Source organism: Arthrobacter terrae, from assembly GCF_015708085.1.
Classification (GTDB): domain Bacteria; phylum Actinomycetota; class Actinomycetes; order Actinomycetales; family Micrococcaceae; genus Arthrobacter_M; species Arthrobacter_M terrae.
This window is the reverse complement of sequence record NZ_JADNYM010000034.1, coordinates 1-44,509: the sequence shown is the minus strand read 5'-3', so window position 1 is coordinate 44,509 and position 44,509 is coordinate 1. Positions and strand designations below refer to the sequence as shown.

The window sequence follows — 44,509 nt, the reverse complement described above, 5'->3', positions numbered from 1 at the left end:
GCGGCGAGTCCTACCGGGTCAAAAATGCGTTGATGAAATGAGCAGACAGCTGAAATGGCCTAAAGACGTGCCGCAGTGGCCTGATTCTTAGCGCCGAAATGGCCTACTTTAACTTGACGAAACACAACAGAGACAGTGACAGGGACGGGTCCGGGGACGGGCAGGGGTGTCGGTGGTACCCGTTGTGGTCCGAGTAGGGCCGGTAGGCTCCGGCCGGGCAGGCGACCGGCCCGTATCACGATTACGACCACTTTTGACCAGCTCCGCAGCTTCCCGGACAAGGACGCCGCCATCCTCCGACAAACCCTGGGAAACCAACCAAAACCAGCAGAACCACCAGAACCACCGGCACCATCACAATCACCGGAATCACTGGAACCACTGGAATTCCCGGAGCCATTGGAATTACCGGAGTTACTGGAGTCCCCGGAACCGGGAGCACGGCTGGCCTTGACGGTCGGACCGGTACCGGCAGCACCACAAACCCCAGCAGATCCCGACGCAGAAGACCACGGTTCACAGGAAAGCTGTGCCGTGCCCGTCCGACCCGGACCTGTACCGGCCGAACCGTCGGATCTGCCGTCGGGCTGGGCGGACCCGGACGGTGCGCCGGAGGACAGCGGCTGGCCAGGCGGAGTAGGTCCGGAGAACACCAGCGTCGGCTGGGACACCACCACCAGCACCACTGACAGCAGTACCACTGACAGCAGCACCACTGATTCCACCAGCCCCGGGTCTTCGTGGTTTTTTGGTTCAGAACCAGAGGTACTTCCGGAGCAGGGTTTGTCTGGTGCTGGTGGGTTAACGCCGTTGGATCCGATGCCGTCGTGGTGTGACGGATTGGGCAGTATCAGTCCCGGCACGCTGGCGAGAATGGTGTGTGACACGTCGTTTGAACGAGCCGTCCTGGGCACCAACGGTGCCGTCCTGGATCTGGGGACCGCGGTCAGGCTCGCAACACCGGCCCAGCGCCGGGCCGGTGTCCGTCCGCGACGGCGGGTGCGTCCGTCCGGGCTGTAACCGGCCCGCGTCCTGGTGCGATATCCACCACGTCATCTGGTACTCCCGCGGCGGACCCACCGCCGTATCCAACATGTGCGCCCTATGCCCTTCCTGCCACTCCCTGGTCCACGCCGGGATCCTGGAAGTCACCATGGACGACGGAATCCCCTACCTGAAATACGGACCCAACACCCGCCAACACCCGCGCCCACGCTTCCACCACCACCACACCACCACCGGCCTAAACACCGGAGCTGGCACCGCCTTGGGCGAAGAGACGACAGCCCGCTACGCCGGGAACCCCTGGATCCGCAACACCCACCACGACAACCTCAAAGACGCCCAAAACTTCGCCCGCACCATCATCACCGCGGCGCTGATGAAGGAGAACCGTTGGTAGTAATGGGCTCCCGTCCATCTGCTCTCGAACCGGACAGACGCCCTGCAGCCGGGAGAGTGATGTTGGTCGGCGCGGGATGTTCCCAGTACGATCGTCAAGAGCTTACAGCAGCCCTCGTATGTTGCTTAGACGGAGCTACAGACGCGAAATTAGGAGCAGCAGTGCCAGTGGATACTCAGATCACCCTTAACGTCGACGGCGAAGAGACCACGGTGAACACGGGCACAACAGGTGCCGAACTCTTCTTCGAGCGTCGCGACGTCGTCGTCATGCGCGTGGACGGCGAGCTGAAGGATTTGGACCAGCCGCTAGAGCCCGGTTCCGCCGTCGAACCTGTCACTATTGATTCTCCGGACGGACTCAACGTACTCCGGCACTCGAGCGCCCACGTAATGGCGCAGGCCGTTCAGCAGTTGCGTCCGGACGCCAAATTGGGAATCGGTCCCTATATTACCGATGGCTTTTACTTTGATTTTGACGTTGAAGAGCCTTTTACCCCCGAGGATCTTAAGCAGCTGGAAAAGATGATGCAGAAGATCATCAACAGCAACCAAAAGTTTGTCCGCCGCGTCGTCACGGAAGATCAGGCACGGGAGGCAATGAAGGACGAGCCCTACAAACTCGAGTTGATCGGGATCAAGGGTTCCACTGGCACGGACGCAGCCTCGGCGGAGGATGGTTCCAATGTTGAGGTGGGCGGCGCAGAGCTGACCATTTATGACAATGTTGAGCGCAAAGAGGGGACCACGCTCTGGTGCGATCTTTGTCGTGGCCCGCATCTGCCTAATACGAAGCTGATCTCCAATGCTTTTGCCCTGACTCGGAGCGCCGCTGCCTACTGGCGGGGAAACCAGAACAACAAGCAGCTGCAGCGCATTTACGGGACGGCGTGGCCTACCAAGGATGCACTGAAGGCGTATCAGGAACGGATCGCTGAAGCCGAGCGACGGGATCACCGCAAGCTGGGCATTGAGCTGGACCTCTTTTCCTTCCCTGACGAACTGGGCTCCGGCCTGCCGATTTTCCATCCCAAGGGCGGAATTATCCGTAAGACGATGGAAGATTACTCCCGGCAACGGCATGTCGAGGCCGGGTACGAGTTCGTTTATACCCCGCACATCACCAAGGCCAATCTGTATGAAGTGTCCGGGCACTTGGACTGGTACAAAGATGGCATGTTCCCGCCCATGCACGTGGACGCGGAACTTAACGATGACGGCACCGTCCGCAAGCCCGGGGTTGATTACTACCTCAAGCCGATGAACTGCCCTATGCATAATCTGGTTTTCCGCTCCCGCGGCCGTTCGTATCGTGAACTGCCACTACGGCTCTTCGAGTTCGGATCCGTCTATCGCTATGAAAAGTCCGGCGTCATCCACGGGCTGACCCGGGTCCGCGGCATGACTCAGGATGATGCCCACATCTATTGCACCCGCGAGCAGATGAAGGGTGAACTGACCACCACGCTGAACTTTGTGCTGGATCTGCTCAAGGACTACGGGTTGGAAGACTTTTACTTGGAGCTTTCGACCAAGGACCCGGAGAAGTCTGTTGGTTCCGATGATGCCTGGGATGAAGCCACCAGGACGCTTGCGGAGGTTGCGGAGGCTTCGGGGCTGGACTTGGTTCCGGACCCGGGCGGCGCGGCCTTCTACGGTCCTAAAATCTCGGTGCAGGCAAGAGACGCAATCGGCCGGACCTGGCAGATGTCAACAATCCAGCTCGATTTCAACCTGCCGGAGCGTTTTGAACTGGAATACCAGGCAGCCGACGGCACCCGGCAGCGCCCTGTGATGATTCACCGCGCCCTCTTCGGTTCGGTGGAGAGGTTCATGGCAGTCCTGACAGAACATTACGCCGGGGCGTTCCCTGCGTGGCTAGCACCTGTGCAGGTAGTGGCCATTCCCGTGGCGGAGACCTTTAACGAGTACATGTTCGACGTAGTCGACAAACTCAAGGCTCAAGGCATCCGTGCCGAAGTGGATACGTCCTCGGATAGGTTCCCAAAGAAAATCCGAACCGCGAGCAAGGACAAAGTGCCGTTTGTCTTGATTGCCGGGGGCGACGACGTCGATGCCTCGGCGGTGTCTTTCCGGTTCCGCGACGGCAGCCAAGACAACGGGGTGCCGGTGGACGAGGCCGTGTCCCGGATTGTTGACGCTGTCCGGAACCGGACCGCGTAAGGGTAGGCGGGCTACTGTGAAGAACGACGATGATAGCTCTGGAGCGGGCACTGGCAAAGCGGCCAGGCCCGGAGAGTCTGGCACGGCGCAGGATGATTTTGTGCTCCCTGGCGTGCCGGACGCTTTTCAGCGCCTGTGGACGCCGCACCGGTTGGCCTACATTCAGGGTGGCCAGGACCAGTTCCACAAGGATGAGTGCCCGTTCTGTGTGGCTCCATCACGCACCGATGAGGAGTCTCTCATTGTCTACCGCGGTGAGACCGCTTACGTAGTGCTAAACCTTTATCCCTATAATCCCGGGCATCTCCTGGTCTGTCCTTACCGGCACATTCCGGACTACACGGATCTGACGGTGGCGGAAACAGCGGAGTTTGCGGCGCTGGCCCAACAGGCTATGCGCGTGTTGCGAAAGGTTTCCCATGCCTCGGGGTTTAATTTGGGTATGAACCAGGGCGTAACCGGCGGTGCCGGAATTTCCGCACATCTGCACCAGCATGTGGTGCCGCGGTGGGGTGGCGATGGAAATTTCCTGCCTATCATTGCCCAGACCAAGGCCATCACGCAGACTTTGGGAGATGTCCGGCGCCAGGTGGCGCAGGCATGGACCGAAGCTGCTGTGGAAGACACTGAAGTGGACCATGCTCAATAAGTATGCGCGTGCACTCTTTGCCGGAATTTTCTCCCCAGTGGCCAACCTCTTGGTGCGGTGGGGTATCTCGCCGGACGCAGTCACTATTGTCGGGACGTTGGGGGTGGCCGCAGGGGCGCTGATCTGGTATCCGCTCGGTCAGCTTTTCTGGGGAACTGTGGTCATCACCTTCTTCGTTTTTTCGGATATCGTCGATGGACTGATGGCCCGGGCACTTGGCCGTTCCGGACGGTGGGGTGCTTTCCTCGATTCCACTTTGGACCGCGTGGGCGACGGCGCGGTGTTCGCCGGGATTATTGTCTGGTTCTACACCGGCGGCAACAACCACACCATAGCGGTCATGGCCCTGGTGTGTTTGGTCCTCGGAAGCATCGTTTCGTATGCTAAAGCGCGGGCCGAGGGCCTGGGCATGACGGCTAATGTCGGCATCGCTGAACGATCGGACCGCCTGGTATCGGTGCTGGTGGCAACCGGACTGGTAGGCCTGGGCATCAACAATATTCTGCTGTTGATCGTCCTGATCCTGTTGGCCGCAGCCAGTCTGTACACGGTCTTCCAGCGGATCCTCACCGTCCGCGGGCAGGCGTTTATGCTCGACGGCGGCGGTGCCAGTGACGCCGGCACGATGCTGAGCGGGGGCACCGAAAGAGACCAGGAAGGCAGCCGGGAGACCCGGGCGGGGGAAGCCCGCCTTAATCCATAAAACCGCGGCACGGCATCCTGCTGGCTCTTGCCCCGTATCAGGCACCGCTCATTCCCGCCCGGATAACGTAACGCAAATATTTTGCGGTACGTCCGGAGGTCTAAGATTGAAGTGTCTAGTTCAGTCTGACTAGTTACGCCTTGCGCAAGAGGCTCTCATCTACTTTCCCATAGGGGTTTTTGTGTCTACACCTGAGGTAACGCCCGTATCCGGTCCTGTCAGCGGCGGGACCGCGGCCGGGGTAACCGGCAGCAGCCGGGTCAAGCGCGGCATGGCCGAAATGCTTAAGGGCGGCGTCATTATGGACGTCATTAACGTCGAACAAGCACGCATCGCAGAAGATGCCGGCGCCGTCGCGGTCATGGCGCTGGAGCGCGTCCCGGCGGATATTCGTGCGCAGGGTGGCGTTTCGCGGATGAGCGACCCTGACATGATCGACAAGATCATCGAGGCGGTTTCCGTTCCCGTGATGGCTAAGGCCCGGATCGGACATTTCGTTGAGGCCCAGGTGCTGCAGTCCTTGGGCGTGGACTACATTGACGAGTCTGAGGTCTTGACTCCCGCCGACTACGCCCACCACATCGACAAGTGGAACTTCACCGTTCCGTTCGTTTGTGGAGCAACGAATCTCGGCGAAGCACTTCGCCGGATCAACGAGGGCGCGGCGATGATCCGTTCCAAGGGTGAGGCAGGTACCGGTGACGTTTCGAATGCCACTATGCACATGCGCCAGATCCGCGCCGAGATCCAGCGGCTGTCATCGTTGGCCGAGGACGAACTGTACGTTGCGGCCAAGGAACTGCAGGCACCATATGAACTCGTGAAGGAAATCGCCGCCACGGGCAAGCTTCCTGTGGTGCTCTTCACGGCCGGCGGTATTGCCACTCCCTCCGATGCAGCGATGATGATGCAGCTCGGCGCGGATGGCGTTTTCGTGGGTTCCGGAATTTTCAAATCCGGGAACCCGGCCGAGCGGGCGGCTGCCGTTGTCAAGGCAACAACATTCTTCGATGACGCCGATGTTATCGCCAAAGTCTCCCGCGGTTTGGGCGAGGCTATGGTCGGCATCAACGTTGACGAGATTCCGGAGCCGCACCGTTTGGCAACGCGCGGCTGGTAACCTCCGCATCGTCCAAACGGGTCCGTCACCATCGGGTGACGGACCCGTTTGCGTGGTTGTCGCGGGACAACGCGCGGGCCATGATGGTCAGCATGGACGGTATTGTCACGGAGTACAGAACGGATGTCTGCATTGTCGGTGGCGGCCCGGCGGGCATGATGCTTGGCCTGCTGCTGGCGCGCCAAGGGCTGGACGTGACTGTGTTGGAAAAACATCCGGACTTCATCCGGGACTTCCGCGGCGATACGGTGCACCCGTCTACTTTGGATGTGTTGGACCAGCTGGGCCTGGCGGGGGACACGGAGCGGGTCCCGCACCGGGACGTCGCAGAGCTGCACACCACCTTTGCCGACGGAACCTACCGCGTGGCGGATTTCTCACGGTTGCGGACGGCGCATCCCTACATCCGGTTCATGCCACAAGCGGACTTCCTGAACGTTTTGGCGCAAGCCGCCCAGCAGCTTCCCAGCTTCAGGTTGCTGCGCAGCCATGAAGCCGTTGACCTACTGACAGACGGCGAAGCTGTCCGCGGAGTCCGGGCGCGGGGGCCGGACGGAGCCGTACAGGTGAGCGCCAAACTGACGGTGGCTGCCGACGGTCGGAATTCAGCGCTGCGCCGGTGCGCCGGCCTGCGGCCACGGGAGTATGGTGCTCCGATGGACGTGCTGTGGTTCCGGCTTGGCCGGGCAGCCGGATCGGAAAAGGGGCTGGACATGCATTTTGGCCCGGGCCGGGTGGTGCTGGCGATCGATCGAGGCGATTACTGGCAGATCGCCTATGTGATTCCCAAGGGCGGGGATGAACGTGTTCGGGCCGCCGGGATTGAAGCACTAAGGAAGTCCGTTGCGGAGCTGATTCCGGAACTGGCCGGAAACGTGGCGGAGCTGGCAGGTTTCGATGATGTGAGCACGCTGACGGTGCGGTTGGACCGGTTAAGGAGATGGTCGAAGCCGGGAATATTGTTCATTGGGGACGCAGCTCATGCGATGTCTCCGATCGGGGGCGTGGGTATCAATCTGGCCATTCAGGACGCGGTCTGTGCAGCACGCGTGCTGGCAGCCGGGCGGGCAGCTCAAGGATGGCCGACGCACCGGACTCTTGCTGCGGTCCACCGGCGGCGCTGGTTCCCCACAGTTGGAACCCAGCAGCTGCAGCGGATCGCGCAGCGCTTCCTGGTGCTGCCGATGTTGGCCGGCACCGAGCCCGTGAAAGCTCCGCGGCTGCTGCGGTTCCTCGGGGCGTTCCCTCGGCTGCAGGTGCTTCCGGCGCGGATTATCGGCGTCGGTCTGCGGCCCGAACGACTGGCCGGAGGACGTGCGGGACGATGTGCTCGTCGCCGCGGCGACCCTTGACGGCGGCGCTATTCGTGCGCTGCACGGCAGGGGGACGGACGACGACGGCAACTTGCCGGGGGAGCAGCAGGTTCCGGACGGGCTGCTGCAGCCGCTCTATGCTCCTGGCTTTTGACCGAGGCCTTCTCCCAAGGGCATACAGGACAGAGCCGCGTCAGCCAAAGCCCGCGTCAGCCAAAGCCCGTGTCAGCTAAGCCCGCGACGGGTCAACAGGGGCGCCAGTGCGGCATCCCTGCCGCGGAAGTTCCGAAAGGACTCCAGCGGATCGGCACTGTTACCACGGGCGAGGAGCGTGGAACGGAAGTGGTCGCCGTTGCTGCGGGTCAGACCGCCGTTGGACTTGAACCACTCCACCGTGTCCGCGTCCAGGACCTCGCTCCAAATGTAGGCGTAATAGCCGGCAGAATATCCACCGGCAAAGATATGTTTGAAATATCCGGTCCGGTACCGCGGCGGAACCAGGCGCAGGGATACGCCGGCGTCGGAGAGCGCCTGTGCTTCAAAGCCCAGCGGATCGGCCACGTGCGAGCCCGGCGGCAGACTGTGCCAGGCGAGATCCAGCAGTGCGGCGCCGAGATATTCAGTGGTCGCGAACCCTTCACCCCAGAGGCGGGCATCTTCGAGCTTCGCCACTGTCCGCGCCGGCAGGGGCTCGTCACTTTGGTAGTGACGGGCATAGTTCTGCACGATTTCCGGCCAAAGGATCCACATTTCGTTGACCTGGGAGGGGTACTCAACAAAATCGCGAGGCACATTGGTGCCGGAGAACCGCGGGTACGTTACTTCGGAGAAGAGACCGTGCAGGGCGTGGCCGAATTCGTGGAAGCAGGTCACCACCTCGTCGTAGGTCAGCAGGGTTGGTTCGCCCACAGGGGGCTTGGAGATATTGAGATTATTCACCACCACGGAGCGGAGATTGAGCAGAGCGGATTGCTCCACCAGCGGGTTCATCCAGGCACCGCCGTTTTTGCTGTCCCGGGTGTAGTAGTCGCCCAGAAACAATCCAAGTCCGGACCCATCGGCGTTGAAGACCTCCCAGACGCGGACTTCCGGATGGTAGCCGTGCAGGTCCGGCCGCTCCTGGAAGGTGATGCCGTACAGCCGGGTCGCAGCAGCGAAAACGCCGTCCCGCAGGACGCGTTCGAATTCGAAGTACGGTCGAAGGGAGGCTAGATCGACGTCGTATTTATCGCGTCGGACCTGCGCGGAATAGAAGGCCCAGTCCCATGGTTCCAGGCTGTGGCCCCCGGCCTCGGCCAGGCCCGTCAGGACATCCGCTTCCGTGCGGGCATTTGCCACCGCCGCCGGTGCCAGCCGCGCCAGCATGGTTTGCACGGCGTCCAGGGACGGGGCTGTCTCATCGTCCGTGACGAAAGCGGCATGGGAATCAAAGCCGAGCAGGGCAGCTCGTTCGGCCCGCAGGGCGGCCATTCTGGCGGCAACGGGCAGGATGTCGGCCGAGCCGACGCCGTCGCCGCGGCCAATCGATGCTTCGAAGAGCCGACGTCGGGTTGCCCGGTCCGTGAGGAATTCCAGGGCGGGCTGAGCGGTCGGCAGGATCAGAGTGAGCAGGTATCCGCTGTCATGCCCTGCTGTCTTCGCTGCCTCGGCGGCGCTGGCTATATCTTCCTCCGGCAGGCCCGCGAGTTCAGCGGCGTCCTGAACCAGCAGGGCGGCATCATTGGTGTTCTTCAGGACGCCGTGCGAAAACTCGGTGCCCAACGACGAAAGTTCCTCATTAATTTCCCGCGACCTGGATTGCGCAGCCGGCGCCAGATCGGCGCCGGCGCGCCGGAACGCCTTGCGGTATTCCTCAACCAGCCGCACCGATTCGTCGTCGAGACCTTCGGTATCCACCTGCAGAAAACGCTGGTACAGGCTTGCATCGAGGTAGATATTGTCCGCGTGCGCGGCGAACTTCGGAGAGACCACCGTTTCCAGCTCCTGGATCTCTGCGGTGGCATCCGAGGAGGAGTTATTGAAGAAGACAGCGGCCACACGGGAGAGCAGCTGTCCGGAGCGTTCCATCGCCAGCACGGTGTTCTCGAACGTTGCCGGCTCCGCAGTGGAGCTAATGCCGGCGATCTCTGCGAGGTGCCCGCTGAATCCTGCCTCGAACGCCGGCAGAAAGTCTTCATCGGTGATGCTGGCGAAGTCCGGGAGGCCATAAGGGAGCGTGCTGACGGAAAGGAACGGATTATTCCGGGAAGTTACGGTCATGGTCCGACTCTTTCACACTTGCCGTCCCGCCGGACCCGGGACGGCTGGTGCTTATCGCTTAAAGACCAGGGACATCGGCGTGGTTTCGGTCGTCTGGCCCTGCGGGTTGTCTTTGAAGATGGCTTCAAGGACGGTCTTGGACAGTGCCGTGTCGTGCCCCAGCGCCACTACGCCCAGATCGTTGGCATCCATAATTGCGGTGCCCGCGAAGGTGGTGGCAAATCCTGCGGGTACGCGCTCCCTGACCAGCGCACTGAGCCTGGCCGCGACACCGTCTGGATCAAGGGGTGCATATTTGACCGAATGGGTGGAAGTACCCACCTGGTAGCCCGCTGCCCCGTCAATGGCATTGATGTTATGCCCAACGACTTCATAGAAGACACCGGACTTGCCCTGCAGCTTACCGATCACGCTGCGGCCGGCAGCGTACAGCAGCCGGGGCAGGCCCACCTCATCGATGGCGAGCTGCATGGACCAGGGGCTGGCAAGCCCGATGCCGCCGGGATTGCGGGTCACAAAGCGGCTCAAGGTGCGGGCCGCCGGCGTGACCTTGATGTCCCAGACGGGGATGGAGCGGCCTTGGGTCATGGCGACGATTTTCTCGCTGACGAAGAGGTACCAGGGGGTTCCCGACGTAACAGCGGTATGCTCGTCTCCGGCCTGCGGCAGTCCCGTGAAAAAGCGGTCGACATAGCCCATGACAGCCGGGTCAAAGTCCGTGTCCTTGTAGAAGACCTCGGTGCGCAGCGGGTAGCGGCGGTACGTGCCGCCGTCGGACTCTTTGCCGTTCAGTCCTTTCCCCGCGGCGGGGACCGTAATATCCAACTGCTTGTCCGCGTTCGGTGCGTAGTCGCTCTTGTCCGCGATGCCGGCCTTAACTTCGGGCTCATCAAAGAACTCACGCAGCCACAGCTCGGTGTTGAGCAGCCGCCAAAAGACCATGGTGGACGCACTGGACTTGCCCGTCAGGTATTCCTCGAAGGCATACAGCACGGCGTTCTGATCCCAGTAAGGGCGTGCGCCGAACGAGGAGGAAAGGAAGATCTCATAGATCTTTTCCTTCATCAGAATGAACCATTCCGCCTCCGGTGTGGTGAAACCGATTTTGTTTCGGCGGTTGCTGATCATCTCCGGCAGTAAGTCGCGGGTGGCATCGCGCAGGATCCGCTTGTTCCAGCCGCCCTTGATGATGGACTCGTCATCCAGACTGAAGAGGAATTTCACCACCTCTTTGTCCAGGAACGGCACGCGGCCCTCGATCGAGAAGCGCATCGTGTTCTTGTCCTCGTAGCGCAATACGGCAGGAAGGGACTTATGGAACAGATCGTCGATGAGGCGGAGCTTGAGATTGTCCGCAATATTAGCGAATCTCTCGCTTTTGTGCGCGGCCGTAAAGTCCTTCTTCAGCAGCGAAGAAATGGCCAGCGGCTTTTTCGCAGTGACCATGCCGCGGAGGCGGAAGCGCCCCAGACGGTAGAGAATGTCTGCGCTGGAGGCCAGCTCCTTGGCCAGTTTGGCCCGCTGACCGTTCTTCTTCAGCTGGCGAAGATAGGCGAAGTAGTAGGGGATATAGCCGGCCATCATCTCGTCGGCACCCTGACCGTCCAGCAGTACTGTGACGTGTTTTGATGCTTCCTGCATGACGCGGTACTGAGCGTAAGGACCGGAGGAGATGATCGGCTCTTCCATCGTCCGGACGAAGTCTTCAAGATCCACGGCGAATTCCTCGGCCTTGGGCAGGATCTTATGGCTGGTGACGTTCCCGGTGCAGGTGGCCAGGACGGCGTCGGCGTACTTTTCCTCGTCATTGATTGAGTTCGGGAAGATCGCTGAAAAGGTCTGCTGCGTGGCGCCAAGGGAATCGGTGGCGGCTGCGTTTTCCTGCATGAGTTTATTGATGGTCACCACGACGGCGGAGGAGTCCAGTCCGCCGGAGAGTGCGGTGCCGACGGGGACCTCGGACTGCAGCCGAAGCCGGACACCCTCGGTGAAACGGCGACGGTATTCATCGATGACTGCCGGGCTGTAGGGGGTCTCGATTTTGGCCAGCTCTGCGAGTTCTTCCTTGAACCGGGTGTATGGACTGACGGTGAATCCACTGGTCGCACCCGGGCTGGTGTCGACGACCAGTTTTTCTCCGGGCATGAGCTTATAGACGCCGGAGAAAAAGGTCTGTGCTTCCTCATCATGGATGCGGAACTGCAGGTACCGGAACAGGATCCGCTCGTTGGGGGAGGTGTCCAGCTTGCCGGCGGCCAGCAGCGGTTTGATTTCTGAACCGAACAGCAGCTTGGGGTCCTCGGCTGTGCCGGCATTGGCGTAATAAAGTGGTTTGATGCCGAAGTGGTCCCGGGCCAGGACCAGGCGGTTGTTCCTGCGGTCATGGATAGCAAAGCCAAACATGCCGTTGAAACGGTCAAAAGCAGCATCCCCCCACTCCTCGTAGGCCTGCAGCACTACCTCGGTGTCGGAGACGGTGCGGAACGTCCGGCCCAGGGCAACGAGCTCATCCCGGAGGTCAAGGTAGTTATAGACTTCGCCGTTATACACCAGTACGGTTTGACCGTCCTGGCTGAACATCGGCTCCTGGCCGTGGGCCACATCGATGATGGACAGCCGTCGGTGTGCCAGACCCACCTGGCCGTGGGTGTAATAGCCCTCGCCGTCGGGACCGCGGTGCACTATGCACGAGTTCATCTCCCGCAGAAGAGCTTCGTCTTCCCCAAAACCGTAGTAACCGGCGATTCCGCACATACTTCTAAACCTCATCTTTAGTACGTCAGTCCTCGGTCAATGCTACTGTCTCGGCCGGCTCCATCCCTTCAGGCCCGGCAGCGGACGGCGCGGTCCGTCCGGATACGCCATGCCGCGGGGCCCGTGCCGCCGTCCTGTCGGCTGTCCCGCACGCCGCCCACGGGACCCATGCCGTTAAAGGTGACCATTATGATGTTTTGGTGACTATTGAAAGACCCATCCACCGTCCGCTGACCGTCGGCATCCTGGCGCTGCAGGGGGACGTCCGGGAACATGCGCGCGCCATCGAGGCCTGTGGGGCGCGCGCCGTGAGTGTGCGGCGCGCCGCCGAGCTGGCCGACGTCGACGCGCTGATTCTGCCCGGGGGAGAGTCCACCACGATCGATAAGCTGACACGCATCTTTTCCCTTGCCGGGCCGCTGAAAGAGCGGATCTCCGCCGGAATGCCGGTGTACGGCAGCTGTGCGGGGATGATTCTGCTGGCCGATGAGATTGCCGATCCGGCTACGGACCGGGATGGCAATGCGCAGCAGACCTTGGGCGGGCTGGACATTACCGTGCGGCGCAATGCCTTTGGCCGCCAGCGTGAGTCCTTCGAAACGGATCTTGATTTCGCGGTCCTCAACGATGCGGTCTTGTCTACTGCGGTCCTCAATGATCGGGCCTTGTCTCCTGCAGCCCTGGCCAATGCGGCACCGGTTGAAGCCAAGGCCTCGAACCATGCCCGGTCCAGCGTCCCGGTACACGCGGTTTTCATCCGCGCGCCGTGGGTGGAACGCGTGGGAGCCTCGGTGGAGGTGCTCGCCTCCGTGCAGCTTCCCGCGGCCGCAGCTGCGCCGGATAACGGCTCCGGGCAGCCGGAAAACACCCGGACCGCTAGAATCGAAGGTAATACCAGAGCGGTGGCAGTGCGGTCGCGGCATCTGCTTGCCACCTCCTTCCATCCGGAGGTGACGGGGGAGCGCCGCATCCATGAGCTGTTCATCCGCATGATTAGAGGAGAAGCGTAAAGCATGTCAGGGCACTCCAAATGGGCCACGACCAAGCACAAAAAAGCTGTCATTGACGGCCGCCGTGCAAAGTCTTTTGCCAAACTGATCAAGAACATCGAGGTCGCCGCCCGGATTGGCGGGGCGGACCTGGTAGGCAATCCGTCGCTGGAACTTGCCGTTTCCAAGGCCAAAAAGACGTCCGTCCCGGCGGACAACATTGACCGAGCCATTAAGCGTGGTTCCGGCCAGCTTGGCGACGCCGTGGACTATCAGACCATCATGTATGAGGGCTACGGTCCGCAGGGCACGGCCATTCTGATCGAGTGTCTGACGGACAATAAGAACCGCGCTGCCTCTGAGGTTCGCCTGGTGGTGGGACGCAACGGCGGAAACATGGGCGATCCGGGCTCCGTGGCGTACATGTTTGCCCGCAAAGGCGTGGTCTCGCTGCCCAAGAAGGATCTCTTAGAGGATGATGTTCTGCTGGCCGTCCTGGACGCCGGTGCGGAAGAAGTCAAGGATGACGGTGAAAACTTTGAAATCATCTCGGAGCCGCAGGACTTGCCGGCCGTCCGCGCGGCCCTGACCGAGGCAGGCATTGACTACGACACTGATGATGCAGCCTTTGTGCCTTCCATGCAGGTGGAGCTGGATGTGGAGCATGCCCGTAAATTCATGAAGCTCTACGATGCGTTAGAGGATCTGGACGACGTGCAGAACATCTACTCGAACGCCGATGTCAGCGCCGAGGTCATGGCCGAGTTGGAGGAGGACTGACGCTGCGCGTTCTAGGCGTTGATCCGGGCCTGACCCGGTGCGGACTGGGCGTTGTTGACGTCGCTGTGAACCGGACAGCCACGCTGGTCGCCTTTGGCGTGGTGGGCAGCACCCCGGAGAAAAGCCTCGATGCACGTCTGCTTGTCATTGCTGACTCGATCGACAAATGGCTCAGCGACTACCAACCGGATGTACTTGCCGTTGAACGCGTGTTCTCCCAGCTCAACGTCAGTACGGTCATGGGCGTGGCGCAGGCTTCCGGAGTGGTGATTGCGGCCGCGGCGCGCCGAGGCATTCCGGTAGCTTTGCATACGCCGTCGGAGGTGAAGGCCGCGGTCACCGGCAGCGGCCGCGCAGACAAGACCGCCGTGACCACGATGGTGACGAAAATCCTGCGCCTTGACTGCGCCCCTACTCCCGCTGACGCGGCCGACGCTTTGGCCCTGGCAATCACGCATGCGTGGCGGGCGGGGCCGGCGATTGCCGGTCCGGGCGCAACCGGCGCTGCGGGCACGACCGGCGCTGCGGGCTCGACGGCGGCGCAAAAGCTATGGCGCGAGGCCGAGGCTAAGGCGAAAAAGAATAAAGAGAAGACCTCTCACGGCTGGCGTTGAGCGTGGCGTTCCCGCGATGTCCGTGGACTTCGCTAGGCTGTTCGTAGATATGTTCTACCTGCAGACCGTTACTACCCGGAGACTTTCCCTATGATCAGCTTTGTTCGCGGCCCCGTGGCGCAGATCGGTCTCTCGTCCGCCGTTATTGATGTACACGGAATCGGCATGTTGGTCCATGCCGCACCCAAGACCCTAGGCGGTTTGCGGACGGGCCAGGAGGCCACGCTGGTCACCTCGATGATTGTCCGTGAGGATTCGATGACGCTCTACGGATTTGCCAATAGCAGCGAACGTGAGGTTTTCGACGTTCTGCTCAGCGTCAGCGGAATAGGTCCGCGCCTGGCGTTGGCTGTGCTGGCGGTGCACGAGCCGGAAACTATCCGGGTGGCGGTGGCCGGTGCAGATGGCAAGACGTTCACCAAGGTCCCCGGGATCGGCCCCAAGGTTGCCGGCCGGATTGTCCTGGAACTGACCGGAAAGCTGCTCCCCGAAGGCACGGGCGCCAGCGGCTCGACCGCAGCCGGTGCTGCCGGCCCCGCCGCCTGGAAGCCGCAGGTGATCGCCGCGATGACCGGGCTGGGCTGGTCCGAGAAGGACGCTGCAATGAGCATCGATAAGGCGACCGCAGACGAGCCGGTCCTGCTGGAAAACGCCAATGTAGCAGCGATTCTGCGGGCCACCCTGCGCTGGCTTGGCCAAGACGTAGCCCGCGTACCTTCTGCGGGGAGGGCGGGAGCCCGTGGTTGAGCGGGAGCCGGTGGCGCAGCGGGAGCCGGTGGCTGAGCAGGTGCCCGGGGCGCAGGCCGCCCGCTCGGTGGTCTCCGCGGAAGCGGCGCCGCCGCTGTCTGGCGAGCCGGAGGAGAGAGCCATTGAAGCGGCGCTGCGACCAAAGAATCTGCACGATTTTGTCGGCCAACAGCGCGTCCGCAAGCAGCTCTCGCTGGTGTTGGAAGCTTCCCGCCTGCGGGGGCGCAGCGCCGACCATGTCCTCATGTCCGGGCCGCCGGGGCTGGGTAAAACCACGTTGGCCATGATTATTGCCGCGGAGATGAATGCTCCCTTGCGGATCAGCTCAGGGCCTGCCATCCAGCATGCGGGCGACCTGGCGGCAATTTTGTCCTCGCTCTCCGAAGGCGAGGTCCTGTTCCTGGATGAGATTCACCGTATGTCCAGGCCCGCGGAGGAAATGCTCTATATGGCCATGGAGGATTTCCGGGTGGACATTGTGGTGGGCAAGGGGGCCGGCGCCACGGCTATCCCGCTGGAACTGCCGTCCTTTACCTTGGTTGGCGCGACGACGCGGGCCGGGCTGCTGCCGGGGCCGCTGCGGGACAGGTTTGGTTTTACCGGTCACCTGGAGTTTTACTCGGTCGCGGAACTGGAACTGGTGCTGCGCCGATCGGCCGGGCTTCTCGATCTGTCCCTGACCAGCGCTGGTTTTGCGGAAATTGCCGGCCGATCCCGCGGCACGCCGAGGATTGCGAACCGGCTGCTGCGCCGGGTCAGGGATTGGGCCTTGGTCCATGCGGTGTCCAGTATTGACGCACGCACGGCATCGGCCGCGCTGGATATGTATGAGGTAGATGCCCGTGGTTTGGATAGATTGGACCGCTCGGTATTGCACGCTCTGATTACCAAATTTAATGGCGGTCCGGTGGGGCTCTCAACCCTGGCCATTGCAGTGGGGGAAGAACCGGAAACGGTGGAAACGGTTGCCGAGCCGTTCCTGGTCCGGGAAGGGCTGCTTGGACGGACTCCCCGTGGGCGGATCGCGATGGCACCTGCATGGACGCATTTGGGTCTTCAGATGCCGCCGGGGGCCGTGGGAGCGGCGCTGCAGCCACTGCTGCCGCTCGAAGAGGATAACGGTGCTGAAGATTTCCCCGCCGGTGATTTCGCCAGCTGAATTCACTGTTGGAGAGGCGCCGGATCCGCAGTTTGCGCATCGTCTGGACTGCCCATGAAGCAGTGCTTGGAAAAACGGTTTAGACTGGTATGACTTCCGGCACGTTATTCGACTATGCCGGAACCCATTGACTTAAACGAACGGACCTCAGCTGTGTTCACAAGCATTCTGGCCGCAGACCAACCACAGGCGGGCGGCTTTGACCCCATGACACTGATCCTTTTCGCGCTTTTTGCCGTTGTCATCCTGATGATGTTCCGTCGTCAGAGAAAAGCAAAGGCGGCACAGCAGGAGCAGCAGGCAAAGCTGGCCACGGGCGTGTCCGTGATGACAAACTTCGGCCTGTTCGGCACCGTGCTCTCGATTGAAGAGGCTGAGAACAAGGTTGTCCTTGAACTCTCCCCTGGCAATACCGCAACGGTTCACCGCCAGACCATCACGAAGATCACCGCCCCTGACGGGCCTGACTCAGCGGTTCCTGACGACGCATCATCCCTGATGGGGGTGCCGGCGGACGGACAGACTGATCCGCACCCCCGGGCCTATGGCGATAACGGGTCAGCCGAAGTCAACGAGAGCGCTGACGAGACGATCCTGCGCCTGAACAAAGACCACAAAAACGACAACTAGTCTCATCCAGGCGAGAAGTTCCCGCGGGAACTACGGCGCAGTTGCCGCTCCGGCCCGTAGGGCTGGAGCGGCCGCGTTGCGTCCGGAGCCAGTGACGAAGAGAAAGATCCGCTGATGGCACGTATTCGTCCTACATCGATGGCCCGCAGGACACTGCTGTGGCTTGGGATTATTTTTATTGCACTCGCCATGCTGCTCGGGGGTGGCTCCATCTGGGGCCAGGCCAGCTGGGCGCCCAAGCTCGCCCTTGACCTCGAGGGCGGGACGCAGATGATTCTGACGCCCAAGGTTCAGGGCGGCCAGTCGATTAACGACGATCAGCTGAACCAGGCCGTGTCGATCATCCGACAGCGCGTGGACGGAACCGGCGTTTCGGAAGCCGAAATCAGTACCCAGTCCGGACGCAACGTGATTGTCAGCCTGCCGGGGACGCCGTCGGCGGAGACCCGCGAGCTGATCAAAGCCTCGGCGGACATGTCCTTCCGGCCGGTGATCACGATCGGTCAGGGAGCTGCCACTCCGGCAGACCAGATGCTGCCCCCGGATAAGCTGCCGGTCCCGACGGCTGCCCCGACGAATGCCAGCGACCAGAACTGGGTCGACGCAGCTTTGTACAAGACCTTCGAAACCACCAGTTGTGTCCCACCGGTCACGGAACCGCCCACCAATGCAGACCCGGCGAAGCCCGTCGTTTCCTGTGATCTGGCTTCAGGAGCGAAGTACATTCTCGGTCCGGTGGAGGTCCCGGGTAAGGACATTAGCGATGCGAACTACGGCCTCCAGCAGGGTGCACAGGGCGCCACCACCAATCAGTGGTCGGTGAACCTGAAGTTCAATAGCGACGGCGCCACCAAGTTCCGCGAAGTGACCTCCCGGCTGAACGGTTTCCTGCAGGCAAACCCACAAGACCCGCGGGCGCAGTTCGCGATCGTGCTCGACGGGCGGGTCATTTCTGCGCCCGTCTCGCAGGCCGTTATCTCGGACGGGAACTCCTCCATCACCGGCAACTTCACCGAAGCGTCGGCAAAGTCCTTGGCGGATAAGCTCAAGTTCGGCGCCCTGCCGATCAGCTTCGATATCCAAAGCGAACAACAGATTTCTGCAACCCTTGGTGGTCAGCAGCTTGAAATGGGTCTGTTGGCGGGCATAATCGGTCTGCTGCTGGTGGTGGTTTACTCGCTGTTCCAGTACCGGGCCCTGGGCTTCGTGACCATTTTCTCACTGGTGGTTGCCGGTGCCCTGACCTACCTTGCGATAGCCATTCTGGGCTGGACACAGAACTATCGGCTCTCACTGGCCGGCGTCGCGGGCCTGATCGTGGCGATTGGCCAGACGGCAGATTCATTCATTGTCTACTTCGAGCGTATTCGTGATGAGCTCCGCGACGGGCGCGGCTTGGTTGCCGCGGTGGAGAATGGCTGGCGGCGTGCCAAGCGCACCGTACTGGCCTCCAAGGCAGTGAACCTGCTCGCCGCCGTCGTACTGTATTTCGTTGCGGTCGGGAGCGTGCGCGGTTTTGCGTTCACGCTCGGCCTGACAGCCATCGCGGACCTGATTGTCGTCTTCATGTTCACCCACCCCACCCTTCAGCTGCTGGCGCGTACCCGGTTCTTCGGTGAAGGGCACCGGTTCTCCGGCCTGGATCCCAAGCGTCTCGGTGCGGTTCCGCTGTACCGTGGCGCGGGCCGGTTCCGTGAGCCAATGCAGGTCACACTCGGTGTCAAGGGCGGCGCCAAGCCCGGTTCTGCATCAGCGGCCAAGGGTAAGAATTCCGGTGCACAGGCCGAGGCCGAGCGCCGGCAGACCATCGCCGAGCGGAGGCTCGCCGCACGGCAGGAACAAATGGCCGGCAGCAGGGGCGCCGGTTCGGCTGACCCGTCCAAAGGATCGCAGGATGCGGCCAAGGAGAACAAGTCATGACCAGTTTCGCCACCTTCGGCAATGAGCTTTACACGGGCAAGCGCTCGTACAACTTCGTCGGCAAACACAAGATCTGGTTCGGCATTGCTGCCGTAGTAGTGATTCTTTCGATCCTGATGCCGATTATCCGCGGGGGATTCAACCTCGGGATCGACTTCCGCGGAGGCTCGGAATTCACCGTTTCGGATGTGCAGCACACGGATGCGGGCGTCGGCGAGCGTGCCGTGACGGACATTGTTCCCGGCACCGTCCCGCGGGTTGCCAATATTGCCGGTAACACGATGCGGATCCAGACGGACAAGCTCACCGATGATGAAACCATCAAGGTCAAAGCGGCGCTGATCAAGGCCTACGGTGTCAACGAGGATCACGTCACCTCGACGTTCGTCGGGCCGACCTGGGGAGCGGACGTGACCAAGCAAGCCTTGATCGGGTTAATCGTTTTCGTGCTGCTGGCCACTCTGCTGATGGCGTTGTACTTCCGCACCTGGCGGATGTCTGTGGCCGCCATTATCGGCCTGCTGGTGGTGATGTTTACCACAGCGGGACTGTACTCCGCCAGCGATTTCGAAGTGACGCCGTCGGCCATTATCGGGTTCCTGACCATTCTGAGCTACTCGCTTTATGACACCGTGGTGGTCTTTGACAAAATCCGGGAAAACACAGCAGACGTGGAAAGCTCCACGCGGCGCACCTTTGCCGAGGAAGTCAACCTAGCCGTGAACCAGACCTTGGTGCGCTCCATTAACACCATGATGGTTGCCGTCCTTCCGGTGGCGTCAGTGCTGTTTATCGGTGCGTTCCTGCTCGGTGCGGGAACTCTGCGGGACCTGTCGCTCTCGCTGTTCATTGGCATTATTGTCAGCACCTTCTCCACCGTCTTCATCGCGGCTCCGATGTACGCGTGGCTGCGGATGCACGAGCCGTCGCTGGTAAAGCAGGCCAAGCGGGTAACCCAGCGTCGCGCGGCGGAAAAAGCGGCCGAAACCGACCGCGAAGATTCCGCGGCGGTCACGGCTTAGCCTTCCGCGTGCCGCGATGTTTGCGTGCCGCGATGTCTCCGTGCCGCGATACCACCGGGCCACCTGGCAGACGGGTTTAGAATAGGAGAAATCCGTTTCTGCGCGGTGCTCAGTGAGTACGGTGTGTAACAAGCACGGTGCATAAAACGGCATGGTGCGTAAAGAGCAGGACTCGAGGAGTTTGGGCCCACGGAGAGGGACACGGCAGTGGACGAGCAGGGCGGCGCGACCGGCAAGGTGGTGGAACCGGCTGCTCCGGAGCCGCAGCAGTCGGCGGAAACCCCGGTGGACGTGGCAGTCCAGCAGGCTGGTCAAAGCCCGACGGAATTGCGCCCGACGTTTCCTGGCCGGCGGGAGCGCACCCGTGCACGTTTAGCACGTTTGACCGGGCGGGGGAACAGCGGTTATTCGCCGATCCTGGAACCGCTGCTGCGCACGGTTCGGGCTAATAATCCGAAAGAGGATTTTGACCTGATCCAGCGTGCCTTCGTGGTTGCCGAGCGAAGCCACCAGGGACAGAAGCGCAAGAGTGGGGACCCGTATATTACGCACCCGGTGGCCGTCGCCACCATTTTGGGTGAGCTGGGCATGTCCGGCAGTACCCTTGCCGCGGCCCTGCTGCACGACACAGTGGAGGACACCCCCTACACACTCGATCAGCTGCGTGCGGAATTCGGTGACGAGGTCGCCATGCTGGTGGACGGTGTCACCAAGCTGGATAAGGTCACCTTTGGTGAGGCCGCCCAGGCGGAAACGGTGCGCAAGATGGTCGTTGCGATGGCCAAGGACATCCGGGTTTTGGTGATCAAGCTCGCGGATCGCCTGCACAACGCGCGGACCTGGCGGTTCGTCTCCGCCGAGTCCTCCGGCCGCAAGGCCAGGGAGACGCTGGAAATCTTTGCCCCGTTGGCCCATCGGCTGGGCATGAATACGATCAAATGGGAGCTCGAAGACCTTTCCTTCGCCGCACTGTATCCGAAGGTCTACGACGAGATTGTGCGGATGGTGGGGGATAGAACCCCGGAGCGCGAAAAGTCCCTGGCGGTCATCCGCAACCAGATCACCGAGGATCTGCGCACGGCCAAGATCCATGCCACGGTTACCGGCCGGCCCAAGCACTACTACTCCATTTACCAAAAGATGATTGTCCGCGACAAGGACTTTGACGATATCAACGACCTGATGGGCGTGCGGATCCTGGTCGACTCGGTGAAGGACTGCTATGCCGCGCTGGGGCAGATGCATTCACGCTGGAGCCCACTGCCCGGCCGGTTCAAAGACTACATTGCGATGCCCAAATTCAATATGTATCAGTCCCTGCATACCACTGTGATCGGCCCGGACGGTAAGCCCGTGGAGATCCAAATACGGACCGTGGACATGCATCAGCGCGCGGAATACGGCGTCGCGGCCCACTGGAAGTACAAGAACCAGCCCAAGGGCGGCCCCGCCGCGAGCGTGAACGGCGATGACATGAACTGGCTGCGGACGCTGGTGGATTGGCAGCAGGAAACCCGTGACCCGGGTGAATTCCTGGATTCGCTGCGGTTTGAAATGAATGCCCGGGAAGTTTTTGTTTTTACTCCCAAGGGTGAGGTCATGGCGCTGCCGGCAGGGTCCACGCCGGTGGACTTCGCCTACGCCGTGCACACTGAAGTGGGTCATCGCACCATCGGTGCCCGGGTCAACGGCAAGCTGATTCCGCTCAATAGCGAACTGAACCACGGCGACTGGGTGGAGATCTTTACCTCCAAGGCTGAGGGAGCCGGCCCGAGCCAGGATTGGCAGAACTTCGTCAAGAGTCCGCGGGCCCGGAACAAGATCCGCCAATGGTTCAGCAAAGAACGCCGTGAAGAGGCCGTTGAAAAGGGCAAAGAGCTCCTCACCCGTGCCATGCGCAAACAGAACCTTCCGCTGCAGCGCCTGATGAGCCATGATGCGCTGCTGTCAGTGGCCCGGGATTTCCGGTATGTGGACATTACCGGACTGTACGCCGCGGTCGGTGATGGCCACACCTCCGCCCAGTCCGTCGTCGAAAAGGTCGTCGAGTCCCTCGGCGGCCACGACGTCGCCGAGGACGAAGTCGCCGAAATCGCCGCTCCAGGCGTGCCGAGCCGGCCGCGCTACTCGGACTCCGGCGTCATCGTCCACGGGATGGGTGACGTGCTGGTGAAGCTGGCGCGGTGCTGTACGCCGGTGCCGCCGGATACGATCGCCGGGTTTGTCACAAAGGGCTCGGGTATTTCGGTGCACCGGTCGGACTGCCGCAATCTGGCGCATCTGAAGAATGAACCCGAACGGCTGGTGGACGTGGAATGGGCACCCACGCAATCCAGCGTCTTCCTCGTGGAAATTCAGGTCGAGGCTCTGGACCGCAAGAGCCTGCTCTCGGACGTGACCAGAATTCTCTCCGAGAACCATGTTAATATCCTCGCCGCCAGCGTCCACACCTCCAGCGACAGGGTCGCCATTTCCCGGTTCGCCTTCGAAATGGGGGATCCAAAGTACCTGCACCACGTGCTCAGCGCAGTGCGGCGCATCGACGGCGTCTTCGACGTCTACCGCACTACCGGATCCCAACGCCGGGTCTGATCGGCCCGGTTCAGCCGGCAGAACCGCTCCGCTCCTCCAGCAGCGACTGGATCAGCGCCAGCGCCGCCTGCTTGTGCGGCACGCGGTGGCAGGACTGCAGGGCCTGGCGGATGAGACCGAGCGGGCAATTCAGCGCCGGGTCCGCGGCGAGCGTCCGCAGCGCCGGCAAAGCGTCAACAGCGGGCACATGGACAGCCAGGTCGACGGCGGTCCGCAGCGGCGTCGTGACGGGCATGCTGCCGACGACGGCAACATCAAAGCGGCTGAGCTTCACCTCGTGCAGAGTGCAGCCGCTGCCGGGCAGCAGCGCTCCGGCCCGATGCCCGCTGTCCACCAGCAGGGAAATGACAGCTCCGGGGCCCGAGCAACCGTAGATCCAGGCCGCACTCAGTCTGCCGGCGATTCCCCGACCGGCGAGGTTGGCGGGCGTGGCCAGTGCCATGGCCCTGCCGCGCAGGGCCGGCGTAATGGCAGTGCCGGCCGGAATATACGAATCCCGGAACACCGGTACAAGGATGGAATCCAGGCACATGGACTGCAGAGTGGTACGGCTGAAGTGCCTGCCAGGAGAGAAAACGGTACCCATACTTTGGGACGGCGGGGTAGAGCTCGGTGCAGGCATCTACCCAGTCTGCGGCGCGGTGCCGGCAAACAAAAGGGCCGCGCAGGAAGTGTGGAAATCTTCCTGCGCGGACCTTTTGCCGGGCCCCCTGAGTCTTATCCCGGCGCCGGTGGTCTTTAGTCGAAGTCTTCGGCGGCCTTCTGGATTTGTTCCAGCCACAACTCACGCGCGGCCAAAGCTTCCTGCGCCTTCGTCAGCTTGCGCTGGTCTCCAGTAGCTTCGGCCGCCGCCAGATCGTCGCGTAGTGCCGCAATGGTGGCTTCGAGCTGGCTTAGGGCGCTGCTGGTGCGGGCCTTGGCCTCAGGATCGGTGCGGCGCCAGTTGTCCTCCTCGGCCTTGCGGACGGCGTCCTCCACCACACGCAAACCGGCCTCCACGCGCTGCATATCCGCGCGGGGCACCTTTCCGGCCGCTTCCCAGCGGTCACGAATGGACTGCAGAGATTTCTTGGCAGCAGCCAGACTTTGGATCGGAAGGAGCAACTTCGCCTCGGCGATCAGCGCTTCCTTGACCACCAGATTTGCCGAGAATTCCTGATCCAGCTCTTCGTTGACGCTCTGTCGGGCAGCAAAGAACTTGTCCTGTGCGCCACGGAAACGAGCCCAAAGAGCGTCGTCGTCCTTTCGGCTTGCCCGCGGAGCTGCCTTCCACTGGTCCATCAGACGGCGGTATTCACCGGCGGCGTAACCCCAGTCCGTGGAACTGGACAGCGCCTCTGCCTCTGCGATGATGTTCTCCTTGACGGATTTGGCTGCAGAGTTATTACTGTCCAGTGCCGAGAAGTATGCACGGCGGTGGCGGTCGAAGTCGGTTCTGGCAGCGCGGAATCTCTTCCACAGGGCTTCTTCGGTATTGCGCCCAAGGCGCATCCCATTCTTTTGGGCGGTCTTCCACAATTCGAACAGCTCATTCATCCGGGAGCTGCTGGTCTTCCACTGGATGCTGTCCGGGTCTTGACCGGAGATCTCTTCGGCCTCGACAACGATGGCTTCCCGGGATTTGAGCTCCACGGCGCGGGCGGCCTGGTGCACGGCGCGTTCAGCCACTTCCAGGGCTTTGATGCTCAGGTCCAAGGAGTCCAGACGCTGTTCGGCGCCGCGGATATCTCCCACCGCATTCCGTTCCGCCAACTGCTCCCGCAAGTGCCCGACCGTTTTGTGCATGTCGGCCGAAGGTGCCTTCGCCTCGACTCGCTGCTCCAGCAGCGTAATGGCGGCGGCGACGTCGTCGAATTTTCGGGCAAAGTAGGACAGTGCCTCATCGGTGCTGGCTCCGGGAAACTGACCAACGGGCTGTTCTTCACCGTCGATGAGTACATAGACATGACCGTCTTCTTCGGCACGTCCCCACTTGGCGGCCGTCGCCAAGGACGTTCCGGTCAGCGACGTACCGGCTGGAGATGGCGCGGCGGCTGCCCCTTCGGCGCGGGGGAGAGGAGCTGCCGGGCGTGGCCGCGCGGCGAAAGCCGCCGGAGACGGAATCCGCCGTTGGGCAGCGGTCGGTGCCGGAACTTCGGCTGCTGGAGTCTCGGCTACTGGAGTCTCGAGTGCTGGAACTTCGGCTGCTGGAGTCTCGACTGCCGGAACTTCGGCTGCTGGAGTCTCGACTGCCGGAGTCTCGACTGCCGGAACCTCCATTACCGTGTGGTCGGTCTCATCCACCGGGTGGATCCTGGCCATGTCGTCGGATTGCTGACTGTCTGTCACCGCTAAAAATCTTTCGCTGGAGGATAATCTTGCACTACTGGATGCCACTGCCGCTCAATTTACTCGAGCGTAAACGAGTCTATCGTTACGGGCGTCACAGGGGCCCCATCGGTTGATCCGCCGGTGATGCCCGCGTCGGCTATTTTCTGCACCACGTCCAGGCCCGAGGTCACCTTACCCATGATCGTGTAGCCGCCGTCGGTCTGCGGCAGGACGGTGTCCTTATAGACGATGAAGAATTGCGTCCCGTTGCTGTAGGTGCTGCTGCCACGGGCTACCGCGATTGTCCCGGCAGGGTATTTGCCGTCGGCTGGAGAGTTTTCTACCGGACCCCACTGATAAGCGGGGTCACCGGCACCGTCCCCGGCTTTGGACCCGCACTGCAGGACGCCGAAATTATCGGCATCGGTCAGCCGGTGGCAGGACAGACCCTTGAAGAAGTCTGCATCCGCAAGGGATTTGAAGACCGCCGCGGCCTGGGGAGCCTTGGTGCCATCGATTTCAATACCGATTGGTGCGCCGTTGAGGCTTAGGGTGCCGGTGAAGGTCTTCCCGGCAGCGGCAGAAGCGGGCGGAATTCCTGCGGAGTTCGTCGGAGCTGCCGAGCTGGTCGCATCAGCAGAAGCCGATGCTGCTGCCGACGGCGGCGCGCTGGAGTCGAGCGGGGCCTCGACGGCGGCGGTCTGATCCGCCGTCGGATTATGACTGAATACCGTCAGCTGCAGGACAACGGCAAGCACGACGACGGCGACGATCGCCACTGCTGCCGCGACGTTGTCCCGCTTCCGGCGTTTCGCCTGCTGCTCGCGGAGGCTCCGCTTGGCTTCCATGCTGGTGATACGGCGTTTTTGCTCGCGCGCGTCACGGTTGGTGCTCGCCACAGTTCTGCTCTCCTTGGAAATCTGGTTTTTCCCGTGGTTGGGTGGGGCGCCGCTGAACCGGATAAAATGGCTGCCGCAGACAGTGTACCCATCCAGCTGTCGCAATAATCCTAAAAGACCCTGATAAACCGCTGTGCTTGGCGGTTATTGACCGGCGTCGTCCGTTTCGAAGAGGAGAGCTTTACCCATGGCACGCAACGCCTCACTGTCCGGTTTCCCCGAGTGGCTGCCACAGGAACGGCTGGTGGAGCTCCATGTGCTGGACACCCTGCGGCGGACCTTCGAACTGCACGGGTTCTCCTCGATTGAAACCCGGGCCGTGGAAACAGTGGGTCAGCTGTTGCGCAAGGGCGAGATCGACAAGGAGGTCTACCGGCTGAGCCGGCTGCAGGAGGAGGAGCCCGGTGCCGGAGCCGACGCGAAATCCACGTCCGACGCGAAAGCAGATGCTGCGCTGGCCCTGCACTTCGATCTGACCGTCCCGTTTGCCCGCTACGTCGTGGAAAACGCCGGCTACCTCGCGTTCCCATTCCGGCGCTACCAGATTCAGAAGGTCTGGCGCGGCGAGCGGCCCCAGGATGGCCGGTCCCGCGAGTTTACCCAGGCGGACATAGATGTCGTGGCCGACGGCGAGCTGCCCTTCCGCTACGACGTTGAGTTGGCGCTGGTCATCGTGGAGGCACTGTCCGCGCTGCCCATTCCGGCTTTTAAACTGCGGGTGAATAATCGGCGGCTGGCCGAGGGGTTCTACCGCGGAATCGGTTTGGCGGACACCGCCGGGGTGCTGCGCAGCATCGACAAGCTGGATAAGATCGGCGCCGAGGCTGTCGCGGACCTGCTCAAGACGGAGCTCGGTGCTACGGACAGCCAGGCCCGCGCCGCGCTGGCGCTGGCCTCGATCCGGACCGAGGATACGACCTTTGTGGAGCAGGTGCGCGCCCTGGGAGTTACCAATGAACTGCTCGAACAAGGGCTCAGCGAATTGGAGCAGGTGGTTTCCGCCGCGGCTTCCCGTGCTCCCGGTTCCGTCGTAGCGGATCTGAGCATTGCCCGCGGCCTGGATTACTACACCGGAACCGTTTACGAGACGGTACTGGTCGGGCACGAAAATCTCGGCTCAATCTGCTCCGGCGGACGCTATGAGTCGTTGGCCACGAAGGGCAACCGCAGTTTTCCCGGCGTCGGGCTGTCCATCGGTGTCACACGCCTGGTCTCGCGCATTGTCGGGCAGCAGCTGGCGGTTGCCTCCCGCAGTGTTCCCACCGCGGTTCTGATATCCCTGGCCGACGATAACAGCTGGCCGCAGGCCCAGGACGTCGCCGCGGCCCTGCGCGGCCGGGGAATTGCCACAGAGGTGGCGGCTAAAGCAGAGAAATTCGGCAAGCAGATCAAGTATGCGGACCGACGTGGCATACCGTTCGTCTGGTTTACGGCCGAGGACGGCAGCCACCAGGTCAAAGACATCCGCAGCGGGGATCAAAGCGCCGCAGACCCAGCCAGCTGGACACCGCCGGCCGAGGACCTCCAGCCGAGCGTCGTCGTCGCCCCTGGAGCCCCCTGATCCCAACTGGGTAGCAGCAGCGGCACGCATTCCGCGATTTGGCTGCAGTTGCTGCTACCTACTTGGGAAATAGAGGGTGCCGCGGGTGGTCGACGCGGAAACCGCAGGATTCAACGGTAAACTCGATGAGGGCCGGAGTGTCGCTTCGCCATAACCTACTTATCATCGGCAATTGCCCTTGGTCTGCGGAAGAGTTGCATGTTGGATTTCCGCGGCCGAACCATTGAAAGGAATGCTGTGCTGCGCACACATGACCTTGGCTCCTTACGAGCCGAGCACATCGGACAAACTGTAACCCTCTCCGGTTGGGTTGCCCGACGTCGGGATCATGGTGGCGTGGCGTTCCTTGATCTGCGTGATGAATCCGGAATTGCCCAGATCGTGGTGCGTGAAGAAGAGGTTTTCCACGCGCTGCGCAATGAGTACGTGCTGCAGATCACCGGGACCGTGCAGCAGCGCCCGGAGGGCAACGGGAATCCCAATCTCGCCAGCGGGGAAATAGAGGTCATCGCGGATACGGTGACGGTGCTCAATGAGGCGGCGCCGTTGCCGTTCCAGATTGACGAGCACGTCGAAGTGGGCGAGGAAGCCAGGCTCAAGCACCGCTACCTGGACCTGCGCCGGCCCAATATGCAGCGGAACCTGCGCCTGCGCAGCGAAGCCAACCGCGTAGCCCGGAACCTGTTGCACGAGCAGGGCTACGTCGAAATCGAAACCCCTACATTGACCCGTTCCACGCCGGAGGGCGCCCGCGACTTTGTCGTCCCGGCCCGCTTGGCTCCGGGATCCTGGTACGCACTGCCGCAGTCCCCGCAGCTGTTCAAGCAACTGCTGCAGGTGGGCGGATTTGAAAAGTATTACCAGATTGCCCGCTGCTACCGGGACGAGGACTTCCGTGCGGACCGGCAGCCGGAATTCACCCAGCTGGATATTGAGGCCAGTTTCGTGGACCAGGATGACATCATTGCCCTGGGAGAGGGCATCGTGTCCGCGCTCTGGAAGCTGATTGATGTCGAAATTCCATTGCCGATCCAGCGGATGACTTACTGGCACGCGATGGAGAAGTACGGTTCGGATAAGCCGGATCTGCGGTTTGGCCTGGAGCTGACCGAGCTGACGGAGTTCTTTAAAGACACCGACTTCGGTGTCTTTAAGGCTCCCTACGTTGGCGCCGTCGTCATGCCCGGCGGTGCCTCTCAGCCGCGCCGGACGCTGGATGCGTGGCAGGAATGGGCCAAACAGCGTGGCGCCAAGGGCTTGGCTTACGTTTTATTCAAGGACGACGGCGAACTGACCGGTCCGGTGGCTAAGAACCTGACCGATTTGGAGCGGGCCGGTTTGGCGGACGCCGTGGGGGCAAAGCCCGGGGACTGCATCTTCTTCGCCGCCGGAGAAGTGGGGCCATCCCGGGCACTGCTGGGCGCGGCACGGGTGGAAATCGGGCACCGGACCGGGCTGATTAATCCAGCAGACTGGGCGTTTGTTTGGATCGTGGATGCACCGATGTTCGAATCCGCGGCAACGGCAGAAGCGTCCGGTGATGTGGCGATCTCCGGCGGTGCGTGGACGGCCGTGCACCATGCCTTCACCTCTCCCAAGCCGGAGTTCATGGATTCCTTCGATACCGATCCGCAGGCCGCTTTGGCCTATGCCTACGACATCGTCTGTAATGGAAACGAAATCGGCGGGGGATCAATCCGTATTCACCGCCGTGACATCCAGGAGCGGGTTTTCGAGGTCATGGGACTTTCAGCCGAAGAAGCCCGGGAAAAGTTCGGGTTCCTGCTGGACGGATTCAAATTCGGAGCACCGCCACATGGCGGAATTGCGATCGGCTGGGACCGCGCGGTGTCGCTGCTGGCCGGAGTGGACTCGATCCGGGACGTCATTGCGTTCCCGAAGTCCGGCGGCGGCTACGATCCCCTGACGGCAGCCCCGGCTCCGATTACCGCTCAGCAGCGCAAGGAAGCCGGCGTGGATTTCAAGCCCGAGGCTAAGCCAGCAAGCTGAACCACCCGCACTGCCGGCGACGGCGGGCTCCCCTGCATTAGAGGAAGCCCGCCCACTCAGGATCGGGACGGGCCCAGCGGGCTTTTATCGGCTGCTTCCCGGGACTCCAGTTCGGTGACTATTCTGTCGTAGTTCGTCCGGGCTCCGGGGTTGGGGCACGTACGGTCCAACTCCTTGAAGAGCCGGTTAGTCAGGGTGCCCAATTCAAGCATGCTGAGGTCTGAAAGGTCGGATGGAAGCCTCAACGGTGACACCCACCAAACCGGGTATTGAAATAGTGCGCTCCGGCCGCTCACACCGCTGAACCGTAGCTGATGAGTTTCGCGGCGTCGGGGCAGGACGGCAGCAGTTTCGGGGCCAGCACGGTGAAGGGCTCGGACCCCACGCCTGTTGCCAGGAATGAAAGGTATTCCAAGGCGGGTTGGTCGATGTGCCGCGCGGTGGATACATCGACCGTAATGGTGGCCCGCTCGGTGATCCGGCTGGCCCGGTGAATGATCGGAAGCAGCGCATTGACACCCGGTAGCGTGACGCAGCCGCTGACATCGACGGTGACGGCCGGCGGTGCAATGGTCAAACGCACGGTGACGCCGAGCTTGTGATCCATAAAAACTCCAAGGCAAACGAGCTTCATGGCCTGCTGCTTAGCCGTACTTGACTATAGGTTGCGGTATGGCGGTTCTGCAAGGGTGCGCGTTGCCGCTTCGGCACGCCTGCAGGAACTCCGCTCAGCCGCGTGGTGGCTGGCCGCTGTTGCCGGGGTCTGGGCTAGGAGTCCGTCACACGAATGCGGATAGCCTGCACGTCGCGGGCGGCGGTTTTCAGGACCGCAGGCTTAGGGTCGGGAACATCGAGAAACCTTAGTTGGGGAAGTCTGGTCAGGAAACCGGCCCGAGGTTCGGCCAGCCAGAGCGAGGTCAGTGCCCGGTCACCGCCCAAGACCAAATATTCAGCTGTACCGATATTTGTCACGTCGGCTCCCGTTCCGGGCGCTGGTGGCCGCGGCCCGAAAAGAAGCTGGGCCTGTTCGGCCACTCTTTCGAGCATGGCATCGGCTCGGTTTTCGCGTCGCCTGGCGGCGCGCTGCTGGGACGAGCCGCCAACACCGGACCTCGACTGGCTGAATCCGCTGCCGGACTTGGAAACCAGAACCGCACCGTCCCGGCATAGTCCCAGCGCGTAGCCGGCACTGCGGATCAGAACGACGGCGACTGTGCGGCTCTGCGCTGCCAGGGAGGCAAGCCTTTCCAGCTCGGTGGCACCCCTGCCAGGCCTTCCGGCCGGTGGCCAAGGCGATTGGAGCAGAGCCGTGCTGCCGTCCGCGGCAGTTAGGCGCAGTCCGTCGTCGTCCTGATCGCAGCGGACCGCACCGTGCGCGGCCGCGAACCGCTCCGCCCAGCCCGGCAGCCGGTCAGCGGATACCAGTGTTGCGCGGGATTGGGTTGCCATTTAAACGAGCCTACCCGCGCAGTTGCAAGGACTGACACAGCGGTGAGCGAGTTGGTGCGCCCGGCGGTGAGCGAGGTGGCGATTTTGGCGCTGAAGATAGCCTTAGCTGGTGACAGATCTCTTTGACGGTGCATTTTCCTCCTCCTCCGATACGGATGGCGGGGTGGACGGTCGGGACGCGGAGGACTTAGCCGACCAGGAGCAACGGGGCCGGGATCAACCGGCGCGGCCGCGAAGTCCGCTGGCGGTACGTATGCGTCCGCGCAGCCTGGCGGAGGTGGTCGGGCAGCAGCACCTGCTTGGCTCGGGGTCCCCGTTGCAGTTGCTGGCGGCCGGCGCGGGCCAGAATGGTCCGGCGGGACCGAGCTCGGTGATCCTGTGGGGTCCGCCCGGGACAGGGAAAACAACTCTGGCGCACGTGATCGCCAGAGGCCCGGGGCGGAAATTCGTGGAGCTTTCAGCGATCACCGCGGGGGTCAAAGACGTGCGGCGGGTGATGGATGAGGCGTTGACCGCCCGTGACCTCTATGGCCGCACCACGGTGTTGTTCCTGGACGAGATTCACCGGTTCAACAAAGCCCAGCAGGATGCGCTGCTGCCGGGCGTGGAAAACCGTTGGGTGGTGCTCATCGCTGCCACCACCGAGAACCCCTCGTTTTCCGTCGTGGCGCCGCTGCTGTCCCGTTCGCTGCTGCTCACGCTGCGCCCGTTGACCGACGACGACGTCCGTAACCTGGTGCTGCGGGCGGTGACTGATCCCCGCGGCCTGGCCGGCAAAGTAAGGCTCAGCGAAGAGGCAGTGGATCACTTGGTGCGGCTCGCCGGCGGCGATGCACGCCGTGCGCTGACTACGTTGGAGGCTGCGGCCGGCGTGGCGCACGCCGACGGCGGCGGTGCTGAGCCCGAAGCAGAGGCTGTATCAGCGGGGGAGGCCGGAGCGCACACCGTGCTGGTGAACCTCGGCCACGCCGAGCGGGCCGTAGATGCGGCAGCCGTCCGCTATGATCGTGCAGGCGACCAGCACTATGACGTGATTAGTGCGTTCATTAAGTCCATCAGGGGCTCGGATGTTGATGCGGCCCTGCACTACCTGGCACGGATGCTGGAGGCCGGCGAGGACCCCCGATTCGTATCGCGGCGGATCATTATCTCCGCCGCCGAAGATATTGGCATGGCGGATCCGACGGCTCTGCAGACCGCGGTGGCTGCCGCCCAGGCGATTGCCCTGATCGGGATGCCGGAGGCCCGGATCGTCCTGGCGGAAGCCGTCGTGCACCTGGCTACGGCGCCCAAATCGAATGCAGCCTATCTGGGAATTAACTCGGCCATTGCCGACGTCCGCGCCGGGCTGGGCACGATGATTCCGGCAGCATTGCGGGATGCCCACTATCCCGGCTCCAAGCAGCTGGGCCACGGCAAAGGCTATATATACTCGCACGACGAGCCGCATTCAGTCGCAGCCCAGCAGTACCCGCCGGATGACCTGGTGGGCCGGGACTACTACACACCCACAGGCAACGGCGTGGAGCGGGATATCTCGGTCCGGCTTGCCCGACTGCGGCAAATCATCCGGGCAAGACGCAAAAAATGACGCCCCTTGCGTCACATGCCGCGCGGCGTGCGCGCGTCATGGGGCGGGACAGGCGTCGTTTCCCGCAGCCAGAACCCCACCCGGCGGGTCCTGGCGTAGCAGGCTGGCGCTGGCGGTCAACTGGAAAGCAGCCGAAGTCAATGACTGCTAGAATTGTTGCTGCACTGGCAAGCCTTGGCTCCATACCTGCTGCCTTTCCTGACTTTCTTTCCCGGTTCGACCCGTCGGCCCGGTCAAGTTCAGCGATGCAGGTATGCCCAGCGGTTGCAGCGACGGGCAGCGGTAGCCCTAGCTCTCCACGATGGAGGCCGGAAACGTAACTAAAGCACTGATCTTTCACCGGCATGGCAGACACTGAACGGTAGTAGCCGTTCAAATGGACGCCAGTCGATGAAGCCAGCGAGCTTTACCGCATGAACAGTGGAAGGACAACGTGGCTAACACCCTACGTGCCCGCCGCCAGGCCCGCCTCTCGCGGTCCCTTGGCATTGCTCTAACCCCTAAGGCAGCTAAGTACCTCGAGCGCCGCCCGTACGGTCCCGGTGAGCATGGCCGTGCCCGCAAGAAACAGGACAGCGATTACGCCGTGCGTTTGCGCGAAAAGCAGCGTCTGCGTGCCCAGTACGGTATCCGTGAAGCACAGATGACCCGTGCCTTCGAGGAAGCCAAGCGCACCAAGGGCCTGACCGGTGAAAACCTGGTCGAGCTGCTGGAAATGCGTCTGGATGCCTTGGTGCTCCGTGCCGGCTTTGCCCGCACCACCGCTCAGGCCCGCCAGCTGGTAGTACACCGGCACATCATGGTTGACGGCGCCCGCGTGGACCGCCCGTCCTACCGTGTTGCGGAGGGCCAGCTCATCCATGTACATCAGCGCAGCGAGACCATGGTCCCACTGCAGGTTGCCGCCGCCGGCGCGCACCGCGACGTGCTTCCGATGGTGCCCCCGTACCTGGACGTCAAGCTCGAAAGCCTTCAGGCCCGCCTGGTGCGCCGCCCGAAGCGCTCGGAGGTCCCCGTGACCTGCGAAGAGCAGCTGGTCGTTGAGTTCTACTCACGCTAATGATCCGTTGAGTTCTACTCACGTTAATAAGCCGTTGAGGTCCCACCTGCGCTAAGTTCTCTTGGTGCGTGGTCCCGTTCAGGGATTCGTGGACGGGAACGAATATGGACCATCAGCAGTCTGTAGAGAAGCCCGTGGCACACGCCGCGGGCTTCTTTATAGGTAAGGTACTTAACGAAGCACGCCGTAGTTATTTCCGTTAAGCAGAAGAGAAGAGGCTCTCACCTATGTCCGGTGGAGACATTGCAGGCCTTATAGCAGCAGGCGTTTTTGCCGTCCTGGTGGCAATTTTGGCAGTCCCGGTGTTCAAGCTCGGCCGGGTCTTTGACGAAGTCCGGCGCACCATTTCAACCCTTAGCGAGGGCACGACGCCGCTGATCGATGAGGTGACCGCAACGGTATCGACGACGAACGCCCAGCTGCAGAAGGTGGATGGTATTTCCACAAATGTTTCGGATGCGACCGCGAATATCTCCGCGTTGTCCTCCCTGCTGGCAGCTACCGTTGGATCACCGGTGATCAAGGTAGCCGCGTTCTCCTACGGCGTCCGCTCCGCCCTGGCCGGACGACGCGCCCAGACATCCAGGCATTCGCGCAGCCGCTAGAGCGCACCGCAGCATGCCAGCGATCCTCAGGAGCTGGCACAGATCAAGGAGCTACCGGAACATGAAGAAGATTTTCTGGCTCGGCATGGGCATCGCCATTGGCGCCATTGCCGTTCGTAAGGTGACGCAGGCACGCGGAGCGCTGGGCCCGGCGGGGCTGAATCGGGCCGTGGGCCAGCTTAGCGACAGTATCCATAATTTTGCCGACGCGGTACGCGAGGGTATGAGCGAGCGCGAAGGCGATCTGCGCGGCGCGCTTGGCCTGGACTCCGTGGACCCGGCGGCCTCAACCGGCCGTCGTGCCGCCGTCGGGCCGTCAATTTAGTCTCCTTTTCGCCAGACATTAACGAAGGGTCCCCCAGGGTCATGCAGTCGCAGGAAATCGCACGCCGATGGATCGAGTTTTTCACCAGCAAGGATCACACAGCAGTCCCGTCCGCGTCGTTGGTTTCCAGTGATCCTTCACTGCTTTTCACGGTTGCCGGTATGGTGCCCTTCATCCCGTATCTCACAGCGCGCGAGGAAGCCCCTTACGACAGGGCTGTCAGTGTGCAGAAGTGCATCCGTACGGGCGACATTGAAGAAGTTGGCAAGACTGCCCGGCACGGAACCTTTTTCCAGATGTGCGGCAACTTTTCCTTCGGCAATTACTTCAAGACCGAAGCAATTGGCTTTGCCTGGGAATTACTGACCAGCAGCATCAGCGACGGCGGCTATGGGCTGGACAAGAACCGCCTGTGGGTGACTGTCTATCTTGATGACGATGAGGCCGCCGCGCTGTGGCAGCAGATCGCCGGACTCCCTGCGGAGCGTATCCAGCGGATGGGCAAAAAGGATAATTACTGGCATACGGGCCAGCCCGGCCCCGGCGGTCCGTGCTCGGAGATTTACTACGATCGTGGTCCGGCCTATGGTCCGGACGGCGGCCCGGCGGTTGACGATGTACGGTACATCGAAATCTGGAATCTCGTTTTCATGCAGTACCAGCTATCGGCGGTCCGCAGCAAGGAAGACTTTGACGTTGCCGGTGAGCTGCCCAAGAAGAACATCGATACCGGGTTGGGGCTGGAGCGGCTGGCTCTGATCCTGCAGGGTGTGGAGAATTTCTACGAAACGGATCAGGTCCGTCCGGTGCTGGACGCCGCCGCGGCCATTTCGGGCAAGGAATACACCAGCGCCGAGACCGCTGCGGACCCGCACCACACCGACGACGTCCGGATGCGGGTGGTGGCGGACCATATCCGTTCGGCACTGATGCTGATTTCCGACGGCGTCACCCCCTCCAATGAAGGCCGTGGCTATGTGCTGCGAAGGCTGATCCGCCGTGCCGTCCGCGCGATGCGCCTGCTCGGCGTGGAACGTGCCTGCCTGCCCGAGCTGCTGCCGGCATCCCGGGACGCCATGAAAGGCGTGTACCCCCAGGTTGAGGCCGATTTCGAGCGGATAGCCCGGATCGCGTATGCGGAGGAAAAGTCGTTCCTGCGCACCATCGCCAGCGGAACCGCGCGGATGGAGGAGGCGGTGACCGAGTCAAAGGCCGCCGGTACCTCCCTCTCCGGGGCGGAAGCCTTTGCGTTGCATGATACCTACGGTTTTCCGATCGATCTGACCCTTGAAATGGCCGAAGAAGCCGGCCTGGCTGTGGACGAGGCAGGGTTCCGCTCCCTGATGCTTGAACAGCGCCAGCGTGCGCAGGCCGATGCCCGCGGCAAGAAGAGCGGCCACGCGGACTTGTCCGTATTCAATGAACTCCTGGCCGGCGGGCAAACCATCTTCACCGGGTATGACGAGCTGGACGGTGAATCCCGAGTCCGCGCAATCCTGTCCGGCGGACGGAAAGTGGCGCACGCAGCCACCGGAGACGAAATCGAAATTGTGCTGGCACAGACACCGTTCTATGCCGAGGCCGGTGGCCAAGCCGCCGACACAGGTCTGCTCACCGGTGACGGGTTTATCGCTGAGGTTTTGGACGTGCAACGGCCGGTCAAAGGACTAAGCGTGCACAAGGCCATAGTCCGCGAGGGGGAAATGCCCGCGGACGCCATGGTCCGTGCGGCGGTCGACCGGCAGCGCCGGCACGCAGCAGAGCAGGCGCACACCGGCACGCACATTGTGCACGCGGCGCTGCACCAGATTCTGGGCCCGGAGGCGCTGCAGCGCGGTTCGTTCAATAAGGCCGGGTACCTGCGCTTTGATTTCTCCTGGGGCGAGGGGCTGAGCTCCGCCACCCGGTCCGAGATCGAAGAAGTGTCCAATATTGCCATTAGGAATAACTACCGCGTCGATACGAACGTCATGGCGCTGGCCGATGCCAAGGCCCTGGGTGCCACGGCCCTGTTCGGCGAGAACTATGGCAGCGATGTGCGGGTTGTGGAGATTGATGGTGCCTGGTCGCGTGAACTTTGCGGGGGAACTCACGTAGCCAGCACCTCGTTGATTGGCAGCCTGACGCTGTTGGGCGATCAGTCGGTCGGCTCGGGCAACCGGCGTGTTGAAGCGTTCGTGGGGATGGATGCTTTCCGGCATCTGGCCGCCGAGCGTGCTCTCGTCACCGAGCTCAGCGATATGCTCAACGTCCCCTCGAACCTTTTGCCGGAGAGACTGGCGACCACGCTCAACAAGCTCAAGACGGCTGAGAAGGAACTAGAGCGCCTGCGCAAGGATCAGTTGGCCGCAGAGGCGGCCACTTTGGTCGGGACGGCTCGCTTCCTGGCCGGTGTGCAGGTGATCGCGCACGACGGCGGCGCGGTTGGCGGCGCAGATGACCTCCGCACGCTGGCGCTGGATCTGCGGAACCGGCTCGGCTCCGCTGCTGCGGTGGTTGCCGTGGCCGGGGTCGCCAACGGTCGTCCGATGGTGCTGGTTGCCACTAACGAAGCCGCCCGGGCGGCCGGGGTGAAGGCAGGCATGCTGGTCAAGCTGGCGGCGGGAATTCTCGGCGGCGGCGGCGGCGGCAAAGATGACGTGGCGCAAGGTGGTGGCAGCGACCCGGCACAGGTACCGGCCGCTCTTGCCGCCGTCGTCGGCGCGATCCAGCAGCGGTCCTAAGGGGTTCTCATGTCCGAGTCAGAGGTGGGCCCCCTGCCCGGCGTAAAGCTGGGGGTTGACGTCGGTACTGTGCGGGTTGGCTTGGCGTCCTGCGATCCGCGCGGCATTTTGGCGACGCCGGTGCGGACACTGAACCGGGACACCAAGAAGAACCACGATGTCCGGATCCTGGTGCGGGAAGCGCAGGAGCGGGACGTGGTGTGTATCTACGTTGGACTGCCGCGGACCATGAGCGGGCAGGAGCGGGCGTCGGCCCAGATGGCGCGCAGCTATGCCCAGCTGCTGGTGGATGCGCTGCTCGAGGCTCAATACCCTGTGCCGGTGCGAATGGTGGATGAACGCCTCAGTACCGTGACAGCCCACCAGTCGCTGCAGGCCGCTGGCATGAGCAGCCGCCGGCATCGTACAGTTGTGGATCAGGTGGCTGCAGTGGGAATTCTGCAGCATGCCCTTGACATCGAGAAATCACGCGGCACCAGTGCCGGAACCATAGTGACAGGACGGCGGAGCGGCGCGTTGGGGCGTGCCGGCAATACGCCCCAAGCGAAGGACGGCGTCATCGGCCCCGAGAGCGTTATCAGCCCAGAACGTGTTATCAGCCCAGAGAGTGCGGAACAGGTCAGCGCCGAAAAAAACAGCGCCGAACCAGTCAGCGCCGAACCAGGACAAACCCTTTGAGCCACATCTTCGGGGATCGTCCCGATTCCGACGGTTACGGCGGGGATCCGCTCGAGCACTTACACGGCGGGCAGACGGAGCAGCTGAACGCGCACGAAGCTGAACAGCCGTCTAATCAAGGTGTACTGCGGATCTCAAAACGGGTCCGTCGCCGCCGTCGGACGCTTATTTTCCTGCTCGTCGTTGCGGTCTTTGTCGCCGTGGCATTCTTCGCGTTCCAAGCCGTGCGTCCGATGCTGACGGGCAATAGTGATGCGGATTATCCCGGACCAGGCCATGGGACCGTGACGTTCATCGTCCCGTCCGGGGCAACCGGTCGCACCGTTGCGGAGGGTCTGGTTGCGCAGGGCGTCGCCGCAAGCGAGTCCGCGGTCCTGGACGCGCTGAGCGCTGCGAAGGGCAACAAGCTGATCCAGCCCGGGTCCTTTGGACTCAAGCTCGAGATGAAAGCCTCCGACGCGGTATCGGTGCTGCTGGCGCCGGACAATAATAAGGTCCACTATGCTGCCATCGCCCAGAACCTGCGGCAGCCGGAGGTGCTGGCATTGCTGGCCACCTCGACCGGCATCAAGGAATCAACATTTACCGCCCTGGCCGAGACTCCGGCCAAATTCGGGCTTCCGCCGGCTGCAAAAAGTCTGGAAGGTTACCTCGCGCCGGGGGAGTACCGCTTTCCGATCGAGATGACGGCGGAACAGATTCTCACCCAGCTGGTCCAAGCAACAAAGGACACCCTGGTCAAGGATGGCGTTACCGATCCGGCCGATCAGTATCGGGTCCTGACGATCGGCAGCATTATCGAGTTCGAGGGCAACGAAGCCAACTACGCCTTGATCTCCGGAGCCATCGAAAACCGCCTGCATAATCCGAATGCGGAGACCGGCGGCCGGCTGGAATCCGACGCAACGGTGGCCTACGGACTTGGCCTGAAAACCTACAATATTACGGATGCGCAAAAGAAGGACGCCAGTAACCCGTACAACACCTTCGCCAATCCCGGACTACCGGTAGGGCCGATTGGCTCTCCGGGGGAAAAGGCGATCAATGCCGCCGCGCATCCGCAAGCCAACCCCTACTATTTCTGGGTGACGGTCAATCTCACCACCGGGGAGACGTTGTACGCGACAACCTATGCGGACCATCTAAAAAATGTGGCGAAGTACCAGGCCTGGTGTGATGCGAACGTTGGGAAATGCCGGTAGCCCCGGCTTCCGGGAGTAACACGGCTCCGCGGGGAAGAGCCGACCTCCGGGGAGCCAACACAGCCCCGAAGGGAGAAGCCGGGCTCCGTGGAGCCGTGTTGGGCCATCCGATTGGACATTCCCGGTCGCCGGCCCTGCACAATGCCGCCTACGCCCGGCTTGGCCTGAGCTACCTCTATTCGGCGATTGACACCGAGGTTTCCGATCTGGAACCTCTCCTGGCCCGGGTACGGGCGGAGCGCAACTGGTACGGGCTGTCGGTGACAATGCCGTTGAAAACGGCTGTTCTGCCGCTGCTGGATGCAGTTGATCCCGCCGCTGCCAGGTTGGGGGCGGTGAATACCGTTGTCGTCGACCGGTCAGATCCGGGCAGGCAGCGGCTGGTAGGACACAATACGGACGTCGCCGGCATCGTTAATGCCCTTCGAGTCGCCGGAATCGGCCGGGCGCCCAGATCGGCCGTCCTCGGCGGTGGAGGAACGGCCGTCTCTGCAGTGGCTGCGCTCAAAGAACTTGGTGCGCCAGCGGCCGACATTTTTATCCGTGGCGTGGGTTCACCACAGCGGTCCGGGACCGTTCAGGCGCTCGACGCCGGCGCCGCCGTCGGGCTCGATTGCCAGGTACGGCGGTGGGAAGGTGCCGCAGCGGCGTTGTCGAGCTACGACGTCGTCATCTCCACTTTGCCTCCCCGTGCGGCCGATCCGCTCGCAGGCCTTGTGCCGCCGTCGTCCCTCGTCGGGAAACTGCTGCTTGACGTTGCGTACGACCCGTGGCCCAGTGCCCTGGCAGCCCGCTGGCAAGGCAGCGGCGGGACAATTGTGCCGGGGATCGAGATGCTGCTCTATCAGGGTGTGGAACAGGTCCGGCTCTTTACCGACGAGCATGTCCTTATCACGGCCGATGTCATCAATGTAATGTGTGACGCTTTAGGCGTTGCCCGGCGGTAGAAGTGCGCCGCCGGGACACCCTGTCATGGCAGGATGGGAACTATGTTGCGTTGGTTGACTGCCGGAGAATCCCATGGTCCGGCACTTGTGGGAATTATCGAGGGCGTGCCGGCCGGAGTTGAGCTGACGAGTACGCTCATCCGTGCAGCGCTGGCACGGCGCCGGCTGGGATACGGCCGCGGCGCCCGGATGAAGTTTGAGCAGGACGAGGTGACGATCCTTGGCGGCGTGCGGCACGGACTGACGCAGGGTGGGCCGGTGGCGATTCAGATCGGCAACTCGGAATGGCCCAAGTGGGAGCAGATAATGTCTGCGGACCCCGTTGCGCCGGAGCTGCTGGCCGAGCAGGCACGCAATGCCCCGCTTACCCGGCCGCGTCCCGGCCATGCCGACTTTACCGGCATGCAAAAGTATGGTTTCGACGAGGCTCGTCCGGTCCTGGAGCGCGCCAGTGCCAGAGAGACGGCGGCACGGGTGGCCCTTGGTGTCGTGGCGGCGCAGGTGCTCGGAGCTCTCGGGATCAAGCTGGTCAGCCACACCGTGGCCATCGCCGCGGTGGCTGTCCCGGAAAGCGCCGCCGTACCGGTCCCCGGTGACGTAGCGGCCCTCGACGCAGACCCGCTGCGTTGTTTTGACAGCGAAACGTCCACCGCAATGGTGGCGGAGGTGGACGCGGCCCACAAGGAGGGCGAAACCCTCGGTGGCGTCGTCGAGGTGCTGGCCTATGGCCTCCCACCGGGACTGGGCAGCTACGTTCATTGGGACCGTCGGTTGGACGCGCGGCTGGCGGGCGCATTGATGGGCATCCAGGCCATTAAGGGCGTCGAGGTGGGGGACGGGTTCCGGACCGCCGCCCGGCGCGGGTCCGCTGCTCATGATGAAATTGTCCGCGGTGAAGACGGCGTCATTGCCCGCACCAGCAACCGTGCAGGCGGCATCGAAGGCGGCATGAGCATCGGAGACGTACTGCGCGTCCGCGCGGCCATGAAGCCGATCGCCACGGTTCCCCGGGCCTTGCGGACCATCGATGTGGCTACCGGGGAACCCGCGAAGGCACATCACCAACGCTCCGATGTCTGTGCTGTGCCGGCTGCAGGTGTGGTGGCCGAGGCGATGGTGGCGCTGGTGCTGGCGGAGGCCGTGATGGAGAAATTCGGCGGCGACTCGATTTCCGAAACGGCCCGGAACCAGCGGGCCTATCTGGCCAACATCCCGCACACCCTGGACTCACTGGGCCAGTGATGCCGGCGAGGGGCACGCAGGGTGGAGGATTTGTACCGCCTCGAACGCTGGTGCTCATCGGGCCGATGGCGGTCGGGAAGTCCGCCATCGGCCAGGAACTCGCCAAGTCGCTGGCGCTGGAATTCGTGGACACAGATCAGAAGATCGTGCAGAAGTACGGCAGTATCGCTGAAATATTCGCCGGACGTGGGGAGAATTTCTTCCGCCGGATCGAGGCCAAAGTGATAGCCGATGCGCTGGCCGCCGGAACGCACCGGCCCGTCGTCATGTCTTTGGGCGGAGGGGCCGTGCTGGACGCCGGGACAGCGCAGCTGCTGGCCGATGCCACCGTCATTCATCTGGATGCAGACCTGGAGACAGTGCGGGGCCGGATTTTGCGTGGCAGCGGCCGGCCGCTTCTGGCAGAGGACCCGGTGGAACGCTGGCGGCAGCTTGCCCTTGCCAGGGGCCCGGTTTACCGCGCGCTGGCCGATGTGACCCTGGATGTGCGCACGGGTACGGTGGATGTACTGGTACGGGAGTTGATCGCTTTGTTGCGGCAGAGTTGAAACAGAGTTAAGGCACAGCACAAACCGGACCCGTTTCAGCTGCCTGACGATGCAGCTTCCGACACAAGCAAGTTTTAAGAGAGTGGTAAACAGTGGCCTCGGCAGTGACAACCATCAAAATCACCGGCAGCCGGTCAGCGGACAACTACGACGTCGTCGTCGGCAATGGTCTGCTCTCGGAACTGCCGGCACTGCTCGGGGAGCGTGTTCGGCGGGTCCTGGTGATTCACCCCCGCGCCCTGCGGCTTACCGGAGATACGGTCCGGGACGACATTGCCGCCGCTGGCTTCACCGCGCTGACCGCGGAGATACCGGACGCCGAAGAGGGCAAGCACATTCAGGTTGCCGCATTCTGCTGGCAGGTACTCGGGCAGAACGACTTTACCCGCTCGGACGCTATAGTCTCGGTGGGCGGCGGGGCTGTCAGCGACGTCGCCGGCTTTGTCGCGGCGACGTGGCTGCGCGGCGTGAAGGTCATTCATCTGCCAACGAGCCTGCTGGGCATGGTTGATGCCGCGGTCGGCGGAAAAACCGGAATCAACACCGCCGAGGGGAAAAATCTGGTGGGCGTTTTCCATCCCCCCGCAGCCGTACTGGCGGATTTGGATGCGCTGGCGACGTTGCCGCCCAACGAGCTCCTGTCCGGGATGGCGGAGGTGGTCAAATGCGGCTTCATCGCTGACCCGGAAATTCTGACGTTGATCGAAAAGAACCCCGACGCGGTAAAAGACCCCGCCTCGGCAACGCTGCGCGAGCTGATTGAGCGGTCAATCACCGTCAAAGCACAGGTAGTCTCAGCCGATCTGACCGAGCAGGGGCAGCGCGAGATTCTCAATTACGGACACACCTTGGGGCATGCGATCGAGCTGGTAGAACGCTATTCCTGGCGGCACGGCGCTGCCGTCTCCGTGGGGATGATGTTCGCAGCGGAGCTGGCGCGGAGCGTTGGACGGTTGTCCGATGAGGTCGCCGACCGGCACCGCAGCATCCTGCAAGGGCTTGGATTGCCCGTCACGTACCGTCGGGACAGGTGGCAGGGATTGTTGGACGGAATGCGACGCGACAAAAAAGCGCGTGGGGACCTGTTGCGTTTCGTCGTGCTGGACGACATCGCCAAGCCCGGAATTTTGGACGTCCCGGATGCATCACTACTCTTCGCCGCTTATCAGGAAATCGCGTCCTAACTGATGGCGTACCAGGACTGGCCCTACGCGGGATTTCCAGGCACCGCCATCAGCCCCACAACCCTGCTGCCTGAGGTAGTGGACGCTGAGGCGTGCGATCAGGCTCTGAGCACAACGCAAGACCCGGCAGACCGAATATTTGTTCTGCTGGCCAGGGGACGGGTGGCCGAAGCCGCCGAAGCCGTAGCGGACGCCAGAGTGGCGGATCCGGTTTCTTTCCGGCTTCAGCTCTTGGACGCGGATGTCCTGCGGGCCACACATCATACCGAGCGTGCAGTGGCTCGCCTGAAGTGCCTAGCCGCAGATATTGCCTCGACCGCAATGGAGTCGTGGGTTCACCAGCAGCTGGGGAAGGTCCATTTTTCGGCCGGAAACTACCCTGCAGCGGTCCGTAGTTTCAGCACCGCACTGGATCAGCGGGTGGCGTTCGGGGAGGACGCCGCTGTCATCTACGCATCCACAGTGGCAGTTCGCCGCGCTCTGGACCTGGCTGAAAGTTCCCCAGCCTGACGAGACCCGTCTGTGCAGCCGAGCCGGGAAAGTTTTTCAAAATACTTTTCCACAGGGGCCTGTTTTGGGGTCTTTTTGTCCTGTTGGTGTCAGTGTCTTCGTAGCCTTGAGGTAGTTGGAGATCGGGAGGATTTCCTGGTTTTCTTGCCGGTTCAGGTTGCCGGTACAGACGGGCGGTGTGGGTTGCCGGGTTCGGGTGTTGAGGGGTGGTGGGTGGTGTGGAGATTGATCGGGAGAATCTGGCTCGGGTGCTGGCTGCGGTCACGGCGAAGTATCCGCATCGGCTCGAGCGCGCGGGACTAAGCTCCGGCCCCGTCCCTGCCGCAGTTCCGGGGACCGGCTCTGCCACCGGCTCCGGTCCTGTTCCGGTCCCTGGCACTGTTCCCGGGACCGGTCGGCCCGACGACGACGGGACCGGCCGGCCCGACGGCGCCGCCGGTACCGGCGGGTCCGATGCCGGCGGTGCCGCCGGCCCGGGTGTTCCCGCTGGTTCACCGGTTCCTGGGGTACCGGTTGATGGTCCGGTTGGGGAGGCTCTGTTTGTGGTGGGGCCGTCGGCGGGGATCGTGGGACGGTTGGAGCAGATGAATGTGTTGTTGGCGGAGGTTTTGGGGACGGATCCGCAGGCTGTGTCGCAGGAGGCGTGGCTGTCGATTATTGGTGCGGCTGAGAGTACGCGGCGTCGGTTGGATGCGGTGTATCTGCACAGTGTCGCGGCAGCTGATCAGTGCGGGGCTGCGGGGTTGTCCGGGATCGGGACGAAGAATATGCGTGAGTATCTGGTGCATGGGGTGGGGGTTGAACCGGGGCGGGCGAAAGCCGATGTGGA

40 protein-coding genes and 1 pseudogene are annotated in these 44,509 nt (G+C 62.5%); 33 read left to right on the top strand and 8 right to left on the bottom strand.

Features of this window, described 5'->3' with window-relative positions:
• Positions 1 to 534: 534 nt before the first annotated feature.
• The 9 genes and pseudogenes from IV500_RS19895 (at position 535) to IV500_RS19860 (ending at position 7,524) form a co-directional block, all read left to right on the top strand.
• Positions 535 to 1,020, top strand: a complete 486-nt coding sequence (locus IV500_RS19895) for a hypothetical protein (protein ID WP_196398551.1) — start codon at positions 535 to 537, stop codon at positions 1,018 to 1,020.
• A pseudogene (locus tag IV500_RS22360) lies at positions 980 to 1,078 on the top strand (hypothetical protein); the annotation flags it as partial. The gene IV500_RS19895 and the pseudogene IV500_RS22360, both read left to right, overlap by 41 nt.
• Positions 1,079 to 1,153: 75 nt before the next feature.
• A complete protein-coding gene (locus IV500_RS21730; RefSeq protein WP_230855239.1) occupies positions 1,154 to 1,402 on the top strand; it encodes a hypothetical protein in 249 nt (82 codons plus the stop codon).
• A 161-nt stretch (positions 1,403 to 1,563) separates the two neighbouring features.
• Positions 1,564 to 3,585, top strand: a complete 2,022-nt coding sequence (thrS, locus tag IV500_RS19885; RefSeq protein ID WP_312876003.1) for a threonine--tRNA ligase — start codon at positions 1,564 to 1,566, stop codon at positions 3,583 to 3,585.
• A 16-nt stretch (positions 3,586 to 3,601) separates the two neighbouring features.
• Positions 3,602 to 4,234 carry an HIT family protein gene (locus IV500_RS19880; protein WP_312876002.1) on the top strand — a complete coding sequence of 211 codons (633 nt, stop codon included), beginning with the start codon at positions 3,602 to 3,604 and terminating at the stop codon, positions 4,232 to 4,234.
• Entirely contained in the window at positions 4,224 to 4,937 is a 714-nt protein-coding gene (pgsA, locus tag IV500_RS19875) for a phosphatidylinositol phosphate synthase (protein ID WP_196398547.1), read from the top strand. The genes IV500_RS19880 and pgsA overlap by 11 nt, the downstream gene beginning before the upstream one ends.
• A gap of 181 nt (positions 4,938 to 5,118) precedes the next feature.
• Positions 5,119 to 6,057 (top strand): pyridoxal 5'-phosphate synthase lyase subunit PdxS, encoded by a 939-nt coding sequence (pdxS, locus tag IV500_RS19870; protein ID WP_196398546.1) that lies wholly within the window; start codon positions 5,119 to 5,121, stop codon positions 6,055 to 6,057.
• Between the two features lie 80 nt (positions 6,058 to 6,137).
• On the top strand, positions 6,138 to 7,409 hold the full coding sequence (locus tag IV500_RS19865) for an FAD-dependent oxidoreductase (RefSeq protein WP_230855238.1): 1,272 nt from the start codon (positions 6,138 to 6,140) through the stop codon (positions 7,407 to 7,409).
• The gene (locus IV500_RS19860; protein WP_196398545.1) at positions 7,384 to 7,524 is read left to right on the top strand and encodes a hypothetical protein; all 141 of its coding nucleotides are present in this window, start codon (positions 7,384 to 7,386) and stop codon (positions 7,522 to 7,524) included. The genes IV500_RS19865 and IV500_RS19860 overlap by 26 nt, the downstream gene beginning before the upstream one ends.
• Positions 7,525 to 7,595: 71 nt before the next feature.
• Here the strand turns inward: IV500_RS19860 and IV500_RS19855 are convergent, their stop codons facing one another.
• Positions 7,596 to 9,629: a M3 family metallopeptidase gene (locus IV500_RS19855; RefSeq protein ID WP_196398544.1), complete on the bottom strand. Its 2,034-nt coding sequence runs from the start codon at positions 9,627 to 9,629 to the stop codon at positions 7,596 to 7,598.
• A gap of 51 nt (positions 9,630 to 9,680) precedes the next feature.
• Positions 9,681 to 12,383: an asparagine synthase (glutamine-hydrolyzing) gene (gene asnB, locus IV500_RS19850; RefSeq protein WP_196398543.1), complete on the bottom strand. Its 2,703-nt coding sequence runs from the start codon at positions 12,381 to 12,383 to the stop codon at positions 9,681 to 9,683.
• 200 nt (positions 12,384 to 12,583) lie between these two features.
• Here asnB and pdxT point away from each other — a divergent pair, with 200 nt between their 5' ends.
• From pdxT to IV500_RS19805, 9 genes are all read left to right on the top strand, one after another.
• Complete coding sequence (gene pdxT, locus IV500_RS19845; protein ID WP_312876001.1) at positions 12,584 to 13,393, top strand: pyridoxal 5'-phosphate synthase glutaminase subunit PdxT; 810 nt, start codon at positions 12,584 to 12,586, stop codon at positions 13,391 to 13,393.
• Between the two features lie 3 nt (positions 13,394 to 13,396).
• The gene (locus IV500_RS19840; RefSeq protein ID WP_196398542.1) at positions 13,397 to 14,152 is read left to right on the top strand and encodes a YebC/PmpR family DNA-binding transcriptional regulator; all 756 of its coding nucleotides are present in this window, start codon (positions 13,397 to 13,399) and stop codon (positions 14,150 to 14,152) included.
• Positions 14,149 to 14,766, top strand: coding sequence for a crossover junction endodeoxyribonuclease RuvC (gene ruvC / locus IV500_RS19835; RefSeq protein WP_196398558.1), 618 nt, complete (start codon positions 14,149 to 14,151; stop codon positions 14,764 to 14,766). Before IV500_RS19840 ends, ruvC begins: the two co-directional genes overlap by 4 nt.
• 90 nt (positions 14,767 to 14,856) lie before the next feature.
• A complete protein-coding gene (ruvA, locus tag IV500_RS19830) occupies positions 14,857 to 15,513 on the top strand; it encodes a Holliday junction branch migration protein RuvA (protein ID WP_196398541.1) in 657 nt (218 codons plus the stop codon).
• 94 nt (positions 15,514 to 15,607) lie between these two features.
• Positions 15,608 to 16,672 (top strand): Holliday junction branch migration DNA helicase RuvB, encoded by a 1,065-nt coding sequence (gene ruvB, locus IV500_RS19825; protein ID WP_230855245.1) that lies wholly within the window; start codon positions 15,608 to 15,610, stop codon positions 16,670 to 16,672.
• 153 nt (positions 16,673 to 16,825) lie between these two features.
• A complete protein-coding gene (yajC, locus tag IV500_RS19820) occupies positions 16,826 to 17,302 on the top strand; it encodes a preprotein translocase subunit YajC (RefSeq protein WP_312876000.1) in 477 nt (158 codons plus the stop codon).
• Positions 17,303 to 17,416: 114 nt separating this feature from the next.
• Positions 17,417 to 19,222, top strand: coding sequence for a protein translocase subunit SecD (secD, locus tag IV500_RS19815; protein ID WP_196398540.1), 1,806 nt, complete (start codon positions 17,417 to 17,419; stop codon positions 19,220 to 19,222).
• On the top strand, positions 19,219 to 20,244 hold the full coding sequence (gene secF / locus IV500_RS19810) for a protein translocase subunit SecF (protein ID WP_196398539.1): 1,026 nt from the start codon (positions 19,219 to 19,221) through the stop codon (positions 20,242 to 20,244). The genes secD and secF overlap by 4 nt, the downstream gene beginning before the upstream one ends.
• 285 nt (positions 20,245 to 20,529) lie before the next feature.
• On the top strand, positions 20,530 to 22,836 hold the full coding sequence (locus IV500_RS19805) for a RelA/SpoT family protein (RefSeq protein ID WP_376770235.1): 2,307 nt from the start codon (positions 20,530 to 20,532) through the stop codon (positions 22,834 to 22,836).
• A gap of 10 nt (positions 22,837 to 22,846) precedes the next feature.
• Here IV500_RS19805 and IV500_RS19800 read toward each other — a convergent pair whose 3' ends face one another.
• The 3 genes from IV500_RS19800 to IV500_RS19790 form a co-directional block, all read right to left on the bottom strand.
• Positions 22,847 to 23,458 carry a hypothetical protein gene (locus IV500_RS19800; RefSeq protein ID WP_196398538.1) on the bottom strand — a complete coding sequence of 204 codons (612 nt, stop codon included), beginning with the start codon at positions 23,456 to 23,458 and terminating at the stop codon, positions 22,847 to 22,849.
• A gap of 116 nt (positions 23,459 to 23,574) precedes the next feature.
• A complete protein-coding gene (locus IV500_RS19795) occupies positions 23,575 to 25,164 on the bottom strand; it encodes a DUF349 domain-containing protein (RefSeq protein WP_376770233.1) in 1,590 nt (529 codons plus the stop codon).
• 59 nt (positions 25,165 to 25,223) lie between these two features.
• On the bottom strand, positions 25,224 to 26,045 hold the full coding sequence (locus IV500_RS19790; RefSeq protein WP_196398537.1) for a peptidylprolyl isomerase: 822 nt from the start codon (positions 26,043 to 26,045) through the stop codon (positions 25,224 to 25,226).
• Positions 26,046 to 26,232: 187 nt separating this feature from the next.
• Between IV500_RS19790 and hisS the strand changes: the two genes are divergently transcribed.
• Positions 26,233 to 27,606: a histidine--tRNA ligase gene (gene hisS / locus IV500_RS19785; RefSeq protein ID WP_196398536.1), complete on the top strand. Its 1,374-nt coding sequence runs from the start codon at positions 26,233 to 26,235 to the stop codon at positions 27,604 to 27,606.
• Positions 27,607 to 27,843: 237 nt separating this feature from the next.
• Positions 27,844 to 29,616 (top strand): aspartate--tRNA ligase, encoded by a 1,773-nt coding sequence (gene aspS / locus IV500_RS19780; protein ID WP_196398535.1) that lies wholly within the window; start codon positions 27,844 to 27,846, stop codon positions 29,614 to 29,616.
• 56 nt (positions 29,617 to 29,672) lie between these two features.
• Here aspS and IV500_RS19775 read toward each other — a convergent pair whose 3' ends face one another.
• The 3 genes from IV500_RS19775 to IV500_RS19765 all read right to left on the bottom strand — a co-directional run bounded on the left by IV500_RS19775 (position 29,673) and on the right by IV500_RS19765 (position 31,065).
• Complete coding sequence (locus tag IV500_RS19775; protein WP_196398534.1) at positions 29,673 to 29,828, bottom strand: hypothetical protein; 156 nt, start codon at positions 29,826 to 29,828, stop codon at positions 29,673 to 29,675.
• Between the two features lie 80 nt (positions 29,829 to 29,908).
• Positions 29,909 to 30,223, bottom strand: coding sequence for a hypothetical protein (locus tag IV500_RS19770; RefSeq protein ID WP_196398533.1), 315 nt, complete (start codon positions 30,221 to 30,223; stop codon positions 29,909 to 29,911).
• Between the two features lie 161 nt (positions 30,224 to 30,384).
• The gene (locus tag IV500_RS19765; protein ID WP_196398532.1) at positions 30,385 to 31,065 is read right to left on the bottom strand and encodes an acVLRF1 family peptidyl-tRNA hydrolase; all 681 of its coding nucleotides are present in this window, start codon (positions 31,063 to 31,065) and stop codon (positions 30,385 to 30,387) included.
• A gap of 109 nt (positions 31,066 to 31,174) precedes the next feature.
• On the opposite strand from IV500_RS19765, the gene IV500_RS19760 reads away from it, so the two are divergent.
• The 13 genes from IV500_RS19760 to IV500_RS19700 form a co-directional block, all read left to right on the top strand.
• A complete protein-coding gene (locus IV500_RS19760) occupies positions 31,175 to 32,656 on the top strand; it encodes a replication-associated recombination protein A (RefSeq protein WP_376770232.1) in 1,482 nt (493 codons plus the stop codon).
• 433 nt (positions 32,657 to 33,089) lie between these two features.
• On the top strand, positions 33,090 to 33,716 hold the full coding sequence (gene rpsD, locus IV500_RS19755; protein WP_196398531.1) for a 30S ribosomal protein S4: 627 nt from the start codon (positions 33,090 to 33,092) through the stop codon (positions 33,714 to 33,716).
• A 227-nt stretch (positions 33,717 to 33,943) separates the two neighbouring features.
• Positions 33,944 to 34,321 carry a DUF948 domain-containing protein gene (locus IV500_RS19750; protein ID WP_196398530.1) on the top strand — a complete coding sequence of 126 codons (378 nt, stop codon included), beginning with the start codon at positions 33,944 to 33,946 and terminating at the stop codon, positions 34,319 to 34,321.
• A 61-nt stretch (positions 34,322 to 34,382) separates the two neighbouring features.
• A complete protein-coding gene (locus tag IV500_RS19745; RefSeq protein WP_196398529.1) occupies positions 34,383 to 34,646 on the top strand; it encodes a hypothetical protein in 264 nt (87 codons plus the stop codon).
• A gap of 41 nt (positions 34,647 to 34,687) precedes the next feature.
• Complete coding sequence (alaS, locus tag IV500_RS19740; protein WP_196398528.1) at positions 34,688 to 37,369, top strand: alanine--tRNA ligase; 2,682 nt, start codon at positions 34,688 to 34,690, stop codon at positions 37,367 to 37,369.
• Between the two features lie 9 nt (positions 37,370 to 37,378).
• Complete coding sequence (gene ruvX / locus IV500_RS19735) at positions 37,379 to 38,047, top strand: Holliday junction resolvase RuvX (RefSeq protein WP_196398527.1); 669 nt, start codon at positions 37,379 to 37,381, stop codon at positions 38,045 to 38,047.
• Positions 38,044 to 39,249 (top strand): endolytic transglycosylase MltG, encoded by a 1,206-nt coding sequence (locus tag IV500_RS19730; protein ID WP_230855235.1) that lies wholly within the window; start codon positions 38,044 to 38,046, stop codon positions 39,247 to 39,249. Before ruvX ends, IV500_RS19730 begins: the two co-directional genes overlap by 4 nt.
• Positions 39,250 to 39,344: 95 nt before the next feature.
• Positions 39,345 to 40,196 carry a shikimate dehydrogenase family protein gene (locus IV500_RS19725; RefSeq protein WP_312875999.1) on the top strand — a complete coding sequence of 284 codons (852 nt, stop codon included), beginning with the start codon at positions 39,345 to 39,347 and terminating at the stop codon, positions 40,194 to 40,196.
• Between the two features lie 42 nt (positions 40,197 to 40,238).
• Positions 40,239 to 41,438: a chorismate synthase gene (gene aroC, locus IV500_RS19720; protein WP_196398525.1), complete on the top strand. Its 1,200-nt coding sequence runs from the start codon at positions 40,239 to 40,241 to the stop codon at positions 41,436 to 41,438.
• Positions 41,438 to 41,986 carry a shikimate kinase gene (locus IV500_RS19715; RefSeq protein ID WP_196398552.1) on the top strand — a complete coding sequence of 183 codons (549 nt, stop codon included), beginning with the start codon at positions 41,438 to 41,440 and terminating at the stop codon, positions 41,984 to 41,986. Before aroC ends, IV500_RS19715 begins: the two co-directional genes overlap by 1 nt.
• 92 nt (positions 41,987 to 42,078) lie before the next feature.
• Positions 42,079 to 43,170, top strand: coding sequence for a 3-dehydroquinate synthase (gene aroB, locus IV500_RS19710; protein WP_196398524.1), 1,092 nt, complete (start codon positions 42,079 to 42,081; stop codon positions 43,168 to 43,170).
• A 3-nt stretch (positions 43,171 to 43,173) separates the two neighbouring features.
• Entirely contained in the window at positions 43,174 to 43,680 is a 507-nt protein-coding gene (locus IV500_RS19705) for a tetratricopeptide repeat protein (protein ID WP_196398523.1), read from the top strand.
• 218 nt (positions 43,681 to 43,898) lie between these two features.
• A partial coding sequence (locus tag IV500_RS19700; protein WP_446680234.1) for a hypothetical protein occupies positions 43,899 to 44,509 on the top strand: 611 nt, incomplete at its 3' end.

Excerpts from the sequence above, each read along its gene's own strand:
- ruvX (WP_196398527.1), top strand. The coding sequence starts at position 37,379 with ATGTCCGAGTCAGAGGTGGGCCCCCTGCCCGGCGTAAAGCTGGGGGTT.
- IV500_RS19840 (WP_196398542.1), top strand. The coding sequence starts at position 13,397 with ATGTCAGGGCACTCCAAATGGGCCACGACCAAGCACAAAAAAGCTGTC.
- secD (WP_196398540.1), top strand. The coding sequence starts at position 17,417 with ATGGCACGTATTCGTCCTACATCGATGGCCCGCAGGACACTGCTGTGG.
- alaS (WP_196398528.1), top strand. The coding sequence starts at position 34,688 with ATGCAGTCGCAGGAAATCGCACGCCGATGGATCGAGTTTTTCACCAGC.
- pgsA (WP_196398547.1), top strand. The coding sequence starts at position 4,224 with ATGCTCAATAAGTATGCGCGTGCACTCTTTGCCGGAATTTTCTCCCCA.
- IV500_RS19765 (WP_196398532.1), bottom strand. The coding sequence starts at position 31,065 with ATGGCAACCCAATCCCGCGCAACACTGGTATCCGCTGACCGGCTGCCG.
- asnB (WP_196398543.1), bottom strand. The coding sequence starts at position 12,383 with ATGTGCGGAATCGCCGGTTACTACGGTTTTGGGGAAGACGAAGCTCTT.
- hisS (WP_196398536.1), top strand. The coding sequence starts at position 26,233 with ATGGCACGCAACGCCTCACTGTCCGGTTTCCCCGAGTGGCTGCCACAG.
- aroC (WP_196398525.1), top strand. The coding sequence starts at position 40,239 with ATGTTGCGTTGGTTGACTGCCGGAGAATCCCATGGTCCGGCACTTGTG.
- IV500_RS19705 (WP_196398523.1), top strand. The coding sequence starts at position 43,174 with ATGGCGTACCAGGACTGGCCCTACGCGGGATTTCCAGGCACCGCCATC.
- IV500_RS21730 (WP_230855239.1), top strand. The coding sequence starts at position 1,154 with ATGGACGACGGAATCCCCTACCTGAAATACGGACCCAACACCCGCCAA.
- IV500_RS19715 (WP_196398552.1), top strand. The coding sequence starts at position 41,438 with ATGCCGGCGAGGGGCACGCAGGGTGGAGGATTTGTACCGCCTCGAACG.
- IV500_RS19865 (WP_230855238.1), top strand. The coding sequence starts at position 6,138 with ATGATGGTCAGCATGGACGGTATTGTCACGGAGTACAGAACGGATGTC.
- IV500_RS19800 (WP_196398538.1), bottom strand. The coding sequence starts at position 23,458 with ATGCCTGCACCGAGCTCTACCCCGCCGTCCCAAAGTATGGGTACCGTT.
- IV500_RS19745 (WP_196398529.1), top strand. The coding sequence starts at position 34,383 with ATGAAGAAGATTTTCTGGCTCGGCATGGGCATCGCCATTGGCGCCATT.
- IV500_RS19775 (WP_196398534.1), bottom strand. The coding sequence starts at position 29,828 with ATGCTTGAATTGGGCACCCTGACTAACCGGCTCTTCAAGGAGTTGGAC.
- IV500_RS19750 (WP_196398530.1), top strand. The coding sequence starts at position 33,944 with ATGTCCGGTGGAGACATTGCAGGCCTTATAGCAGCAGGCGTTTTTGCC.
- secF (WP_196398539.1), top strand. The coding sequence starts at position 19,219 with ATGACCAGTTTCGCCACCTTCGGCAATGAGCTTTACACGGGCAAGCGC.
- IV500_RS19770 (WP_196398533.1), bottom strand. The coding sequence starts at position 30,223 with ATGGATCACAAGCTCGGCGTCACCGTGCGTTTGACCATTGCACCGCCG.
- ruvA (WP_196398541.1), top strand. The coding sequence starts at position 14,857 with ATGATCAGCTTTGTTCGCGGCCCCGTGGCGCAGATCGGTCTCTCGTCC.
- IV500_RS19855 (WP_196398544.1), bottom strand. The coding sequence starts at position 9,629 with ATGACCGTAACTTCCCGGAATAATCCGTTCCTTTCCGTCAGCACGCTC.